The sequence below is a fragment of the Streptomyces sp. NPDC026522 genome, assembly GCF_055567555.1.
Genome location: NZ_JBVHQF010000005.1, coordinates 309212 through 364521, shown reverse-complemented (window position 1 = coordinate 364521; position 55310 = coordinate 309212). Strand labels below are relative to the sequence as shown.

Sequence of the window (55310 nt, the reverse complement as noted above, 5' to 3'; positions counted from 1 at the left end):
TCCGCCTGGTGGACCTGGTCGAACCCGAATGGCCCGCCTGGAACACCCAGGAGTGGGGCGGCTGGTCCCCGCTGCGCGGCAGCCTGATCCCCGGCACCGCGATCTTCGTCTGCGAGAGGGACTGAGCCCTTGATCCGCACCGCCGAGCTGGACGCCCTTCCCGTACGGGCGGCCGTGCCCGCCCTCGTCTCGGCACTGGACGCGCACGGCACGGCGGTGCTGTGCGCGCCGCCCGGGACCGGCAAGACCACGCTGGTGCCGCTGGTGCTGGCGGGGCTGGTGGGCGGCGGCGGGCGGCGCCGGGTCGTGGTGGCCGAGCCCCGGCGGATCGCCGCCCGGGCGGCGGCGCGGCGGATGGCGTGGCTGCTGGGCGAGGCCGTCGGCGGGTCGGTCGGCTTCACGGTGCGCGGGGAGCGGGTGGCCGGCCCGCGCACGGCGGTGGAAGTGGTGACCACCGGGGTGCTGCTCCAGCGGCTCCAGCGGGACCAGGAACTGGCCGGCGTGGACGTGGTGGTCCTGGACGAGTGCCACGAGCGGCACCTCGACGCGGACACGGCCGCCGCCTTCCTCCTGGACGTACGCGCGGCCCTGCGCCCGGAGCTGCGCCTGGTCGCGGCCTCCGCGACGACCGACGCGGCCGGCTGGGCCCGGCTGCTGGGGGACGCGCCGGTGGTGGCGGCCGAGGGGGTCTCGTACCCGGTGGAGGTGGTGTGGGCGCCGCCGGGCCGGCCGGTGCGGCCGCCGCAGGGGATGCGGGTGGATCCGGCGCAGCTCGCGCACGTGGCCTCGGTGGTGCGGCGGGCGCTGGCGGAACGTTCCGGCGACGTGCTGTGCTTCCTGCCCGGCGTCGGCGAGCTCGCCCGGGTCGCCGGGCAGCTGGACGGCGTGGCCGCGGAGGTGCTCCAGGTCCACGGCCGGGCCGCCGGCTCCGTGCAGGAGGCGGTGCTGACGCCGGCCGCGCACCGCCGGGTGATCCTGGCGACGGCGGTCGCGGAGTCGAGCCTGACCGTGCCGGGCGTACGGGTGGTGGTGGACTCGGGGCTGGCCCGCGAGCCGCGGGTGGACCACGCACGGGGGCTGGGCGCCCTGGCGACCGTACGGGCGTCCCGCGCGGCGGGCCGGCAGCGGGCCGGCCGGGCCGGGCGCGAGGCGCCGGGGACGGTGTACCGCTGCTGGTCCGAGGCGGAGGACGGGCGGCTGACCGCGTACCCGGCGCCGGAGATCCGGATGGCCGACCTGGCGGCGTTCGCGCTCCAGGCGGCCTGCTGGGGCGACCCCGACGCGTCGGGGCTGGCCCTGCTGGACGCCCCGCCCGCCGGGGCGATGGCCGCCGCGCGGGAGGTGCTGCGGGCGGTCGGCGCGGTGGACGGCGCCGGGCGGCCGACCCCGCGCGGGCTGCGGATGGCCCGGCTGGGGCTGCACCCGCGGCTGGCGCGGGCCCTGCTGGACGGCGCGGCGGCGCTGGGCGCGCGGCGGGCCGCGCAGCTGGTGGCGCTGCTGAGCGAGGAGCCGCCGCGGGAGTACGGGGACGACCTGGCGGCCGCCTGGCGCGCGGCCCGGCACGGCGGCGACGCCTACGCGGGGCGCTGGCGCGCGGAGACCCGCCGCCTGGAGCGGGCGGTCGGTGACCCTGCGGGACCCTCCTCCGAGGCGCGGAGCCCCGGCTCCCTCACCGACGACGCCGCCGCCGGGCTCGTCGCCGCGCTGGCGTTCCCCGAGCGGGTGGCGAAGGCCAAGGGCGGCGGCTCGTTCCTCATGGCCTCCGGGACGGCGGCCGAGCCCGGTGCCGGGTCGGGGCTGCGCAGCGCGCCCTGGCTGGCGGTGGCCGTCGCCGACCGGCCGGCGCACTCCGCGTCCGCCCGGGTCCGGACCGCGGCCGTCATCGACGAGGACACCGCCCGGGCCGCGGCCGGGCACCTGCTGGCTTCCGGTGAGGAGGTGCGCTGGGAGAACGGGGACGTGGTGGCCCGGGCGGTGGAGCGGCTCGGCGCGGTCGAGCTGGTCGCGCGGCCGCTGCGCGACCCCGACCCCGGGCTGGTCCGGGCCGCCCTCCTCGACGGGCTGCGCACCGAGGGGCTCGGCCTGCTGCGCTGGTCCCCGGACGCGCGGACGCTACGGGCCCGGCTGGGCTTCCTGCACCGCACGCTGGGCGGCGCGTGGCCCGACGTGACGGACGACCCGGCGCTGCTGGAGCGGGCCGACGACTGGCTGGAGCCGGAGCTGTCGCGGGCCCGGCGCCGCGCCGACCTCGCGCGGCTCGACGCCGGCCAGGCCCTGAACCGGCTGCTGCCCTGGGCCACCGGCGAGGCGGCCCGGCTCGACGAGCTGGCGCCGGAGCGCCTGGAAGTGCCCAGCGGATCGCGGATCCGCGTCGACTACGGCGCGGAGCACGGGCAGCCCGTACTCGCCGTGAAGCTCCAGGAGCTGTTCGGGATGGCCGAGACCCCTCGGGTGGCGGGGGTGCCCGTCCTCGTCCACCTGCTGTCGCCCGCCGGGCGGCCCGCCGCCGTCACGGCCGACCTCGCCTCCTTCTGGCAGGGCGGCTACCGCGCCGTGCGCGCCGAGCTGCGCGGCCGCTACCCCAAGCACCCCTGGCCGGAGGACCCCGCGACCGCCGAGCCGACCCGGCACACCAACGCCCGGCTCAGGGGGTGAGTTCCACGGCCCGGCGGCGGCTGCGGGCCTCCAGCCACAGCGAGAGCGCGAGGAGCACGAGCGCACCGGCCGTCAGGCCGAGGGGCGCGTACGTGTGCAGGGCGAGGACCTTCGTACGGTTCGACCGCACCAGGTCCACGGTGTACGCGGAGTAGTCCGGCCGGATCTTCACGTCACCGGCGAAGACGGTCAGACTGCCGTCGGGCGCGCCCGCCGCGATGCCGCCCCGCATCTCCTGCTGGATCTGCTGCTCGGCGTTGACGGGCGCGCCGGTCACCGGGTCGACCCAGAACATCGCCTTGACCGTGTACCAGAGGCTGGTTCCGGTGCTCTCCTCGAACGTCTTGGGGTCGATGCCCTCGATCGGCATCTTCTTGGGCAGGGGCACCTTGGTCCAGGGGACGGTCTGCTCGAAGTAGTAGACGTCCATGCCCTTGAACGTGCGGGGGCCGACGTAGTGGACGGGGGACGAACTGCGCGTCTGGGCGTCGAAGTAGAGGTAGTCGCGCGGCTCGGTGAAGAACGGCCACTTGAACTCGATGCCCTCGCGCTTGACCGGGTCCCCGTCGACCATCTCGCCGGTGGCGTGGACCGGCTCCTGGGTGTGGGCGTCGAAGACGTACCGCTCGGGGATCTGGGAGACCATCTTGCCGTCCGGGCCCATGATGTAGGACAGGGTGTCCCAGACGACGACGTCCTTTCCGGCGCTCGCCTCGATCTCCTTCGACGCTTCGACGTTGCCCTTGAGCGTCTGGACGATCGTGACCTTGTCGACCTTCTTCGGCTGCATGCCGGCGGTGTAGTCGAGGAGGGTGGCGTCCTTCGCCTCCAGGACCATCTCCTGGTACTGGTCCGGCGGGATCTTGGCGAGGCGGGGGTACGCGTACCAGCGCAGCAGCGGTGCGAGCGCTGCACAGAACACGGCTGCGGCAAGCAGGACGAGACTGGCTCTGCGTCGCACGGCCGGGCCCTCCTCTACTTTCCGGGCGCGGGGGGCGCGGTGGTGAGCAGGGGCTTGGGCGAGGTCGTGCCTTCGGGCACCCCGAGCGCCGTGACGGCGAAGACGAGGGCCAGCGCGGCGGTCAGCCCGACGGCGGCGGCGGCGAGTGCGCGCATGCGGGGCCTCCGGATCTGATGGGGTGTCAGGGAGGGGGCACCGTAGCAACGCGGGGCGGAGATGAGAACCGTTCGACTACGGGGTTTCGGAGCGGCTCGCGGTGGGGGTGGGGCTGGACTTCGGGGCGGGGGTGGCGGACGGCTTCGGGGTCGGGGTGGAGGTGGGGCTGGGGCTGGGCTTCGGCGTGGGCGTCGGGGTCGGCTTCGGAGTCGGCGTGGGGGACGGCTTCGGGGCGGGCGTGGGCGTGGGTTTCGGAGTCGGCGCGGGCGTGGGGGTCGGTGTCGACGTCGGAGTCGGCGTCGGCGTCGGCGTCGGCGTCGGAACGGGGGACGGCGTGGGCGTCGGCGTGGGGGTGGGCTTCGGCGCCGGTTCGGGACCCGGCTTCGCGGGGGTCGCGGTGCCCGTGCCGCCCTCGTCCGCGACTTCCTGCGCCCCGCCCAGGTAGTACGCGTACCAGGACCGCACGGTCCTCAGGTACTCCCCGGACCGGTTGTACGACAGCACGGCCCGGTCCAGGTCGGCGCCCGCCCGCAGGTCCCGGCCCCCCGCGCACAGGTAACGCCCGGCGGCCAGCGCCGCGTCGTACACGTTGTTCGGGTCCCGCCGGCCGTCGCCGTTGCCGTCCTGGCCCCAGAGCGCCCAGGTGGACGGGATGAACTGCATCGGCCCTACGGCCCGGTCGTAGCGGGCGTCGCCGTCGTACGCGCCCGCGTCGGTGTCCGCGATGTCCGCGAAGCCGTTGCCGTCGAGGACGGGCCCGAGGATCGGGCTCAAGGTGGTGCCCGCGGCGTCCACCCGGCCGCCCCGCGCCTGCCCCGACTCCACCTTGCCGATCGCCGCGAGCAGTTGCCAGGGCAGCCCGCATCCGGGGTCGGTGTCCGCGACCTTCCGCTCGGCGCTCCGGTACGCCGCGAGCACGCTCGCGGGTATCCCCCGCGCGCCCACCGCCCCGCCCTGGGCCACCGGCTCGGTGTGCGGCGCGGCTGCCTGCGTGGGCGCGGGCGATGCGGACCCCTCGGCCGGCGGGCCCTCGGGCGGCTGCGGCCCGGCGGGCGGCGGGAGTTCGGTGGAGTAGGCGGTGTCCCCGCCCTGCCCGGCGGCCGCGGCGGGGCCGTTCCCGGCGGCCACGGGCGGCCGGTCCTCGCTGCCCGAGGCGGGCCCCTGGGATGCGGTCACCGCGGCCACCACCAGCGCGGAGAGCAGGGCGGCGGCGCCGCTCCTGCGCAGCCACCCGAACCGGGCCGGTATTCGTCCCCGCATGAGCCGGACTCCTCCCCGTCGACGTCCGCGTGACCCTACGTCAACTGCCTGCACAAGGCACGTACAACAGCCGGGACTTCACCATTTCCGCACGTCCTGCGCGGGTCGCGCATACTGTCCGGACCGATCGGAGACCGGAAGGGGCCACCCGTGCCGTTCACTCTCAGCCATGCGGCGGCCGTACTGCCGGCCGTGCGGCGGACCGGGCGGGCCCGCGGGCCGCTGGTCGCCTCCGCGCTGGTCCTGGGCTCGTTCGCACCGGACACGTTCTACTTCCTGGACGCGGTCGTGGAAGGCGTGATGGGGTACGGCGACTTCACCCACTCCCTGCTCGGCGTGGTGACGGCCGACGCCGCGCTGACCGCCGCCCTGGCCGCCTGCTGGCTGCTCCTGCGCGAGCCCCTGGTCGCGCTGCTGCCGCGCGCCTGGCAGGGCAGGGTGCACGCCTTCGTGCGCGGCGAGGACTGGCGGGCCCGCCGCCGGCTGCCCGCGCTCGCGCTGTGGTTCTACTTCTCGGCGGTGCTCGGCTCCCTGACGCACGTGGTGTGGGACAGCTTCACCCATCTCGACCGGTGGGGGACCAACGCGCTGCCCGGGCTGGGACAGCCGCTCGCCTTCGGCCTGCCCCTCTACTCCTACCTGCAGTACGGCAGTTCGGCCCTGGCCGGCTGCGCCCTGCTGTGGTTCACGGTGACGGCCCTGCGCCGCCTGCCGGCCTCCCCCGTTCCGCCGTCCGTGCCGTCGCTGGGGCGGGCGGAGCTCTGCTGCGCGCTCGCGCTGCTGGTGGCGTGCGTGGGGGCGGGGGTGACGATGCGGGTGCTGCGCTTCTTCACGTTCTTCGACCGGATCCGTACGCCCCTGGACATCATCCCGACCGTCTGTTTCGGCGCGGGCGGCGGCCTGCTGGTGGCGCTGCTGCTGTACGGGGCCCTGGTGCGCCTGCGCCACCGCGGCGGCGACCGGCAGGACAGCGACGGAAAAAGGCGGACGCCCGTCCCCACCGCGTAGCGGGGACGGGCGCCGGGCCGGTGCCGGGCCGGGTCAGTGCGCGGCGGACTCCCAGTCCGGGCCGACGCCCACGGACACGTCCAGCGGGGCGCGCAGCTCGACGGCGGCCGCCATCTCGCGGCGCACCAGCTCCTCCACCTTCTTCCGCTCGCCGGGCGCGATCTCCAGCACGATTTCGTCGTGGACCTGGAGCAGCATGCGCGAGGTGAGCCCCGCCCCGGTGAGGGCCCGGTCGACGCGCAGCATCGCGACCTTGACGATGTCGGCGGCGGTGCCCTGGATGGGGGCGTTCAGCGCCATCCGCTCCGCGGCCTCACGGCGCAGCCGGTTGTCGCTGTTGAGGTCGGGCAGGTAGCGGCGGCGGCCCAGTACCGTCTCGGTGTACCCGGTGGCGCGGGCTTCCTCGACGACGCGCTGGAGGTAGTCGCGGACGCCGCCGAACCGCTCGAAGAACGTTTCCATCAGCCCGCGCGCCTCGGCGGGTTCGATGTTCAGCTGCTGCGAGAGACCGAAGGCGGACAGCCCGTAGGCGAGGCCGTACGACATGGCCTTGATCTTGCGGCGCATCTCGGCGTCGACCGCGGACCGCGCCACGCCGAACACCTGGGAGGCGACGGTGGTGTGCAGGTCCTCGCCCGACAGGAACGCCTCGATCAGGCCCGCGTCCTCGGAGAGGTGGGCCATGACGCGCAGCTCGATCTGGCTGTAGTCGGCGGTCATGAGGGACTCGTAGCCCTCGCCGACGACGAAGCCGCGGCGGATGGCGCGGCCCTCGTCGGTGCGCACCGGCACGTTCTGCAGGTTCGGGTCGGTGGAGGACAGGCGTCCGGTCGCGGCGACGGTCTGGCTGAAGCTGGTGTGCACACGGCCGTCGGCGGCGATCGACTTGACCAGGCCCTCGACGGTGACGCGCAGCTTGGCCTGCTCGCGGTGGCGCAGCATGATCACGGGCAGTTCGTGGTCGGTCTGCGTGGCCAGCCAGGCCAGCGCGTCCGCGTCCGTGGTGTAGCCGGTCTTGGTCTTCTTCGTCTTGGGCAGGTCCAGCTCGCCGAAGAACACTTCCTGGAGCTGCTTGGGCGAGCCCAGGTTGAACTCGTGGCCGACCGCCGCGTGCGCCTCCTTCACCGCCTGCTGCACGGCTCCCGCGAACTGCTGCTCCATGCCTTCGAGGTGGTCGCGGTCGGCGCCGATGCCGGCCCGCTCCATCCGGGCCAGCAGCTCGGAGGTGGGCAGTTCCATGTCGTGGAGCAGTTCGGCGGCGCCCACCTCGGCGAGCTTGCCGGTGAACGCCTCGCCCAGGTCCAGGACGGCGCGGGCCTGCGCCATCAGGGCCTCCGCCTCGGCGGTCTCGTCGGCGCCGAAGGCGAGCTGGCCGTCCGCGGCGGCCGGGGCGAGCTCCCGGTGCAGGTACTCGTTGGACAGCGCGTCCAGCGCGAAGGAGCGGCGGCCCGGCTTGACCAGGTACGCGGCGAGCGCGGTGTCCATGGTGACGCCCGCGAGGGTCCAGCCGTGCTCCGGGAAGACCCGCATCAAGCCCTTGGCGTTGTGCACCACCTTGGGCTTCGCCGGATCGGCCGCCCAGGCGGCGAAGGCCCGCTCGTCGGCCTCGTCCAGCTCGGCCGGCTCGAACCAGGCGGCGGGGCCGCCCGCCGACGCCAGCGCGATCTCGCTCACGTTGCCCTGGCCCAGGCCCCAGCTGTCGACGGTCGCGACACCGAGGGCCCCGCCCGCGTGGCTCTCCAGCCAGGGGGCGAGCTCGCCCGCGCCCAGCACGGACCCGTCCAGCTCCACCCCGGCCGCCGGGGCGGGGGCCGGCGCCTCGGCCGCGCCCGGGTCCATCGCCAGCAGCCGCTCGCGCAGCGAGGCGTTGCGGATCTCCAGCACGTCCAGCACGCCGGTGACGGCCTGCCGGTCGTAGGGCAGGCGGGCCAGGTCGGCGGGGACCTTGTCCAGCTCGACGTCCTTGACCATCTCCGTCAGGACGCGGTTGAGCTTCACCGACTCCAGGTGGTCGCGGAAGTTCTGCCCGGCCTTGCCCTTGACCTCCTCGGCGCGCTCCACCAGCTCCTGGAACGACCCGAACTGCGTGATCCACTTGGCCGCGGTCTTCTCGCCGACGCCCGGGATGCCCGGCAGGTTGTCGGACGGGTCACCGCGCAGCGCCGCGAAGTCCGGGTACTGCTGCGGGGTGAGGCCGTACTTCTCCACGACCTTCTCCGGCGTGAACCGGGTCAGCTCGGAGACGCCCTTCGTCGGGTAGAGCACGGTGGTGTGCTCGGAGACGAGCTGGAAGGAGTCCCGGTCGCCCGTGACGATCAGCACCTCGAAGCCCTCGGCCTCGGCCCGGGTGGCCAGCGTCGCGATGACGTCGTCCGCCTCGAAGCCGTCGATCGCGAACCGCGGCACCTTCATCGCGTCCAGGAGCTCGCCGATCAGCTCGACCTGCCCCTTGAACTCGTCGGGCGTCTTGGAGCGGTTCGCCTTGTACTCGGGGAACTCCGTCGCCCGCCACGTCTTGCGGGACACGTCGAACGCCACCGCGAAGTGCGTGGGCGCCTCGTCGCGCAGCGTGTTCGCCAGCATCGACGCGAAGCCGTAGATGGCGTTGGTCGGCTGGCCCGTAGCGGTCGTGAAGTTCTCCGCGGGCAGCGCGAAGAACGCCCGGTACGCCAGGGAGTGCCCGTCCATGAGCATCAGGCGGGGGCGGTCCGCTGCGGTCGGCTGGTCGGTCTTCTTCGATGCTGAATCTGCCACGCCTCCGATCCTAGGCGTCCGCTGTGACAATCCGGGACGGCCGCTCTCGGCGTCCGCGATGTCGGCGGGGCGTGACAGGATCGGCCCGATACGCCACCGCTCGGCCCGCCCGACGCGATGTCCGACTGCTCGAAGGGGAGCGACATGGCCACCAAGCCGCCCGCAGGTGATCCCGTACAGGACGCGCCGCAGGTCGCGCCCCCGCAGCACGCGGCGGCCGGCCTGCCCGCGATCGTGCACACCCTCAAGATCGCCGAGCGGCAGATGGGCCTGACCCGCACCGCCCGCACCCTCCTCAAGGTCAACCAGAAGGACGGCTTCGACTGCCCCGGCTGCGCCTGGCCCGAGGGCGACAAACGCCACACCGCCGAATTCTGCGAGAACGGCGCCAAGGCAGTCGCCGAAGAGGCGACGCTGCGCCGGGTGACCCCCGCGTTCTTCGCCGAGCACCCGGTGTCCGAGCTCGCCGCCCGCAGCGGCTACTGGCTCGGCCAGCAGGGCCGCATCACGCAGCCCGTGTACCTGGCGGACGGATCCGACCACTACGAGCCGGTGTCCTGGCAGCGGGCCTTCGAGATCATCGCGGAGGAGCTGCGCGCCCTCGGCTCCCCCGACGAGGCCCTCTTCTACACCTCGGGCCGCACCAGCAACGAGGCCGCCTTCCTCTTCCAGCTCTTCGCCCGCGAGTTCGGCACCAACAACCTCCCGGACTGCTCCAACATGTGCCACGAGTCCTCGGGCTCCGCACTGAACGAGACCATCGGCATCGGCAAGGGCAGCGTCTCCCTCGAAGACCTCCACCAGGCCGATCTGATCATCGTCGCGGGCCAGAACCCGGGTACCAACCACCCGCGCATGCTCTCCGCCCTGGAGCGGGCCAAGTCCGCCGGCGCGAAGATCATCTCGGTGAACCCGCTGCCCGAGGCCGGCACCGAGCGGTTCAAGAACCCGCAGAAACCGCTGGGCATGATCAAGGGAACGGCCCTGACCGATCTGTTCCTGCAGATCCGCATCGGTGGCGACCAGGCCCTCTTCCGCCTCCTCAACAGGCTCGTCATCGAATCCGACGCAGCCACCGACGAGGCGTTCATCCGCGAGCACACCCACGGCTACGAGGAGTTCGCGGCCACCGCGAAGAAGGCCGACTGGGACGAGACCCTCACCGCCACCGGCCTGACCCGCTCCGACATCGAACGCGCCCTGGCCATGATCCTGGCCTCCGAGCGCACCATCGTCTGCTGGGCCATGGGCCTCACCCAGCACAAGCACGCCGTCGCCACCATCCGCGAGGTCGTCAACCTGCTCCTGCTGCGCGGCAACATCGGCCGGCCCGGCGCCGGCGTCTGCCCCGTCCGCGGCCACTCCAACGTCCAGGGCGACCGCACCATGGGCATCTTCGAACGGCCCGCGCCCGCCTTCCTCGACGCCCTCGACCGGGAATTCGGCATCACCTCGCCCCGCCACCACGGCTACGACGTGGTCCGCTCCATCCAGGCCCTGCGCGACGGCCACGCCAAGGTGCTCTTCGCCATGGGCGGCAACTTCGTCGGCGCCACCCCCGACACCGAGGTCACCGAAGCCGCCATCCGCCGCGCCTCCCTCACCGTCCACGTCTCCACCAAACTGAACCGCTCCCACGCGGTCACCGGCAAGCGCGCCCTGATCCTGCCCACCCTCGGCCGCACCGACAAGGACGTGCAGGCCTCGGGCAAGCAGTTCGTCACCGTCGAGGACTCCATGGGCATGGTCCACGCCTCCCGCGGCAACCTGCCCCCCGCCTCCCCCCACCTGCTCTCCGAACCCGCCATCGTCGCCCGCCTCGCCCGCGCCGTGCTGGGCGACGCCTCGCGCACCCCGTGGGAGGAGTTCGAGAAGGACTACGCCGCCATCCGCGACCGGATCTCCCGCGTCGTCCCCGGCTTCGAGGACTTCAACGCCCGCGCCGCCCGCCCCGAGGGATTCCGCCTCCCCCACGCCCCGCGCGACGAACGCCGCTTCCCCACCAAGACCGGCAAGGCCAACTTCACCGCCGCGCCCGTCGAGTACCCGAAGCTCCCCGCGGGCCGGCTGCTGCTGCAGACCCTGCGCAGCCACGACCAGTACAACACCACCATCTACGGCCTCGACGACCGCTACCGCGGGATCACCGGCGGCCGCCGCGTCGTCATGGTCCACCCCGAGGACGCGGCCGAGCTCGGCCTCGCCGACGGCTCGTACACCGACCTCGTCGGCGAATGGTCGGACGGCGTGGAACGGCGCGCCCCCGGCTTCCGCGTCGTGCACTACCCGACGGCCCGCGGCTGCGCCGCCGCCTACTACCCCGAGACCAACGTGCTGGTCCCGCTGGACTCCACCGCCGACACCAGCAACACCCCCGCGAGCAAGTCCGTCGTCGTGCGCTTCGAACCGGCCTGATAGAACGACCCCAGGACAAGATGGTTAACGAACGTTGACACACGAACGGAGCCGGCCCATGGGCGAGCAGCACGCAGTGAAGTTCCCGCAGGAGGTCCTCGACGAGTACGCGGCCCTGGGCGTCGACCTGCCCGCCCTGTTCTCGGCGGGCGACCTCGGCGAGCGCATGGACATCCGCATCCTGGAGGCCTCGGCCGACCGCGTGGTGGGCACCATGCCCGTCAAGGGCAACACCCAGCCCTACGGACTCCTGCACGGCGGCGCCTCCGCCGTCCTCGCGGAGACCCTCGGCTCGGTCGGCGCGATGATGCACGGCGGCATCAACAAGATCGCCGTCGGCGTCGACCTGAACTGCACCCACCACCGCGGCATCCGCTCCGGCCTGGTCACCGGCGTCGCCACCCCCGTCCACAAGGGCCGCTCCACCACCACCTTCGAGATCGTCATCACCGACGACCAGGACAAGCGCGTCTGCACGGCCCGCCTCACCTGCCTCCTGCGCGACACGAACTCGTAACCCCCGTTCCGCCGACAGCAGTTGTGCTGCCACCGGCGCCGGTCTAGCGTTCCCGCCATGGGATCCGGACCGGCGCCGCGGCGCGCCACCGCCGCCTGCGCGGCGACCGCACTCCTGAGCACCGCACTCCTCGGCTGCGCCACCGCCACCCGCACGGGCCAGCCCTCCCCCAACGCCACCCCGCCCGCGCAACTGTGCGCCGCCCTCATCACCCGCTGGGCCGCGATCATCCTCGACGGCGGCGAAGGACGCGACCCCGTCAGCCTCGACTACCAGGCGATGGGCCTGTCCGGCGGGCAGAACGACATCCTGCGCGCCGTCGTCGAAGACGCCCGCGCCGAGCAACGCACCCACGGCCGGGAAGCCGCCCGGGAACTCACCGCCCGGGAGGCCGGGCGCCGTTGCGCCGAACGCTACCGCTCCGGCACTCCGACCGGCGGGCCCTGGCAGTGAGCGGCGGCATCGGCCCCGTCGAGCCCGGCGAGGGCACCTCGGGCGAGGAGCTCCCGCGTACGCGGCCCCGTGGACCGGCAGCTGCCCGGATCCACTCCCGTTACCGGGGCAGCCGCCGTACGGCCATCGCCCTCACGGCCCTGGCCTGCGCCGCCGCACTTGCGGTCGCGGGCGTCCACCAGTACGCCGGGCGCCCCCGGCCCGCGCCGCAGACACCGGCGGCGCCCTCCCAGAGCGTCTCCTTCAGCTACGGCGAACCCGTGGACACCCCCGCGCCGGACCTGGCGTTCACGTTCACTGTGCGTGTGCGCAGCGAGTCCGTCCGGCCCGTCTCGGTGGAACGGATCAGCCAGCCCTCGCAGGCACTGAGCGTAGTGATCCAGTCGGCGCTGCCCGTCGTCGTGGCCAGGGGGGAGCTCCGCGAGCTCGTGATCGGCATTCACGTCGAAGACTGCGTGCATGTGGCACGGAATTCGGGGCTACCTTTCCTCGACGTAACCCTCAGTAATGATTTCGGGAAAGAGGAGCACAGTTACATCCCGGGTGACCGTTATGCCAGGGATCTCTCCGCCGCTCTGACCAGGGCCTGTCCCGAAGATCGAGACAGCCGGACCCCCGCGCCGTCATGACCAAAACGCCCCAGAGGCCTGGAACGACAGGACTCAAACCGCCGGACAGTCCTGCACCATCTCACCATCCGGACGGCACGAACCGGCCGGAATTCCCCCCTTCCACCCTCAGGGGTCCGGTATGTATTACGCCGTGGCATAACAAGAGAGTCACATCATTGGCCTGAGCCCTCCATAACGTCCGAAGTCCCGCTTAGAGTCACCGCCAGTTACCGCGACCACCGGATTCCATTCAGTTCGGTTCCGCGCGTTCGACTCGACGCGTCCCAGGGGGGACGCGGCGCCAGGAAAGGACTGATCGTGCGTCATCGTCAGCTCATCGCCGTGACGGCCGCCCTCGCCGCAGGCGCTCTCACTCTCACCGCCTGTGGTTCGCGCAACGACAAGGCCGGCTCCACCGGTGACGGTGGCAACACCACGGTCGTCATAGGCGTCGACGCCCCGCTGACCGGCGACCTCTCCGCCCTCGGCCTCGGCATCAAGAACTCCGCCGACCTCGCCGCCAAGCAGGCCAACGAGAAGAAGTACGTCAAGGGCGTCACCTTCAAGATCCAGGCCCTCGACGACCAGGCCCAGGCCTCCTCCGGCCAGCAGAACGCCACCAAGCTCACCGCCGACAAGGACGTCCTCGGCGTCGTCGGCCCCCTGAACTCCTCGGTGTCCGAGTCGATGCAGAAGGTCTTCGACGACGCCAAACTGGCCCAGATCTCCCCGGCCAACACCAGCCCCTCCCTGACCCAGGGCCCCAAGTGGGCCGAAGGCCAGAAGGTCCGCACCTACAAGAGCTACTTCCGCACCGCGACCACGGACGCCATCCAGGGTCCGTTCGCCGCGCAGTACCTCTTCAACAAGGCGGGCAAGAAGAAGGTCTTCATCATCGATGACAAGAAGACCTACGGCGCCGGCCTCGCCGGAACCTTCAAGGGCGAGTTCACCAAGCTCGGCGGCCAGGTCGTCGGCGAAGGCCACATCGACCCGGACTCCAAGGACTTCTCCGCCATCGTGACCCAGGTCAAGAGCTCCGGCGCCGACGTCGTCTACTACGGCGGCGAGTACCCGGCGGCCGGCCCGCTCAGCAAGCAGATCAAGGCCTCCGGCACCAACATCCCGCTCGTCGGCGGCGACGGCATGAAGGACAAGAAGTACGTCGAACTCGCCGGAGCCGAAGCCCAGGGCGACCTGTGCACCTCCGTCGGCGCCCCCGTCGAGACGCTGCCCTCCGCCAAGGACTTCATCGACAACTACAAGAAGGCCGGCTACAAGGACGACTACTCCGCCTACGGCGGCTACTCGTACGACTCCGCCTGGGCCGTCATCGAAGCCGTCAAGAAGGTCGTCGACGACAACAACGGCAAGCTCCCCTCGGACGCCCGCGCCAAGGTCCTCGCAGCCGTCCAGGGCGTCAACTTCGACGGCGTGACCGGCAAGGTCTCCTTCGACGAATTCGGCGACGCCACCAACAAGCAGCTGACCGTCTACAAGGTCGACGGCGACGACTTCAAGACCGTCGAGTCCGGCACCCTCGGCAGCTGACCTCCCTCCGCTAGCTCGCTAGCAGCTCACCCCCTCACCAGCCGCGCGGGGCGCGCACACAGCGCCCCGCGCGGTGTCACATCCGTCGAAAGACTCGGAGGACCTGCGGTGCACGAACTGCCGCAACAGCTGGTCAACGGCCTGCTACTGGGATCCATGTACGGGCTCGTCGCCATCGGCTACACGATGGTCTATGGCATCGTCCAGCTCATCAACTTCGCGCATGGCGAGATCTTCATGACCGGAGGCTTCGGAGCCCTCACGGTCTGGCTGATGCTCCCCACCGGCACCACCATGTGGATCGCGCTGCCGCTCATGCTCATAGGCGCGGTCATCGTCGCCACCACCATCGCCGTCGGAGCCGAACGCTTCGCCTACCGGCCCCTGCGCAACGCGCCCCGGCTCGCCCCGCTCATCACCGCCATCGGCCTCTCCATCGTCCTCCAGCAGGCGGTATGGGCCTGGTACCCCGACGCGAAGTCCTCCGTAGTCTTCCCCCAGATCCCCGGCGGCGCCTTCCACCTCGGCAGCATCACCATCCAGACCGGTGACGTCTTCCTCCTCATCGCCGCCCCCATCTCCATGGCCTTCCTCGGGTTCTTCGTCAAGAAGACCCGCACCGGCCGCGGCATGCAGGCAACCGCCCAGGACCCCGACACCGCCAAGCTCATGGGCATCAACACCGACCGCATCATCACGGTCGCGTTCGCCCTCGGCGCCGCCTTCGCCGCCGTCGGCGCAGTCGCCTACGGCCTCAAGTACGGCGAAGTCAACTACCGCATGGGCTTCATCCTCGGCCTCAAGGCCTTCACCGCCGCCGTCCTCGGCGGCATCGGGAACATCTACGGCGCCATGATCGGCGGCCTGGTCCTCGGCCTCGCCGAGACCCTCACCACCGCCTACATCGCCGACGTCCCCGGCATGAGCCAGCTCGGCGGCCAGTCCTGGGGCAACACCTGGGCGTTCGTACTCCTCATCCTCGTGCTCCTCCTGCGGCCCCAGGGCCTGCTGGGCGAGCGCGTGGCGGACAGGGCGTGAGAACCATGACGACCATCACCGCGGACACCGCGAAGACCACCGCAGCCCACACCGGCTTCATCGCGATCCCCGAGAAGACGGCCCGCCTCCTCGCCACCGCCGGCGGCGTCCTCACCATCCTCTCCTGCTTCATGTCCTGGACCTGGACCGCAGCCTTCCCCGGAGACCTCACCGTCTACGGCTACCCCGGCGGCCTCCAGTGGCTCGTCCTCATCGGCGGCGCCCTCACCACCCTCTTCGGCCTCGCCTCCTACGGAGTCAAAGGCCTCGGCTGGCTCGCCCCCGCAGGCGCCGACGCGGCCCTCAAACTCGCCGCACTCGCCGCCTTCGCCACCGCCTGGTACACGGTCATCACCATCACCGTCACCCTCGGCGGCGTCGTCAACCTCGAACCCGGCGGCTACATCGTGGCCGTGGTCACCCTCCTCGCCCTGACCGGCGCACTCGCACTCCCCTTCGAGCGCCCCGTCCTGGACGCACCGGACCCCGACGACACCCCCTGGGAACAGCGCAAGCACCACCTCGGCAACACCTGGACGACCGTCAAGGCCGCCCTCGCCAACCACACCCCGCGCCCCGCGCGCGCCCTCCCGGCCTGGGCCGAGATCCTGCTGATCGCGGCCGTCCTCGCCATCACCCTCGGAGTCTTCACCTACGGCATCACCACGCCGTACCAGGAACTCTTCCTCGGCTTCCTCATCACCGCAGGCTTCGGCTTCGCCGCCCTCAACAAGGCCGGCCTCCTCGCCCGCTTCACCGCCCTCACCACCAAGCACCGCAACGTCGCCCTCGTCGGCGCCTTCGCCGCGGCCGCCGCCTTCCCCCTCACCCAGACCGACGACCAGTACGCGACCCTCGGCGTCAACATCCTCATCTTCGCCACCGTCGCCCTCGGCCTGAACATCGTCGTCGGCCTCACCGGCCTCCTCGACCTCGGCTACGTCGCCTTCCTCGGCGTCGGCGCCTACACCGCGGCCCTGGTCTCCGGCTCCCCCAACTCCCCCTTCGGAGTACACCTCCCCTTCTGGGCCGCCATCCTCCTCGGCGCCGCCGCCTCCATGGTCTTCGGCGTCCTCATCGGCGCCCCGACCCTGCGCCTGCGCGGCGACTACCTCGCCATCGTCACCCTGGGCTTCGGAGAGATCTTCCGGATCTCCATGAACAACCTCGACGGCGTCTCCGGCCCCGACCTCACCAACGGGCCCAACGGCATCGCCGGCGTACCCAACGTCGACCTCTTCGGCTTCGACTTCGGCGCCAACCACACCATCGCCGGATTCACCGTCGGCCGCTTCGCCAACTACTTCCTGCTGATGCTCCTGGTCACCCTCATCGTGATCATGGTCTTCCGGCGCAGCGCCGAATCCCGCATCGGCCGCGCCTGGGTCGCCATCCGCGAAGACGAAACCGCCGCCGAAGCCATGGGCATCAACGGCTTCCGCGTAAAGCTCGTCGCCTTCGCCCTCGGCGCCACCCTCGCCGGCCTCGCCGGAGCCGTACAGGCCCACGTGAACTACACCGTCACCCCGGACCAGTACGTCTTCGCCAACGCCGTCCCCCCGAACTCGGCATTCCTCCTCGCCGCGGTCGTCCTGGGCGGCATGGGCACCATCTCCGGCCCCCTCGTCGGCGGCGCCCTCCTCTTCATGATCCCCAACAAGCTCCAGTTCCTGGGCGAATACCAGCTCCTCGTCTTCGGCATCGCGCTCGTCATCCTCATGCGCCTGCGCCCCGAAGGCCTCATCCCCAACCGGCGCAACCAGCTCGAACTCCACGCGGACCTCGAAGCGCCCACAGTCCTCGGCAAGACAGGGGTCTGACCCATGACGACGACCACCACGGCAACCGCCGAGACCGTCCTCGACGCCCGCGGCGTCACCATGCGATTCGGCGGCCTCACCGCCGTCAAGAACGTCGACCTCACCGTCCGCAGCGGCGAGATCGTCGGCCTCATCGGCCCCAACGGCGCCGGCAAGACCACCTTCTTCAACTGCCTCACCGGCCTCTACATCCCCACCGAGGGCGAAGTCCGGTACAAGGGCACGGTCCTGCCCCCCAAGTCGTACAAGGTCACCGCCGCCGGCATCGCCCGCACCTTCCAGAACATCCGTCTCTTCAACAACATGACGGTCCTGGAAAACGTGCTCGTCGGCCGGCACACCCGCACCAAGGAAGGCCTCTGGGCGGCCCTCCTGCGCCTGCCCAGTTTCGGCCGCGCCGAAGAAGCCAGCCGCGAGAAGGCCATGGAACTCCTGGAGTTCATCGGCCTGGCCCACAAGGCCGAACACCTCGCCCGCAACCTCCCGTACGGCGAGCAGCGCAAGCTGGAGATCGCCCGCGCCCTCGCCAGCGACCCCGGCCTCATCCTCCTGGACGAGCCCACCGCCGGCATGAACCCGCAGGAGACCCGGACCACCGAAGAACTCATCTTCGCCATCCGGGACAAGGGCATCGCCGTTCTCGTCATCGAGCACGACATGCGCTTCATCTTCAACCTCTGCGACCGCGTCGCCTGCCTCGTCCAGGGCGAAAAGCTCATCGAAGGCACCGCTACCGAGGTCCAGAGCGACGAACGCGTCGTCGCCGCCTACCTCGGCGAACCCTTCGAAGGCGCCCCCGGCGCCGAGGAGCTCGCGGAGGTCGAAGCCGCCGAGGCCACCGAGGCTCCGGAAGCACCCGAGGCCACGGAGGCCACGGAAACTCCCGAGACCACGGAGGCTCCCGAGGCGGAGGCCGCCCAGGACGCCGAAGCCACGGAGGCGCACAGCACCACCAGCACGGACGGAGAAGCCAAGTGACCGCACTCCTCGAGGTCGAGGACCTCCGCGTCGCCTACGGCAAGATCGAAGCCGTCAAAGGCATCTCCTTCAGCGTCGACGAAGGCGAGATCGTCACCCTCATCGGCACCAACGGCGCCGGCAAGACCACGACCCTCCGCACCCTCTCCGGCCTGATCAAACCGCGCGGCGGCCAGATCAAGTTCCAGGGCAAGTCGCTCAAGAAGGTCGCCGCGCACGACATCGTCGCGCTCGGCCTCGCCCACTCCCCCGAGGGGCGGCACATCTTCCCGCGCATGACGATCGAGGACAACCTCCTCCTCGGCGCCTTCCTGCGCAGCGACAAAGACGGCATCCAGAAGGACGTCCAGCGCGCCTACGACCTCTTCCCCATCCTGGGAGAGCGCCGCAAGCAGGCCGCCGGCACCCTCTCGGGCGGCGAACAGCAGATGCTCGCCATGGGCCGCGCGCTCATGTCCCGGCCGAAGCTGCTCATGCTGGACGAGCCGTCGATGGGCCTCTCGCCGCTCATGATGCAGAAGATCATGGCGACGATCGCCGAACTCAAGTCCCAGGGCACGACCATCCTGCTGGTCGAGCAGAACGCCCAGGCGGCGCTCTCGCTCGCCGACCAGGGCCACGTCATGGAGATCGGCAAGGTCGTCCTGTCCGGCCCCGGCCGCGAACTCCTCGTCAACGAGGACGTCCGCAAGGCCTACCTCGGCGAGGACTGACCCGCCCGCTGTACACGCGTGAGGCCCGCCACCGGATTCCGGTGGCGGGCCTCACGCATGCTCCGCGCCCTACTTGGCGGCGTTCTTCTTCTCCTCGGCGTCCTCGATGACCGCCTCGGCGACCTGCTGCATGGACATGCGGCGGTCCATGGAGGTCTTCTGGATCCACCGGAACGCGGCCGGCTCGGTCAGCCCGTACTGGGTCTGCAGGATGCTCTTCGCCCGGTCCACCAGCTTGCGGGTCTCCAGCCGCAGCGAGAGGTCCGCGACCTCCTTCTCCAGCGCCCGCAACTCCGCGAAACGCGACACGGCCATCTCGATGGCCGGGACGACGTCGCTCTTGCTGAACGGCTTCACCAGGTACGCCATGGCCCCGGCGTCACGGGCCCGCTCCACGAGGTCGCGCTGCGAGAACGCGGTCAGCATCAGGACCGGGGCGATGGACTCCTCCGCGATCTTCTCGGCGGCGGAGATCCCGTCGAGGACCGGCATCTTCACGTCGAGGATCACCAGGTCGGGCCGGTGCTCGCGGGCCAGCTCGACGGCCGTCTGCCCGTCCCCGGCCTCGCCGACGACGGCGTAGCCCTCCTCTTCGAGCATCTCTTTGAGGTCGAGACGGATGAGCGCCTCGTCCTCGGCGATGACGACGCGGGTCGTCAGCGGCGGAACGTGCGACTGGTCGGCGTCGGGCGTGGGCGTCGACTCGTGCTCGGCGGTCACGGGGTGCTCCTCGTTGCGGGGCGATTCAGCTCCCATGAGCCTACCTAGCTCCTGTATGTTTGTGACACGGAGGGTCTTCGGTATCCTTCGTTTCGAAGGAGCCCCGGTAGCCCAGCGGTAGAGGCGATGGATTCAAAACCCATTCAGCGTCGGTTCGAATCCGACCCGGGGTACTTCTCCTTTAATTTGAAGGTCACCATCCCATTTGGGGATCTTCACTCGTCACGGTGAACGCGTCTTCGAATAGCGGGCCGCCGGACGAATAGCGACGAAGCTCCCGCGAGTGGAGCACAATCCTTCGATTCGCGAACAAGCGGTCCCACCTACTCCGCCGGGGCGAGACAAACCGGGCGGTGGCCGAACATTTCGGAATACCCCGCGGCACCATTGGCTGGTGGCGATACGAGGACCGGAGACGCCGGGGCGAGACCTACACCCAGCCGACCGACTGTCCCAAGTGCGCGGGCCGCCAAGTCGATCAGCGCGCGTACGCCTACCTCTTGGGCCTGTACCTCGGCGACGGCCACATCATCTCGAAGTACAAGCAGCACCACCTGTCCGTCTTCTGCGACGCCTCATGGACCGGGCTCATCGACGCAGCCGGGGAAGCCATGCACCTGGTCATGGCCATGCCCCGCACGAGCCGCCGCCACAAGAAGGGGTGCGTGGAGGTCAAGTCCTACACGCGCCACTGGCTGTGCCTGTTCCCGCAGCACGGCCCCGGCAAGAAGCACGACCGGCGGATCGTGCTCGAAGACTGGCAGCAGGAGATCGTCGACGCCCACCCCTGGGAGTTCCTGCGGGGGCTGATCCACTCCGACGGGTGCCGGGTCACCAACTGGACCGTTCGGAACGGGAAGCGGTACGAGTATCCGCGGTACTTCTTCACCAACAAGTCGGACGACATCCGCGGGCTCTGTACGGACACCCTGGCCAAGGTCGGGGTCCAGTGGACGGTCCTCGCGCGCGGCAGTGACCCCTTCAACGTCTCCATCGCCCGCAAGGCGTCGGTGGCCCTGATGGACGCGCACATCGGGCCCAAGCACTAGGACAGGTGGACCGCCACGCCGCAGAGGCCCAGGCCGGTTTCGGCGGCTGTGCGCCAGACGCGGAGGGGACCCTCGAGGACGGTCTCCTCGTCGTTCGCGTAGTCCAGCCAGTCCCGGCCCTCGGGCGGGGTGAAGGTCAGGGCCCGCTCCACCTGGGGGAGGTGTTGGCGGACCTGGGCGGAGGTGAGGAGGAAGTTGCCGCACCAGCCCGGGAGGAGGCTCGCCCGGGCCGGTCCGATGGTGTGGAAGAGGGATGCCACCGCGTACTGCTTGGAGTGGACGGAGATGAAGATGCCGTCCCGGTCCTGGCCTGCCCAGACGTCGTCGACGACGTAGAAGGCCGGGTCCGCGGTGCCGTCGCAGACGGCGTCGACGTGCTGGCCCGGGGCGGTGAGGTCGTGGACGGAGTCGGTCGCGGCGTTGTCCGCCTCGGACCAGGTTCGTTGCCATTGGCGCCAGCGGCGTCGGGCTTCGGGGTGGCTGCTGTCGGCGTGCATGGCGGGCAGCAGGCGGGGGGTGAGTGCGGCTATGGCGTCGTCGGTGTGGCTGCTGATGGCCCAAGCGCTGGTGAAGCCCATGGGTGGACGGTAGCGGCGGGGTCTGACAGCAGGAGGGTCAGGGGAGGTCGGCGTTGCCGCCGAGGTTGGCGACCATGCGGCGGAGGGTGTCGATGGTGGCGGCGTAGGTGGGGGTGTCGATGCCCTGGCGGATGCGGGTGTGGACGGCCGCGTTGCGGTCGTGGGCGCGCAGGCGGCCGGCTTCGCCTTCGACGGTGAGGGCGAGTGCGCCGTTGGCGGTGGTGAGCCAGCCTCGGGTGGTGAGGTCGTCGTAGACGGCTTCGAAGTCGGTGTTCTGGTCGTCGAAGCGGGTGAGTTTTCCGGTGAGGGCGGTTCTGGTCCAGGCGCCGGGGGCGCCGGCCACGTGGTTGAGGATCCACCAGTGGGGTTGGGTGAGGTCCTCTTCGGCGAGGGCGGTGCGCAGGCCGGAGATGACGAGGTTGGCGGTTTCGCGGCTCCAGTAGCCGATGGCTTGGGCGGCGAGTTGTTCTTGGGGGTAGGGCTTGAAGTCCATGCGGAGAAGGTAGGACCTCAAGTTAGCTTGAGGTCAAGTCTCCTGGCGTTCTCCGGGGGGCGGGGAGAATCGGTGCGGCCCGGCGAAGCGAGGGAGTGGGCAGTGCAGTTGCGGGACGTGGAACTCGGCGATGTCGGTGCTTACGTGAGGATGCGGTGCGATCCCGCGATGATGGCGGATCTGGGTGGGCCCTTGCCTCGTGCGGGCATGGAGGAGAAGGTCGAGCGGGATGTCCGTAGGGCGGCGGCGGATCTCGACTGGATCAAGATGATCGTTCCGGATCCGGCCGTGCCGGCGGTGGTGGCGGGCTCGGTGACCTTGTGGTCCCACGACTCGGAGGACGGTCCGGTGTCGGAGATCGGCTGGATGGTCCTGCCGGAGTTCCAGGGGCGGGGGCTGGGCAAGCGGGCCGTTCGCAGCGTGTTGGAGCGGGCGCGGGAGGAGGATCGCTGGGGGTTGGTGCACGCGTTTCCGGCGGTGGGCAACGGTGCTTCGAACGGTATCTGCCGGTCTCTTGGTTTCCGGCTCCTCGCCGCGCGTGAGGTGGTGTTCGCGGGGCGGGTGCTGGCGGCCAACCATTGGGCCGTCGATCCGCCTACCGATCTGGTGTGACGGTGTCCCGCCGGGAGCGGGTGCTCCCGGCGGGACGGCGTGCGCGGGCGGCCCCGGTCTCGTCAGCTGACGGCGTCGCCGATGTGGTGGACGCGGACCAGGTTGGTGGAGCCGGTGACGCCGGGGGGTGAGCCGGCGGTGATGACGACGATGTCGCCGGGTACGCAGCGGCCGATCCGCAGGAGTTCTTCTTCGACTTGGTCGACCATGGCGTCGGTGGAGTCGACGTGGGGGCCGAGGAAGGTTTCCACGCCCCAGGTGAGGTTGAGCTGGGAGCGGGTGGCGGGGTCGGGGGTGAAGGCGAGGAGGGGGATGGGTGAGCGGTAGCGGGAGAGCCGGCGGACGGTGTCTCCGCTCTGGGTGAAGGCGACGAGGAATTTGGCGCCGAGGAAGTCGCCCATTTCGGCTGCGGCGCGGGCGACGGCGCCGCCTTGGGTGCGGGGCTTGCTGTGTTCGGTGAGGGGCGGCAGGCCTTTGGCGAGGATGTCTTCTTCGGCGGCTTCGACGATGCGGGCCATGGTGCGTACGGTTTCGACGGGGTATTTGCCGACGCTGGTTTCGCCGGAGAGCATGACGGCGTCGGTTCCGTCGATGACGGCGTTGGCGACGTCGGAGGCTTCGGCGCGGGTGGGCCGGGAGTTCTCGATCATCGAGTCGAGCATTTGGGTGGCGACGATGACGGGTTTGGCGTTGCGCTTGGCGAGTTTGATGGCGCGCTTTTGCACGATGGGGACTTGTTCGAGGGGCATTTCGACGCCGAGGTCGCCGCGGGCGACCATGATGCCGTCGAAGGCGGCGACGATGTCGTCGATGCTGTCGACCGCCTGCGGCTTTTCGATCTTGGCGATGACGGGGAGGCGGCGGCCTTCTTCGTCCATGACGCGGTGGACGTCTTCGATGTCGCGGCCGCTGCGGACGAAGGAGAGGGCGATGATGTCGGCGCCAGCGCGCAGGGCCCAGCGGAGGTCGTCGATGTCTTTTTCGGAGAGGGCGGGTACGGAGACGGCGACGCCGGGGAGGTTGAGTCCCTTGTGGTCGGAGACCATGCCGCCTTCGATGACGAGGGTCTGGACGCGGGGGCCGTCGATGCCGGTGACCTGGAGGGTGACGCGGCCGTCGTCGACGAGGATGCGTTCGCCGGTGGCGACGTCTGCGGCGAGGCCTTTGTAGGTGGTGCCGCAGGTGTGGCGGTCGCCTTCGTGGTCTTCGACGGTGATGGTGAATTCGTCACCGCGTTCAAGGAGTACGGGTCCTTCGCGGAAGCGGCCGAGTCGGATCTTCGGGCCTTGAAGGTCGGCGAGGATGCCGACGCTGCGGCCGGTCTCGTCGGAGGCCTTGCGTACGCGCTGGTAGCGCTCCTCGTGTTCGGCGTAGGTGCCGTGGCTGAGGTTGAGGCGGGCGATGTCCATTCCGGCTTCGACCAGGGCTTTGATCTGGTCGTACGAGTCGGTGGCGGGTCCCAGGGTACAAACGATTTTCGCTCGGCGCATGGAGCGAGCGTATGCCCCTACCAGGGAGTAGGAAATTGGTTCCGGGTGTCCACTCAACAACCTTTGGGCAAAAGGTTGTTGACATTTGTTGAATGTGCGTGGGGGTGCTCCGATGAGCACCCCCGGGCGGCGTGCGGAGGGGCTTTTCAGAGCTGCGGCGGGGTCATGGTGAAGCGGGCGTTGACCTGGGCGTAGACGGTCTGGCGCTGGGGTTCGAGGTCGAGGGGCGGGGCGCCGGCGTCTTCGGCGGGGGCGCCGTAGGCCATGGTGCGCATGCCGGAGCCGGGGGCGGCGGGGAAGGGGGTGGCGTTCTCGGCGCCGAGGTCGGCGAGTTCGACGAGGGCGGCGAGGCGGGCACCGAGGGCTTCGGCGTATTCGCGGGCGCGCTGGACGGCTTCGAGTACGGCTTGGCGGCGGGCCTGGCCGTGGGCGGGTGAGGTGGGGCGCAGGGCCCACCAGGGGCCGTCGACGCGGGTGAGTTCGAGGTCGGCGAGGCGGGTGGTGAGTTCGCCGAGGGTGGTGAAGTCGTTGAGTTCGGCGGTGATGTGGACGCGGCCGTGGTAGGCGCGGACGCGTTCGGCGCGGCCGTGGCGGGTGAGTTCGGGGGTGATGGAGAAGGCGCCGGTTTCGAGTTTTTCGACGGGGTCGCCGTAGCTCTTGATGAGGTCGAGTACGGCGTTGTTGCGGCGGGTGAGGTCTTCGAGGGCGGTGCGCCGGTCGGTGCCGCGGGCGTTGACGGTGATTCCGATGCGGGCGATCTCGGGGTCGACTTCGATACGGGCTTCGCCACGGACGGCGACGCGCGGGACTTCGGGGGTTCCGTAGGGCTGGTGCGTGGGGTCCTGGGTCATGGCTTCACTCTCGCACTGCTGCTCGTACGAGTGTGGTCATCGGATCGAAACCTGTTGGGGGTGTTGTGCCTTGTTACCTGTGGGTCAGAATCTACGCGCGTTGCCTGTACTTCTGAACAGCGCCTCAAAAGGGGAGATGGCATGGCGTTCGACCGCAGGACATTTCTGGGTACTTCGGCTGCGACGGGTGCGGCCGTGGCGTTGGCGGGGGCCACGAGCACCCCGGCCGCGGCCGCGGTGAGCGGGCGGCCGGAGCAGGGGCCGGCGCCGCGGACGTACTCGTTCACGGTGATGGGGACGACCGACCTGCACGGGAACGTCTTCAACTGGGACTACTTCACGGACAAGGAGTTCGACGACAAGGCACACAACGACGTCGGTCTGGCGAAGATCTCCACGCTGGTGGAGCAGGTGCGGGCGGCGAAGGGGCGGTGCAACACGCTGCTGATCGATGCCGGTGACACGATCCAGGGCACGCAGCTGGCGTACTACTACGCGAAGGTGGATCCGATCACGGCGCGGCGCGGGCCGGTGCATCCGATGGCGCAGGCGATGAACGCGATCGGGTACGACGCGGCGGCGCTGGGCAACCACGAGTTCAACTACGGCATTCCGGTGCTGCGCAAGTTCCAGGAGCAGTGCCGTTTCCCGCTGCTGGGGGCGAACGCGCTGGACGCGAAGACGTTGCAGCCGGCGTTCCCGCCGTACAGCATCCACCGGCTGCGGACTCCACACGGGCGGGATGTGAAGGTGGCGGTGCTGGGGCTGACGAACCCGGGGATCGCGATCTGGGACAAGGCGAACGTGCAGGGGAAGATGACGTTCCCGGGGCTGGAGGAGCAGGCGGCGAAGTACGTGCCGCGGCTGCGTTCGATGGGTGCCGATGTGGTGATCGTGTCGGCGCATTCGGGGTCGAGCGGTACGTCGAGCTACGGGGACCAGCTGCCGTACGTGGAGAACGCGGCCGGGCTGGTGGCGGAGCAGGTGGCGGGGATCGACGCGGTCCTGGTGGGTCACGCGCACACGGAGATCCCCGAGTACCGGGTGCGGAACAAGGCGACGGGCAAGGACGTGGTGCTGTCGGAGCCGTTGAAGTGGGGGCAGCGGCTGACGCTGTTCGACTTCGAGCTGGTGTGGGAGCGGGGCCGGTGGTCGGTGGCGAAGGTCGCGGCGCAGGTGCTGAACTCGAACACGGCGGTGGAGGATCCGAAGATCACGCGGTTGTTGTCGGACGAGCACCGCAAGGTCGTCGCGTACGTCAACCAGGTGATCGGCACGTCGGTGCGGGCGATGGATTCGGCGGACGGGCCGGTGAAGGACGTCCCGATCATCGACTTGATCAACCATGTGCAGGCGGAGACGGTGAAGGCGGCGCTGGCGGGCACGCAGTGGGCGGCGCTGCCGGTGTTGTCCCAGGCTTCGTGTTTCTCGCGGACGGCGTCGATTCCGGCGGGCCAGGTGACGATCAAGGACGCGGCGGGGCTGTACCCGTTCGAGAACACCCTTGAGGCGCGGCTGCTGACCGGCGCGCAGTTGAAGGACTACCTGGAGTACTCGGCGAGGTACTACGTGCGTACCGCTCCGGGTGATGTGGTGGATCCGGCGAAGCTGACGAACTCCGAGGGTGTCCCGGACTACAACTACGACGCGGTGTACGGGCTGGCGTACGACATCGACATCGCGCAACCGGTGGGGTCCCGGATCACGGGGTTGTCCTTCCAGGGGAAGGCGGTGGATCCGGCGGCGCGGTTCGTGTTCGCGGTGAACAACTACCGGGCCTCGGGCGGGGGGAACTTCCCGCACGTCCCGCAGGCCGAGCAGTTGTGGTCGAACTCGGAGGAGATCCGCAACACGATCATCCAGTGGGTGAAGGCGAAGGGGACGGTCGATCCGGCGTCCTTCGCTTCGGTGGACTGGCGGCTGACGCGGGCCGGGGTGCCGGTCTTCGCGTAGTCGCCGCTCGTCCCGGTTGCCGTCAGGGGTGTTCGACCAGCGGGAGCAGTTCGCTCGTGGGGTGGGGGCGGGCGTGTTCCCGCTGGTCGAGGCCGAAGGTGGTGAAGGCGGTGCGGGTGGGCTGGGGGTAGGGCTCTTTGCCGGTGAGGGTGTTGAGGATGGCGGCACTGCGCCAGGCGGCGAGGCCGAGGTCGGGGGCTCCGACGCCGTGGGTGTGGCGTTCGCCGTTCTGGACGTAGATGCTGCCGGTGATGCTGGGGTCGAGGATCATCCGGTAGCGGTCGTCGATGCGGGGGCGGCCGGCGGAGTCCTTGCGGAGGTAGGGGTCGAGGCCGGCGAGGAGGCTGGTGAGGGGGCGTTCGCGGTAGCCGGTGGCGAGGACGACGGCGTCGGTGGTGAGGCGGGAGCGGGTGTTCTGCTGGGTGTGTTCGAGGTGGAGTTCGACCTTGGTGGTGGCGACGCGGCCTGCGGTGCGGACGCTGACGCCGGGGGTGAGGACGGCGTCGGGCCAGCCGCCGTGGAGGGTGCGGCGGTAGAGCTCTTGGTGGATGGCGGCGATGGTGTCGGTGTCGATGCCTTTGTGGAGTTGCCACTGGGCGGGGACGAGCTGGTCGCGGACGGGCTCGGGGAGGGAGTGGAAGTAGTGGGTGTAGTCGGGGGTGAAGTGTTCCAGGCCGAGCTTGGAGTACTCCATGGGGGCGAAGGCGGGGGTGCGGGCGAGCCAGGTGAGGCGTTCGCGGCCGGCGGGGCGGGCGCGGAGCAGGTCGAGGAAGACTTCGGCCCCGGACTGGCCTGAGCCGATGACGGTGACGTGTTCGGCGCCGAGGACGCGTTCGCGGTTGTCGAGGTAGTCGCAGGAGTGGATGACGGGGACGGTGGGGGCTTCGGCGAGGGGGCGCAGGGGTTCGGGGACGAAGGGGGCGGTGCCGATGCCGAGGACGAGGTTGCGGCTGTAGCTGCGGCCGAGGGCTTCGGCTTCGCCGTCGGTGTCGAGCTGGGTGAAGTCGACTTCGAAGAGGTCGCGTTCGGGGTTCCAGCGGACGGCGTCGACCTGGTGGCCGAAGTGGAGTCCGGGGAGGCGGTCGGCGACCCAGCGGCAGTAGGCGTCGTATTCGGTGCGCTGGATGTGGAACTGCTCGGCGAAGTAGAAGGGGAAGAGCCGTTCCTTGTGCCGGAGGTAGTTGAGGAAGCTCCAGGGGCTGGTGGGGTCGGCGAGGGTGACGAGGTCGGCGAGGAAGGGGACTTGGAGGGTGGCTCCGTCGATGAGGAGTCCGGGGTGCCAGCGGAAGTCCCGGCGCTGGTCGTAGAAGGCGGTGGCGAGTTCGCCGGTGCCCTGCCGGGGCAGGCCGTGGGCGAGGGCCGCGAGGGAGAGGTTGAAGGGGCCGATGCCGATTCCTACGAGGTCATGGGGTGCGTCGGGCTGCGCGGTCATCGGTGGGTGCTGCCTTCCGGGAGGGGGACGGGGGCGGGGACAGGAGGGTGAGGAGGTGGTGCAGGTCCTGCGCGGTGGTGTGGGGGTTGAGCAGGGTGGCTTTGAGCCAGAGCCGGCCGTCGGCGGTGGCGCGGCCGAGTACGGCGCTGCCGTCGAGGAGGTGGGTGCGGCGCAGGGCCGCGAGCTGGTCGTCGTCCGTGGGGGTGGGGCGGAAGAGGACCGTGCTGATGGTGGGGGGCGAGTGGAGCTCGAAGCGGGGGTGGGCATCGAGGAGTTCGGCGAGCCGGTGGGCCGCGGCGCAGGTGAGGTCGATGAGCTGGGCGAGTCCGTCGCGGCCGAGTGAGCGCAGGGTGGTGGCGATCTTGAGGGCGTCGGGGCGGCGGGTGGTGCGCAGGGAGCGGCCGAGGAGGTCGGGCAGCCCGGCTTCGGTGTCGTCGGTGGCGTTGAGGTAGTCGGCCTGGTGGGCGAGGGGGGCCAGCAGGGCGGTGTCGGGAACGGCGAGGAGTCCTGCGGCGACGGGTTGCCAGCCGAGTTTGTGCAGGTCGAGGGTGAGGGAGTGGGCGCGGGAGAGGCCGGCGACCTTGGCGCGGTGGCGGGGGCTGAGGGCGAGGAGGCCGCCGTAGGCGGCGTCGATGTGGAGGTCGGCGCCGTGCTGGTGGCAGAGGTCGGCGAGGGGGCCGAGGGGGTCGATGAGGCCGGCGTCGGTGGTGCCCGCGGTGGCGGCGACGAGTACGGGGCCGGTGGCGCGGGTGAGGGCTTCGGCGAGGCGGTCGGGGTCGAGTGTGCCGGTGGGGGTGGGCAGGGCGATGGCGGGGGGCAGTCCGAGGAGCCATGCGGAGCGGGGAATGGAGTGGTGGGCGTTGGCTCCGTGCAGGACGGTGAGGCGGGGGCCGTGGCGTTCGCGGGCCAGCAGCAGGGCGAGCTGGTTGGCTTCGGTGCCGCCGGTGGTGACGAGGGCGTCGGCGCGGGGGGTGCCGTAGAACTCGGCGGCGAGGGTGCGGGTGAGGAGCGCTTCGACGGCGGAGGCGGCGGGGGCCTGGTCCCAGGAGTCGAGGGAGGGGTTGAGGGCGCTGGCGGCGAGGTCCGCGGCGGCGGCGACGGCCAGCGGCGGGCAGTGCAGGTGTGCGGCGCACAGCGGGTCGGCGGGGTCGGCGGCGCCGGCGGCGAGGGTGTGGACGAGGGTGCGCAGGGCTTCGTGGTCGCCGGTGCCGTGGGCGGGGAGTACGTCGCCCAGGGCGGCCCGGACGCGGGCGGTGACGGTTGCGGGTCCGCCGGCGGGGAGGGGTCCGCCGCGCTCCCGGGATCCGGTGCGCAGCGCGTCGAGGACGGTGTCGAGGAGGGGCCGCAGTGCGTCGGCGCCGCCGGGACCGCCGGCGAGCGGGGGCGGCGGCGGCGGGGTGCCGGGCGGGCTGGTCATCCGGGGTGTCCTTAACGAAGGCTGGTCGGGGACAGCCTGGTCCCCGCCCAGCACAACGATCAGACCCGAATGGGGTAACCGCCGGGGTTTGTCTGATTGCCCCGTGGGGGTGGGGTGTACGTCCGCGCGTTCGACCGGGGCCCTGCGGGGCGGTGTCCCCCGGGCGGGGCTGGGGCGGCTCCTCGCATGCGCCGACGCCGGCCGGCCAGTGCCGGGGTCGGCCGCCCCTCGCGGACGGCGGCCCAGTGCGGTGCCACCGGCAAACGGCGTCGGCCGGCGGCACCGGGTTGGCAGCCCCGCGCCGGTCGTGCCAGCCGGGGGCGGCGGCCCGGAGCGTCGAGCGGCGCCAGCCGGCAGGCGCGGGCAGTCGTCCGGCACGGGTCGGCCGACTCCGGCGGCCGGCCAGTGCCGGACGTCCCGCGCCGGTCAGACCCCCGGGGGCGGGGCAGCGGTGCGGTACGTGCAGCGGCAGCGGAATCGGCGGTCAGCCGGGACCGGCGGCCGTCGACAGCCAGCCCCTCCCGGGCGGCCCAGAGCGTGCCGCAGCACTGGCCGGCCGACGCATGCGGCCGGCCAGTGCCGGACATCCCACGCCGGACAGACCCCCGGGGCGGGGCAGCGGCGCGGTACGTGCGGCGGCAGCGGAATCGGCGGTCAGCCGGGACCGGCGGCCGTCGACAGCCAGCCCCTCCCGGGCAGCCCAGAACGTGCCGCAGCACTGGCCGGCCGACGCATGCGGCCGGCCAGTGCCGGACGTCCCGCGCCGGTCAGACCCCCGGGGCGGGGCAGCGGCGCGGTACGTGCGACGGCAGCGGCGGCCCAGGGGCGGTGGCCCTGCGCGTGCAGCGGAGCCAGCCGGGGGCCCTGCGCCGGTCGGGCCGCCCGGGCAGGGGCGCCCGGGCGGGCGGGCCGGTCAGGCCGGGGGGCGGATGCGGAGGGCGCGGGCGAGGTCGTCGAGTTGGTCGATGAGCTTGCGGCGCAGCAGCGGGATCAGGTCGGGGTCTTCGAGGCAGGCCCGGCCGGCCCGGAGATTGGCCTCGTCCACGGCGTGGGCGGGGAAGGCCCAGCGGCCGGCGGCGTCGCCGATGGCGGGGCCGCGGCGGGCCGCGACGGCCACCGCCTCCGGGTAGTAGCGGGGGACGTAGTCCTGGACGAGGTCGGCCTGTTCGGGCTGCCAGAAACCCTGGGCGGTGGCGCTGAACAGGTAGTTGGACAGGGAGTCGTCGTGGAAGAGCCGGTTCCAGGCGGCTTCCTTGGCCTCGGCGGTCGGCAGCGCGGCGCGGCAGCGCGCGGCGCCTTCCTCGCCGGTGGCGGTGGGGTCGGCGGCGAGGGCGGCGGCGATCTCGTCCTCCCCGACGGCGCCGAGTACCGCGAGCCGGGCGAGGATGCGCCAGCGCAGCTCGGGGTCGAGTTCGGGGCCGCCGGGCACGGTGCCGTCGGCCAGCCAGGTGGCGAGGGTGTCGGGCTGGGTGGCGCTGTCGATGCGCACGCGTACGGCGGCCAGGCGCAGTCCGGGGTCGGAGCCGTCCTCGGTGCGGCGCAGCAGGGCGCGGGCGGTGTCGGTAATGGTGGCGAGGGCGGTGGTGCGCTGCCGGGGGGCGACGTAGCGGGCGGCGATGTGGGTCCGGGCGAAGGCGAGTACGCCTTGGACGACGGCCAGGTCCTGCTCGTCGGGGAGGTGGGCGCGGGCGGTGTCCAGGTAGGCCTGGGGCGCGAGTTCGCCGTCGCGGACCATGTCGCGCAGCGAGTTCCAGACGACGGCGCGGGTGAGCGGGTCGGGCAGGGCGGACAGGTCGCGCAGGGCGGTTTCGACGGAGGTGGCGTCGAGGCGGACCTTGGCGTAGCTGAGGTCGCCGTCGTTGAGGACGATCAGGGCGGGGCGCGGGCCGCTGACGGAGAGGACCTCGTCGGTGGGGACGTCGAGGCTGAGGCGTTCGCGCAGTTCGAGGCCGCCGCCGGCCGGGTCGCGGTCGTAGAGGCCGACGCCGATGTGGTGGGGGCGGCTGCCGTGGTGGTCGACGGTGAGGGTCCAGCCGGCGGTGTCCTCCTCGACGCGGGGGCTGAGGGTGTCGATGCCGGTGGTGCGCAGCCATACGTCGGCCCAGGCGTGGACGTCGCGTTCGGTGTGGGCGGCGAGGGAGTCGACGAAGTCGGCGAGGGAGGCGTTGGCGAACTTGTGGCGGGTGAAGTGGGTGTTGATGCCGGCGAGGAAGTCCTTCTCGCCGAGCCAGGCCACGAGCTGGCGCAGTGCGGAGGCGCCCTTGGCGTAGGAGATGCCGTCGAAGTTGAGGAGGGCGGAGGCGGTGTCGGGGACGGCGTCGGGGGCGACGGGGTGGGTGGAGGGCCGCTGGTCGGCGTCGTAGCCCCAGGGCTTGCGTTCCATGCCGAATTCGGTCCAGGTGCCGGTGAAGCGGGTGGCTTCGACGAGGGTCTGGTAGCCCATGTACTCGGCGAAGGACTCGTTCAGCCAGATGTCGTCCCACCAGCGCAGGGTGACGAGGTCGCCGAACCACATGTGGGCCATCTCGTGGGCGATGACCATGGCGCGGCGCTGGCGTTCGGTGTCGGTGACGGCGGAGCGGAAGATGAATTCGTCGCGGAAGGTGACGAGGCCGGGGTTCTCCATGGCGCCCGCGTTGAACTCGGGGACGAAGGCCTGGTCGTAGGAGTCGAAGGGGTACGGCTCGGCGAACTTCTCGTGGTAGCGGTCGAAGCAGTCCTTGGTGACGGACAGGATCTCCTCGGCGTCCGCGTCGAGGTAGGGGGCCAGGGAGCGCCGGCAGTGGATGGCGAAGGGCAGTCCGGCGTGGTCGGTGCGGACGCTGTGCCAGGGGCCGGCGGCGACGGCGGCGAGGTAGGTGGAGATGACGGGGGTGGGGGCGGAGGTCCAGATGCCGGCGCCGTCGGTGTCGCGGTCGCCGGTGCGGGTGGTGATGCCGTTGGCGAGGACGTACCAGTGGGAGGGGGCGGTGACGGTGAACTCGAAGACGGCCTTGAGGTCGGGCTGGTCGAAGGCGGGGAAGACGCGTTGGACGTCGTCCATGAACATCTGGGTGTAGACGTACGTCTCCCCGTCCTCGGGGTCGGTGAAGCGGTGCAGGCCCTCGCCGGTGCGGGAGTAGCGCATGCGGGTGGCGACGCGCAGTTCGTGGGGGCCTTCGGTGAGGCCGGTGAGCGGGAGGCGGCTGCCGGTGAGGGTGGCGGGGTCGAGGGGGCGGCCGTCGAGCTCGGCGGAGCGCAGTTCGTCGGGTTTCAGCTCCAGGAACGTGTCTCCGGCGGTACGGGCGCTGAACCGGATGACGGTCGCGGAGTCGAAGGTCTCGTCGCCGGTGGTGAGGTCGAGGGAGACGGCGTAGTGGTGGACGTCGAGGAGCTGGGCTCGGAGCTGCGCTTCGTCGCGCGTCAGTGCGGATGCCATGGGGCCCATGCTGCCGGATCCGGCGGCCGGGCCCCAGGGGTGCGGGGGGCCGGGGATCTCCGGCCCTGGTCCGCCGGGCGCCCGCTACTCTTCGCCCGCGGCGATCGTCTCGTGGTGGCGGATGACCTCGGCGATGATGAAGTTGAGGAGTTTCTCCGCGAAGGCCGGGTCGAGTTTGGCGTTCTCGGCGAGCTGGCGCAGGCGGGCGATCTGGCTGGCCTCGCGGCTCGGGTCCGCGGGGGGCAGCTGGTGGCGGGCCTTGAGGTGGCCGACCTGCTGGGTGCACTTGAAGCGCTCGGCGAGCATGTGGACCACGGCCGCGTCGATGTTGTCGATGCTGTCCCGCAGGCGGGCCAGTTCGGCGGTGACGTCCTCGCCGGTCGTCTCGCCGCTCTCGTCGATGTCGCTGGTGTTCATGGTTCCCGAGAATACGTGGCGCGGGCGGCTTCCCGGCTGGTCGGCCGGACAGTGAGACGGCCGGTCCGGGCGGGGTGGCGTGGGGACGGCCGGGCCCGGGCGGGCGTACGCGGACGGGCCCGGGCGGTGGCGGCCGGGATGCGGGCGGTGACGGCGGGGATGCGGGCGGTGACGGCGCGCGGTGACCGACGGCCCGGGCGGCGACCGACGGCCCGGCGTGGGCGGTGACTGACGGCCTGGCGCGGGCGGTGACCGGCCGGTGCCCCGGCCTTCCGGTGCGTGGCGGGCCGGAAGGCCGGGGGCGGCGTCAGAGGCCGGCGGCCGCCGCCCGGATGTCCGCGGCGAAGGTGGAGACCTCGGAGTAGACGCCGGGGTAGCCGGGCCGGGCGCAGCCCTGGCCCCAGCTGACGATGCCGACCTGGATCCAGGCGTTGGTGTCGTCGCGGCGGAACATCGGGCCGCCGGAGTCGCCCTGGCAGGTGTCGACGCCGCCCTGGTCGTAGCCGGCGCAGATCTCGTCACCGGGGACGAGGTCGCTGCCGTACGCGCTCTGGCAGGCGGCGTCGGAGACGAACGGGACGGTGGCCTTGAGCAGGTAGCGCTGCTGGCTGCCGCCTTCGCGGGCGGCGCCCCAGCCCGCGATGGTGAAGGTGCCGTTGTCGTAGGCCTTGGTGTCGGCGATCTTGAGGGTGGGCAGGTTGATGGGTTTGGCGAGCTTGATGAGTGCCCAGTCCTTGCCGGAGCCGTTGTAGCCCGGGGCCTGGAGCACCTTGGTGGACTTGACCTTGATGGCGCTGGTGCTGTTGAGGTCGACGACCCCGGCGGTGGCGGTGATGGAGGTGTTGTTGCCGGAGCCGTTCACGCAGTGGGCGGCGGTGAGGACGATCTGCTGGGTGTAGAGGGCGCCGCCGCAGCCCATGGAGAGGCGGACCATGAACGGGAACTCGCCCTGCGCGGCCCGCGTTCCACCGACGACGGGGGTCGGTGAGGCGGTGGCGGATCCGGGCTGGAGGCTGACGGCCGCGAGGGCGACCGCGCCGACGGCCAGGGTGCGCTTGAGGAGGGTGGCAAGGGTGGACACAGTCGACACGCTGCCTTTCGTGGGGGGTTGGGCCGTGCGCGTCACGGGGGATGACGCGTCCATGACACAACGCGCCTCGCGGGGCGACAAGAACGTGTTTTCGGACAACTTCCGCGAGTCGCTCCGGTGACTGCGGCGAGGAGGCCGGCATGACGGAGAACGGCAGGCACAGCAGCCCCGTCGCCCACGGATTTCCGCATCTGGAAACGGTGCGCAGGGCGATCACGGCGCTGTTCCGGCGGCTCTCGTACGAGGGGATCCTGGCCTACGGAGCGAGCCTCGCCCCCGCCGACGCGGCCTTCGGCGACGACGACGACCTCTACCTCGGCGCGCACCGGGTGGCTTCCGCGGTGGTGCGCGCGCTGCGGCTGCCCGACGCCCGGATGGTGGTCGCCTTCCGGGCGATGGCGGAGGCGGCCGCCGTGGAGCTGACGGCCGGACCCGAGTACTTCGTCGAGGTGAACGACCGCTTCCGCACCCATCGCCGCGACCTGGCGGCCGCCCTGGCCCACGAGGCGGCCCACGTACTGCTGCACCGGCTGGACCTGCGTTTCCCCACCACCGCCGAGAACGAGATCCTCACCGACACCGCGGCCGCCTACCTCGGGGCGGGCTGGCTGCTGCTCGACGCCTACCGCGAGGACGCCCTCACCCACCAGAAGCTCGGCTACCTCACCCCCGAGGAGTTCGGCTACGTCCTCGCCAAGCGCGGCCGGCTGCTCGGCGAGGACCCCTCCACCTGGTTCACCAGCCCCCAGGCCTACGAGGCGTACGTGCGCGGTCGCGCGCTCGCCGACCGGGACCACCGCCGGCCCCCGCTGGCGGCCGCGCCCTGGTCCGAACGCCGCCGCTACGCCCGCGACCGCCGGGCGGGCACGGCCGCGCCGCAGGCCCCGTACCGCTTCGAGGACCCGGGCGCGGGGCGGCGGGTGAGCTTCGCCTGCCCGGTCTGCGCCCAGTGGCTGCGGCTCCCGGCCGGCCGCGGCTCCTTCACCGCGCGGTGCGGCCTGTGCCGTACCGAGCTCGACGTGGACACCTGAGCGGCAGGGCCGCGGCCGGCCGGGAGCCGCGGGGCGTCAGTACCGGAAGAAGCCGGTGGCGAGGCGCTGGAACTCCTCGGCGGCCTCGCTGTGGACCAGGTGGCCGCAGCGGGGGAAGACGTGGAGCCGGGCATCGGGGATGGTCCCGAGCGCGACGAACGCCCCGTCGAGCGGGGCGACGCGGTCCTCGCGGCCCCAGGTCAGCAGCACCGGGCAGCTGATGCGGTGGGCCTCGCGCCACAGCTGCGCGCCCTCGGGCCACTTGGCGAACGAGGCGGCCATCCGGGCGCTGCCGAGCCTGGCGCGCTCCTCGGTGGCCCGGGCGAAGCGCTCCTCGACAAGTGCCTCGGTGACGCGCGAGGGGTCGTGCACGAGGGTGGTGAGGAGGGTCCGCAGCTGCTCGCGGGTCGGTTCCGGCGTCCGGCCGAACTCGATGAGCTCGCGCAGGCCCTCGCTGGGCGTCGGGGAGAGGAGGCTGAGGGAGATCCCCGCGGGGGCGCTGAGCAGCAGTTTGGCCGCGCGTTCGGGGTGGTCGACGGCGATCCGGACGGCGGCGCCGCCGCCGAGCGAGGTGCCGAGGAAGTGTGCCCGGGATATGGCCAGTTCGTCCATGAGGGCGATGACGGCGCGGGCGCTGTAGGAGAAGTAGTCCCGGTCGGGTTCGGGCAGGTCGGAGCGGCCGTAGCCGGGCTGGTCGATGACCAGGGTGCGGAAGTGCTCCGCGAAGTGGGGCAGGTTGGCGGCGAAGCTGCCCCAGCCGGAGGCGCCCGGGCCGCCGCCGTGCAGCAGGACGAGCGCCGGGCCGTCGGCGGGGCCGGCCTCGTGGTAGTGGAGGGTGAGCGGACCGGCCTTGGCGGTGCGGGAGGTGTTCTCGTACGAGTGAATCGGCATGACGACAGCATTGCCTATGGGATGTCGGGCCCAGGATGGTTCAGCGGGGATGCGTAGCGGGTAGTCATATCCCAACGCACGCACGAAGCTTCCGGACCCGACCCCTCGCCAGGGGGCCGGGCCCGGGGTGTTTCCGGACCTTTCCTCCTGCCCGGTTGCCCCGCCCGCTCGGCCCTATTCCCCGGTGCCGCGGACCGCTTCCTGCTCCGCTTCATTCCCCCGCGCCGCCCCATTCCCGCCCGCTCGGCCCTATTCAGCCGCGCCGTAGACCGCTCCCGGCGCCGTCGACCTCGCCAGCAGCTTCGCCGCGGCCTCGCCCGCCTCCGCCGGGGTCCAGCGTCCGCCGCGCTCGGCGGTCGGGCCGGGCCGCCAGCCCTCCATCACCGTGATCCGGCCCCCCTCTGCCTCGAAGACCCGCCCGGTCACCCCGGCCGAGGCCTGCGAGCCCAGCCACACCACCAGCGGCGACACGTTCTCCGGTGCCATCGCGTCGAAGCCGCCCGCGTCCGGCGCCGCCATCGCCTCCGCGAAGGTCCGTTCCGTCATCCGGGTCCGGGCGGCCGGTGCGACGGCGTTGACCTGGACCCCGTACCGGCCCATCTCGGCCGCCGCGACCAGCGTCAGCGCCAGGATCCCCGCCTTGGCGGCGCTGTAGTTGCCCTGCCCGACCGAGCCCAGCAGCCCCGCCCCGGAGGAGGTGTTGACCACCCGCGCCGCGACCGGGCGCCCCGCCTTCGCCTCGGCCCGCCAGTACGCCGCCGCGTGCTTGAGCGGCAGGAAGTGGCCCTTGAGGTGGACCCGGACCACCGCGTCCCAGTCGTCCTCGTCCAGGTTCACCAGCATCCGGTCCCGCAGGAACCCGGCGTTGTTGACCAGCGTGTCCAGCCGCCCGAACGCCGCGAGGGCGCACTCGACCAGGGAGGCCGCGCCCTCCCCCGTGGCGATGTCCCCGCCGTGGGCGACGGCCTCCCCTCCCCCGGCCTCGATCTCCGCCACGACGCGGGCGGCCGGGCTGTCGGGGCCGGGCAGCCCGTCCAGTCCCACGCCGAGGTCGTTGACCACGACCCGCGCCCCTTGCGCCGCGAAGGCCAGTGCGTGGGCCCGGCCCAGTCCCCGCCCGCTGCCCGTCACGATGACCACGCGTCCCTCGGCAAGTCCCATGTCAGCTCTCCTTGTTGGTGGTTGCCGCGTCCAGGAAGGCGGGCCGCTCCCCGCCGCCGTGCACCAGCAGGCTCGCCCCGCTCACGTACGCCGCCCGGTCGGAGGCCAGGAACACCGCCGCCGCACCGATGTCGGAGGGCTCCGCGAGCCGCCCCAGCGGGACGGTCGCGGCGACCGCCTCGACGCCCGCCGCGTCCCCGTAGTGCAGGTGCGCCAGTTCGGTCCGCACCATGCCCGGGACCAGTGAGTTCACCCGTACCTCGGGCGCCCACTCGACCGCCATGGAGCGGGCCAGGTGCTCCAGCCCCGCCTTCGCCGCCCCGTACGCGGCCGTGCCGGGCGAGGGGCGGGTGCCGCTCACGCTGCCGATCATCACGACCGAGCCGCGGGACGCCCGCAGCCACGGGTAGGCGGCGAGCGAAGCCGTCATCGGTGCCAGCAGGTTCAGCTCGACGACCCGGGCGTGCCGGGCCGCCCCGCCCTCCCCCAGCAGCCGGTACGGGGTGCCGCCCGCGTTGTTCACCAGGCAGTCCAGCCGCCCGTACTGCGCGGCGACCGTCTCGAACACCGCGTGTACGGCAGCGGCGTCGCGCAGGTCGACGGCGGTGAAGGCGGCCTGGCGGCCGCCTTCGGCAACCGGCCGCTCCGGTGGCCGGCGCGCGCAGACGACCACCCGCGCGCCGGCCGCGAGGAACGAGCGCGTGATGCCCGCGCCGACGCCCCGGGTTCCGCCGGTGACGACGACCACCCTCCCCTTGAGCTCCATCGGCTGCTACCTTCCTCACCTAACAAATGTTTGGTGGAAAGGTAGCTGATCCGCCCATGGGTGTCTCCACCACCGTCCCGGCCGAGGGCATCGCCCTGGTCATCGTCGACTTCCCGCCCGTCAACGCCCTCCCGGTGAGCGGCTGGTACGAACTCGCCGACGCGCTGCGCGCGGCGGGCCGCGACCCCGCCGTCCGCTGCGTCGTGCTGGCCGCCGAAGGCCGTGGCTTCAACGCCGGGGTCGACATCAAGGAGATGCAGCGCGACAGCGGCCACGGCTCCCTCATCGGCGCGAACCGCGGCTGCTACGAGGCCTTCGCCGCGGTGTACGAGTGCGAGGTGCCGGTGGTGGCCGCCGTCCACGGCTTCTGTCTCGGCGGCGGGATCGGGCTGGTGGGGAACGCCGACGCGATCGTGGCCTCCGACGACGCCGCCTTCGGCCTGCCCGAGCTGGACCGGGGCGCGCTCGGCGCCGCCACTCATCTGGCCCGCCTGGTCCCGCAGCACCTGGTGCGGGTCCTGTACTACACCTCCCGGACCGCGACGGCGGCCGAGCTGCACGCGCACGGCTCGGTGTGGAAGGTGGTCCCGCGCGCGGAGGTGCGCGGCGCCGCCCTGGAGCTGGCGGCGGAGATCGCCCGCAAGGACGGCTACCTGATCCGGCTGGCCAAGGCGGCCATCAACGGCATCGACCCCGTCGACGTGCGGCGCAGCTACCGCTTCGAGCAGGGGTTCACCTTCGAGGCCAATCTCAGCGGGGTCGCCGACCGGGTCCGCGACTCCTTCGGGAAGGAGCGGGACGCATGACCGACAAGTCCATGACCCCGGAGGAGGTGGTGGGGCGGCTGCGCAGCGGGATGACGCTCGGCATCGGCGGCTGGGGGTCGCGGCGCAAGCCCATGGCGCTGGTGCGGGCACTGCTCCGCTCCGAGATCACCGATCTCACCGTCGTCTCGTACGGCGGCCCGGACGTCGGGCTGCTGGCCGCCGCCGGGCGGATCCGCCGGCTCGTCGCCCCCTTCGCCACCCTCGACTCGATCCCGCTGGAGCCGCATTTCCGGGCCGCCCGCGAGCGGGGGGCGTTCGCCCTGACCGAGCTGGACGAGGCCATGTTCATGTGGGGCCTGCACGCCGCCGCGAACCGGCTTCCGTTCCTGCCCGTGCGCGCCGGTCTGGGCTCCGACGTGATGCGGGTCAATCCCGAGCTGCGGACCGTCACCTCCCCGTACCCCGACGGCGAGGAGTTCGTCGCCGTCCCGGCCCTGCGCATGGACGCGGCCCTGGTCCACCTGAGCCGCGCCGACCGCCTCGGCAACGCCCAGTACCTGGGCCCCGATCCCTACTTCGACGACCTGTTCTGCGAGGCCGCCGACGCCGCCTACGTCTCCTGCGAGCAGCTCGTGGAGAGCGCGGACCTCGCCAAGTCCGGGCCGCCGCAGTCGCTGCTGGTCAGCCGGCACAGCGTCACCGGCGTCGTCGAGACCCCGCACGGGGCGCACTTCACCTCCTGCGTCCCCGACTACGGCCGTGACGAGCCCTTCCAGAAGCTGTACGCGACCACCCCCTGGCCCGAGTTCGCCGCCCGCTTCCTGTCCGGGCCGGACGAGCACGCCTACCAGTCGGCCGTCCAGGCCTGGCACGAGGAGCAGCAGCGGTGAGCAGTGAGCCGACCCGCGCCGAATACTGTGTGATCGCCTGCGCCGAGGCCTGGCGCGGCGACGGGGAGGTCCTGGCCAGCCCCATGGGCCTGGTGCCGTCCGTCGGCGCGCGGCTCGCGAAGCGGACCTTCAGCCCCGACCTGCTCCTGACCGACGGCGAAGCGATGCTCGTCGGTCTCGACGGCACGGTGGAGGGCTGGCTCCCGTACCGCCGTCACCTGGCCATGGTCACCGGCGGCCGGCGGCACGTGATGATGGGCGCCAGTCAGATCGACCGGTACGGCAACCAGAACATCTCCTGCATCGGGGACTGGGAGCGGCCCGCCCGGCAGCTCCTGGGGGTGCGCGGCGCGCCGGTCAACACCCTCAACAACCCGGTGAGTTACTGGATCCCCCGGCATTCGCCCCGGGTCTTCGTGGAACGCGTCGACATGGTCAGCGGCGTCGGTCACGACCGGGCAGCGGCCGCCGGGGTGACCCGCTTCCACCGCCTGCCCCGGGTGGTCAGCGATCTCGGCGTCTTCGACTTCGAGACCCCCGACCGCTCGATGCGGCTGGCCTCGCTGCACCCCGGGGTCAGCGTCGAACAGGTGCGGGCCGCCACCGGTTTCGCGCTCGCGGTGGCCGATGACGTCCCGTACACGCGGGAGCCGAGCGCCGCGGAGCTGCGCCTGATCCGCGAGGTGATCGACCCCGAGGGCCTGCGCGAGCGGGAAGTGCGGGGCTGACCCGGTGGAAACGGCATTGACCAGGCTGGTGGGGGTCCGGTACCCGATCGTGCAGACGGGCATGGGCTGGGTGGCCGGCCCGCGGCTGGTGTCGGCGGCGGCGAACGCCGGCGCCCTGGGGATCCTGGCTTCGGCGACGATGACGCCGGACCGGCTGCGGGCGGCGGTGCACGAGGTGAAGTCCCGTACGGACGCGCCGTTCGGGGTCAATCTGCGCGCCGACGCCGGTGACGCCGCCGAACGGGTCCGGCTGATCATCGACGAGGGGGTGCGGGTCGCGTCCTTCGCCCTCGCGCCGTCCCGGGAGCTGATCGCCCGGCTCAAGGACGCGGGGGTGGTGGTCATCCCGTCGGTCGGGGCCCGCAGGCACGCGGAGAAGGTCGCGGCGTGGGGCGCGGACGCGGTGATCGTGCAGGGCGGGGAGGGCGGCGGGCACACGGGCGAGGTGGCCACGACCGTGCTGCTGCCGCAGGTGGTCGACGCCGTGGACATCCCCGTCATCGCGGCGGGCGGCTTCCACGACGGGCGGGGACTGGTCGCGGCCCTCGCCTACGGGGCGGCGGGCATCGCGATGGGCACCCGCTTCCTGCTGACCTCCGATTCCACCGTCCCGGACGCGGTCAAGGCCGAGTACCTCAAGGCCGGCGTCAAGGACGTCACCGTCACCACGGCCGTGGACGGGCTGCCGCACCGGATGCTGCGCAGTGATCTGGTCGCCTCGCTGGAACGGGCGGGCCGGGCCCGGGCGCTGGCGCGGGCGGTGCGGCACGCGGCCGGTTTCCGGAAGCTGTCCGGTCTGTCCTGGCCGCGGATGGTGCGGGACGGGCTGGCGATGAAACACGGCAAGGACCTGTCCTGGAGCCAGGTGCTGCTCGCCGCCAACACCCCGATGCTCCTCAAGGCGTCCATGGTCGAGGGCCGTACGGACCTCGGCGTCATGGCGTCCGGGCAGGTCGCGGGGGTGATCGAGGACCTCCCGTCCTGTGCGGAGCTCGTCGGCCGGGTGATGGCCGAGGCGCAGAGCGCGCTCGTACGACTGCATGCGCACGACACCCCGCCCCCACCGGGGTGAGCCCCCCTTCCCCTCCTCCCAGGAGCCGCCCAGATGAGCCGTGCCCGTATCCGCCTGGCGACGGCGGTCCTCGCTTCCGCCCTCGCCGTCACCACCGCCACTGCCTCCGCCTCAGCGCAGCCGCCCGTCGACGCCACGCGCCGACCGGCCTCCGCCGCAACCGCAGAAACGATCCGTCAGATCCCGCTCCAGGGCGCGGTCAACCTCCGCGACCTGGGCGGCTACCGCACCTACACCGGCGGCCAGGTCCGCCAGGGGCTGGTCTACCGCTCCGACGCGCTGGGCAAGCTGACCGCCGCCGACCTCACCACGGTCGCCGGTCTCGGCCTCACGAAGGCCGTCGACTTCCGCATCCCGATGGAGGTCCAGTACGACGGCGCCGACCGGCTGCCCGCGGGGCTCACCCCCACCCCGCGCCCGGTCAGCGACCTCGGCCTGTACGCGATGCTGCTCACCGCCGTCTCCAGCGGCGACCCCGCCACGCAGGAGCAGATGCTCGGCGGCGGCCGCGCCGAGGCCTACATGCGCGACATCTACCGCACCTTCGTGACGAGCCCGGAGAACCGGGCGCAGTTCGCGGCGACGCTGCGGGAGATCGCGGACGGCGACGGACCGCTGCTGTACCACTGCACGTCGGGCAAGGACCGGACGGGCTGGCTGAGTTACGTGCTGCTGCGCGCGCTCGCAGTCCCCGGGTCCACGGCCGGGCAGGACTACCTGGCCTCGAACACCTTCCGGGCGGCCTACGACGCCCAGGTCCGGGCGGCCCTCAAGCAGTCGGGCCGGATGCAGGACCCGGACCTGCTGATCCCGCTCCAGGAGGTCCGCCAGGACTACCTGGACGCCGCGACCGCCCGGATGGACGCGGACTACGGCGGCTTCTACGGCTACCTGACGACCGGCCTCGGCCTGGACCTGCGCACCCTGTCGAGGCTCCAGACCAGGCTGGTCCGGCCGTAGGCCCTGCCGTCAAAGTCCCGGCCGCGCCGGGCTCCGCGCGCTGTGCGCGGGGCCCGGCGGGGTGGGGTACGGCTGCGGGGGTCAGGCCGAGCGGCGGCGGGACTGGCCCGGGGCGCCGACGCGGCTGCGGGACGAAGCCGCCGCCGCGCCGCCGGAGGTGGCGCCGCCGCCGGTACGCCGGCCGCGCTCGCCCTGGCCGGCCTGCTGGCCGCGGCGGGCCTGGCCCGACCCGGCCGCGGGGGCCTGCCCGCCGCCACCACCGGAGCGGCGCCCGCGGCCACCGCCGGCGGCCGGGGCCGCGCCCGCGGCGGAGCCAGAGCGGCGGCCCGAGCCGGACCGCGCCTTGGGCTGCGCGGGCTGCGGCACCTCCAGCACCACCGGGATGCCGGACGGGGTCTTGGCGCCGGTCAGGCGGGACAGTTCCTCGTCGGAGGACTTGATCTGCGCGGTGCGCGGGGAGATCCCGGCGTCCGACATCAGCCGGGTCATGTCGCGCTTCTGGTCGGGCAGGACCAGCGTGACCACGCTGCCGGACTCGCCGGCGCGGGCGGTACGGCCGCCGCGGTGCAGGTAGTCCTTGTGGTCGGTGGGCGGGTCCACGTTGACGACGAGGTCCAGGTCGTCGATGTGGATGCCGCGCGCCGCCACGTTGGTGGCGACGAGCGCGGTGACCTCGCCCGTCTTGAACCAGTCCAGGGTGCGGTTGCGCTGCGGCTGCGAACGGCCGCCGTGCAGGCCGGAGGCGCGGACGCCGTCGGCCAGGAGCTTCTTGACCATGCGGTCGACGCCCCGCTTGGTGTCGACGAACATGATCACCCGGCCGTCGCGGGCGGCTATGCGCGTGGCCACGGCCTTCTTGTCGGTCTCGTCCATGACGTACAGGACGTGGTGTTCCATCGTGGTGACGGCGCCGGCCGACGGGTCGACGGAGTGGCCGACCGGGTCGCTCAGGAACATCTTGACGAGTTTGTCGATGTTCTTGTCCAGCGTCGCGGAGAACAGCATGGTCTGGCCGTCGGGCCGGACCTGCTTGAGCAGCGCGGTGACCTGCGGCATGAAGCCCATGTCGGTCATCTGGTCGGCCTCGTCGAGGACCGTGATCGCGACGTCGTCGAGGATCGCGTCGCCGCGGTCGATCAGGTCCTTGAGCCGGCCGGGGGTGGCGACGAGCACCTCGGCGCCGCGCCGCAGGGCACCGGACTGCCGGTTGATCGACATGCCGCCGACGACGGTGGCGATGCGCAGGTTGACGGAGGTGGCGTACGGCGCCAGCGCGTCGGTGACCTGCTGCGCCAGTTCCCGGGTCGGTACGAGGACCAGCGCGAGCGGCGACTTCGGCTGCGCGCGGCGGCCGGCGGTGCGGGCGAGCAGCGCCAGGCCGAAGGCCAGCGTCTTGCCGGAGCCGGTGCGGCCGCGGCCGAGCAGGTCACGCCCGGCGAGGGAGTTCGGCAGGGTCGCGGCCTGGATCGGGAAGGGTTCGGTGACGCCCTGGGCGGCGAGGGTCTTCAGCAGCGCCTCGGGCATGTCCATGTCCTCGAACGCGGCGACCGGCGGCAGCGCCGGGGTCAGCGGTTCGGGCATGGTGAATTCCTGGGGCCTGGCGGCGGGAGCGGATTTCTGCCGTCCCGCGCCAGCCTTCGGACGTCCCTGGGCCGCTCCTCGGCCCCGGGCGGGACGGCGGCTGGGTCGTGCGGAGCTGGAGCTGGTCATGCGAGAAAGCCCTCCTGAAACCGGCAGGTAAAACAAAGGTCGAAACAGCAGACAAGCCGGGGCCCGCACCTCGCGGTGCGGACCCCGGCATGCTGAATGCGTCAGGCAGGCAGGATGTTCTCGGCCTGCGGGCCCTTCTGGCCCTGGGTGACGTCGAAGGACACGCGCTGGCCCTCGGTGAGCTCACGGAAGCCCTGGGTGGCGATGTTCGAGTAGTGGGCGAAGACGTCCGGGCCGCCACCGTCCTGCTCGATGAAGCCGAAGCCCTTTTCCGAGTTGAACCACTTCACGGTGCCAAGTGCCATTTTAAATCTCCTGAATAGGCGGCAAGGGCCCCATCCGGAGATCCCGGTAAAAAACAAAAGCGCCTGTCGGAGCATTCCCGTCAGGCGCACATAAGTTTCATGGGTACCACAACTGCAACGCCTCCAAAGCTAGCACATGGCGGCTGGGGTGGGTCAATAGCATCGTGTGATGTGCGTCCCCGGCCGCCGACCTGCAGCGTTACAGGCGCTCGATGATCGTCACGTTGGCCTGGCCGCCGCCCTCGCACATCGTCTGGAGGCCGTAGCGGCCGCCCGTGCGCTCCAGCTCGTGCAGGAGGGTGGTCATGAGCTTGACGCCCGTCGCGCCCAGGGGGTGGCCCAGCGCGATGGCGCCGCCGTTGACGTTGACCCGGTCGGGGTCGGCGCCCGTCTCCTTGAGCCAGGCGAGCACGACGGGCGCGAACGCCTCGTTGATCTCCACCAGGTCGATGCCGTCCAGGGACAGCCCGCTCTTCTTGAGCGCGTACGCCGTCGCGGGGATGGGCGCCGACAGCATCCGGATGGGGTCCTCGCCCCGTACCGACAGGTGGTGGATACGGGCCCGGGGGCGCAGGCCGTGTTCGGAGACCGCCCGTTCGGAGGCGAGCAGCATCGCGGCGGCTCCGTCGGAGACCTGGGAGGAGACGGCCGCGGTGATGGTGCCGCCGTCCACTACGGGCTTGAGGGCCGCCATCTTCTCCAGGGTGGTGTCCCGGCGCGGGCCCTCGTCGGCGCGCACGTCCCCGTACGCGACGGTCTCGCGGTCGAAGCGGCCCTCGTCGGCGGCCCGTACGGCCCGCTGGTGGGAGCGCAGGGCGAACTCCTCCATGTGCCGGCGCGAGATGCCCCACTTGGCGGCGATGAGCTCGGCGCCGTGGAACTGGTTGACCGGCGCGTCCCCGTACCGGGCCCGCCAGCCCGTCGATCCGGCGAAGGGGCCCTCGGTGAGGCCGAGCGGTTCCGCCGCCTGCCGGGAGGCGAAGGCGATGGGGATCATCGACATGTTCTGCGTGCCGCCCGCGACGACCAGGTCCTGGGTGCCGGAGAGCACGGCCTGCGCCGCGAAGTGCACTGCCTGCTGCGAGGAGCCGCACTGCCGGTCGACGGTCACGCCGGGCACCTCCTCGGGCAGGCCGGCCGCGAGCCACGCCGTCCGGGCGATGTCGCCGGCCTGCGGGCCGACGGTGTCCAGGCAGCCGAAGACCACGTCCTCCACCGCCGCCGGGTCCACGCCGGACCGTTCCATCAGGGCCCGCAGGACGTGCGCGCCGAGGTCGGCGGGGTGGACGGCCGACAGGCCTCCTCCGCGCCGCCCCACGGGGGTGCGTACCGCGTCGACTATGTAGGCCTCGGGCATCGGGACTCCTCCGGATCGGGTCAGGTTCGCAGGGCGATCCCGTCCAGCACCATCGACAGGTACTGGCGGGCGATCTCCTCGGGGCTGTGCTGTCCGCCGGGCCGGTACCAGGAGGCCGCGACCCACACCGTGTCGCGGACGAAGCGGTAGGTGAGGCGGATGTCCAGGTCGGCCCGGAAGACCCCGTCGGCCACCCCGCGCTCCAGCGTCCCGAGCCAGGCCTCCTCGAACTTGCGCTGGGAGTCCGACAGGTAGTGGAAGCGGGGCTGCGCGGAGAGGTGACGGGACTCCTTCTGGTAGATGGCGACGGCGGCGCGGTGCCGGTCGATCTCGCGGAAGGACTCGGTGACGAGGGCCTCGATGGTCTCGCGGGGGCCGAGACCGGCCGCGAGGACGGTGTCGTACCCCTCCCACAGCTCGTTCAGGAAGGCCGAGAGGATCTCGTCGAGCATCGATTCCTTGGAATCGAAGTGGTAGTAGAGGCTGCCGGCGAGCATGCCCGCGGCGTCGGCGATCTTGCGGACGGTGGTGGCGTTGTAGCCCTGTGCGGCGAAGACCTCCGCGGCGGTGTCGAGGAGTTCACGGCGCCGCTCGGGGGATGCGGTCACCTGGGTTTTCTTCTTGTTCGTTGGCACGCGCCCATTGTCGGTCGTCGGCCGGGCTAGGCGTGCTGGCTGCTGACCGAGACGGTTTCGCCGGTCATGTACGAGGAGTAGCCGCTGGCCAGGAACACGATGACGTTGGCGACCTCCCACGGCTCGGCATGGCGGCCGAACGCCTCGCGGGCGGTGAGTTCGGCGAGCAGTTCCTCGCTGGTGACCTTCGCCAGGTGCGGGTGCATGGCCAGGCTCGGCGCGACCGCGTTGACCCGTACGCCGAACTCCGCGGCCTCCAGCGCCGCGCAGCGGGTCAGGGCCATCACCCCGGCCTTGGCGGCGGCGTAGTGGGCCTGCCCGCGCTGGGCGCGCCAGCCGATGACGGAGGCGTTGTTGACGATCACGCCGCCGGTGCCGGCCGCCTTGAGGGAGCGCAGGGCGGCGCGGGTGCAGCGGAAGGTGCCGCCCAAGGTGACGTCCAGGACGCGGTTCCACTGTTCATCGGTCATGTCGGCGAGGTCGGCGGTGCCGCCGAGGCCGGCGTTGTTGACGACGATGTCGAGCCGGCCGTGGGTCTGCTCGGCGTGCGTGAACAGGGCGCGTACCTGGTCCTCGTCGGTGACGTCGCAGGGCAGGGAGGTCACCCGGTCCGCCCCGAACTCGGCGGCGAGTGCGGTCTCGGCCTCCTCCAGCCGGCGGGCGTGCGCGTCGCCGATCACGATGCGGGCGCCTTCCTCCAGGAAGCGGCGCGCGGTGGCCCCGCCGATGCCGGCGCCGGCGGCGGCGGTGATGACGGCGGTGCGGTCCGCCAGCAGCCCGTGCCCGGCGGTGTACCGGGGTGTGCGGTCGAACTCCTCGACGCTGCTCATGCGCGTACGGTAACCTACCTAACACTTGTTAGGGAAGCGAGGAGGCGGACCCCCGATGGAGCTGACGCACACGGCCGGGGTACGGGACTTCCGCGCCGAGGCCCGGGACTGGCTCGCCGCCCATGTGCCCGCCTCGCCGCTGCCGTCCCTGGAGACGCAGGAGGGGTTCGCCGCGCACCGGGCGTGGGAGGCGCGGCTGCACGCCGGCCGGTGGGCGGTGGTGTCCTGGCCCGAGGAGTACGGCGGCCGGGGGGTGGACCTGGAGCGCTGGCTGGTGTTCGAGGAGGAGTACTGGGCCGCCGGCGCCCCGGGCCGCGTCTCGCAGAACGGCATCAGCCTGCTCGCCCCGACCCTCTTCGCCCACGGGACGGCGCGGCAGCGGGCCCGGGTGCTGCCGTCGATGGCGAGCGGGGAGGTGATCTGGGCACAGGCCTGGTCGGAGCCCGGCGCGGGCTCGGACCTGGCCGCGCTGACCTCGCGGGCGCAGCGCACCGAGGGCGGCTGGCTGCTGTCGGGGCAGAAGACGTGGTCCTCGCGGGCGGCGTTCGCGGACCGGGCGTTCGGGATCTTCCGCTCGGACCCGCAGGCCGCGAAACCGCACCAGGGCCTGACCTATCTGATGTTCGACCTACGGGCACCCGGGGTGACGGTGCGGCCCATCGGCCGGCTCGACGGCAAGCCGGCCTTCGCGGAGCTCTTCCTGGACCGGGTCTTCGTCCCGGACGAGGACGTGATCGGCGAACCGGGGCAGGGCTGGCGGATCGCGATGTCCACGACCGGCAACGAACGCGGGCTCACCCTGCGCTCCCCCGGCCGCTTCCTGGCGGCGGCCGACCGGCTGGTGGCGCTGTGGGAGGCGGCCGGGGACCCCGGGGACACGGCGCTGCGGGACCGGGTGGCGGACGCGGTGGTCGGGGCGCGCGCGTACGAGTTGTTCACCTGGGCGGGCGTCGCCCGGCTCGCGGCGGGCGGCACGATCGGCGCCGAGTCCAGCCTGAACAAGGTGTTCTGGTCCCAGTACGACATCGCCTTGCACGAGACGGCACTGGACCTGCTGGGCGCGGACGCGGAACTGGCGGACGGCGCGTGGGCCGAGCCGTGGGTGTTCTCCCTGGCCGGCCCGATCTACGCGGGCACCAACGAGATCCAGCGCGACATCATCGCCGAGCGGCTGCTCGGCCTCCCGAAGGGCCGCCGCTGATGCGTTTCCTGCCGACCGACGAGCAACGCGACTTCGCCGGTTCGCTGCGCGGCCTGCTCGGCGCGGCGGACGTCCCGGCCGCCGCCCGGGCCTGGGGCGCGGGCGAACACGGTCCGGGCCGGGCTCTGTGGGCCCGGGCCGCCGGGACGGGGCTGTTCGCGCTCGCCGCCGACGAGACGCTCGACGGGCTCGGACCGCTGCCGGTGGAGACGGCGTTCGGCTTCGTGGAGTGGGGCCGCTCGGGCATGCCGGGCCCGGCGGTGGAGACGGCGGCGGTGGCGGTGCTGCTGTCCCGGCTGGGTGACGGGGCGCTGGCGAAGCGGTTCCTGCCGGGCCTGCTGGCGGGTGAGGTGCTCGCCACGCTGACCCTGCCGGGCGGGGCTCCGTACGCCGTGGACGCGGACGCGGCGGCGTACCGGTTCCACGTGTCGCAGGCGGCCGAACTGTCATTGGCGCCGGCGCCGGGGGAACCGCTGCGGTCCACGGATCCGGCCCGGCGGCTGTTCCCGGCCGCCCCCGCGGGAGGCGAACCGCTGGCAGCGGGGCCCCGGGTGGCGCAGGCGGCGCGGCTCGCGCTGGACTGGGCGCGGCTGCTGACCGCGGCGCAGTGCCTGGGCGTGGGCGAGGCCCTGCTGGCGCGGACGGTGGAGTACGTGAAGCAGCGCACGCAGTTCGGGACGCCGATCGGCGGCTTCCAGGCGGTGAAGCACCGGCTGGCCGACACGCTGCTGGCCCTGGAGTTCGCCCGGCCGCTGCTCTGGGCGGGGGCGCTGTCGCTGGACCGGGGCGAGGTCGCGGCGGCGAAGCTCAAGACTGGCGAGGCCGCGTACGCGGCGGCGATGACCGCGCTCCAGCTGCACGGCGCGATCGGCTACACGGAGGAGCTGGACCTCTCGCTGTGGCTGCGCAAGGCGCGCCCGCTGCGGGACGCGTGGGGCACGCCGTCGCAGTGCCGGGCGGTGGTGCTGGAGGCGCGGACCCCGCTCAGAGGACGGCCACGCTGAGGCCGACGACGTACCGTTCCTCGACGACGCCGTCGGGGAACAAGGCCGCCAGCCGGGCCCGTTCGGCGTCCATGAACGCCCGGGTGCCGGCCTCGCCGAGCATCAGGAACGCGGAGTGGCTGGCGTGGTTGGCCAGGTGGGCGGCCAGCGGGACGCGGCGCGACCAGCGGATCCGACGGGTGGTGAAGGTCAGCCCGGGCGGCAGCCGGCGGAAGGTGGTGGAGGCGTCGGCGCCGAACAGGGCGGCGATCCGGGCGTCCTGCTCGGCGACCCAGGGGACGGTGGAGTCCATGTCGTTCCACCACAGCGCGAGCGCGCCGCCGGGACGCAGCACCCGCCGGGCCTCGGGGACGGAGCGCGCTGGGTCGGTCCAGTGCCAGGCCTGGGCGTACGTGACGAGGTCGAACCCGGCGGTGGCCAGGGGCAGCCGGTCGCCGTCGCCGCGGACGAGCGGGATCCGGGGGTGCGCGCGGCGGAACTCGGCGGCCATCCCGTCGCCGGGCTCGACGGCGACGACGTCGGCGCCGCGTGCGCTCAGCGGGCCGGAGGCGATCCCGGTCCCGGCCCCGACGTCGGCGACCCGCGCCCCGGCCAGGGGGCGCCCCGCCGCCTCCTCGACGGCGTCGAAGAGGGCGTCGGGATAGCCGGGCCGGTTGGCGGCGTACAGGGAGGCGGCGGCGTCGAAGGACCGCGCCCGGGTCCGGGGTGTCGTCATCGCTCCATTGTCCCGCGGAACTCCCGCACCACCTCGATGCGTCCGACGATGTGCCGGTTGAACTCGTCCAGTTCCGCCGCCGGGACCCACAGCTCCAGGATCGTCTCCCCACCCGCCCGCCGGACCGGATAGCGCTCCAGGAACGCCGAGTCCACCTCGAAGCGCGTCACGAAGCCCGCCCCGTCGTGCCGGACGTTCCAGTCGCGGGCGATGCGGACCGCGTAGTCCTCGTTCAGGACCGGGTAGAAGATCGGCTGCTCGGGCAGGCGCGGCGGCCAGGCCCGCCAGTCGGCGGCGCGGACCAGGTCCAGCTCGGCCGGACCGGTGGGGCGCCACAGGGTCGTCGTCAGGGACATGCGGCCCGACCCTAGACAGCCGGCCGCGCACCCGCCACCGGGTTCCCGGGGAGGGGGGAAATCCGGGTGCGCGGGGCCGGGGTCGTCGCTTAGCCTCCGTGTCAAGGGCGGGGTCGTAGCACAGAGGTAGTGCGCCTACACAGCATGGAGGAGGACGCCGGTTCGAATCCGGCCGCCCCGCCCCCCTACTGCGCGAGCCACGCCGCGGCCGCCGCCAGGGCCGCGGCGCCCGCCGGCAGCGGCAGGCCCAGGAAGCCGTGGAAGACGCCCGGATACAACTGCACCGCGCAGTCGACCCCCGCCGCCGCCAGCCGGCGCGCGTAGGCCAGGCCCTCGTCCCGCAGGACGTCGCAGTCGGCGAGGATCATCAGGGTGCGCGGCAGCCGCGACACGTCGGCGGCCGCCGCCGGCGAGACGTGCGGGTGCTGCGGGTCGCCCCCGTACTGCTCCCAGTACCAGGCCATGTGCGCGGCGGTGTGGAAGTAGCCCGCCGCGAAGCGGTGGGCGGACCGGGACCGCATCGAGGCGTCCAGCGGCGGGTAGACCAGCAGTTGCCCCGCGGCGAGTCCGGGCGCCCGCAGCGCGGTCACCGCCGCCAGGTTTCCGCCGCTGGAGTCCCCCGCCACCGTGACCCGGCCCGGATCGCAGCCCAGCCGGGCCGCCTGCGCGCGGGCCCACAGCAGCACCGTCAGGGCGTCGTCGGCCGCCGCCGGCCAGGGGTGTTCCGGGGCCAGCCGGTAGTCGGCGGAGACCACCACCGCGCCGGAGCCCGCCGCCAGCGCCCGGCACACCGGGTCGTGGCTGTCCAGGCCGCACATCACCCAGCCGCCCCCGTGGAAGTAGGCGACCAGCGGCCGCCCCGCCGCGCCCGGGGCGGGGTCGTAGACCCGTACGGGAACGCCCGCGGCGTCCGTGTCGTAGACGGCGGCCACCGCCGGGCCCCCGGCGCGGCCCCCACCGGCCGCCGCCCGCAGCGCCGCCGCGTCGCCCGGGCCGGGGAAGCCCGCCGTCAGCGCGTCGCACAGCGCCCGTGCGGCCGGGGACAGCGGATCGCTCCCCGGACCGCCGTCCGGACCGTCCTCCGGGCCGTCGTCCCGGCTCATCGGGCCGTCATCCCGCCGTCCACCGGGAACTCGGCGCCCGTCACGTACGACGAGGCGTCCGAGCAGAGGAACCGCACGAGTTCGCCGACCTCCTCCGCCCGCCCCATCCGCCCCAGCGGCACGTGCGACCAGTCCCGCCCCGCGACCGCCCCGGCGACCATCGGCGTGTCGACGGCCCCCGGGTGCACCGAGTTGACCCGGATCCCGTCACCGGCCAGGTCCAGCGCCGCCGACCGGGTCAGCCCGCGCAGGGCGAACTTGGTCGAGCCGTACGCCGCGTGGCCGGGTATCCCGACCAGCCCCGCCGCCGAGGACACGTTGACGATCGAGCCGCCGCCCGCGGCGCGCAGCAGCGGGGCCACCGCCTGGATCCCCAGGAACGGGCCGAGCAGGTTGACCCGGAGCAGTTCCTCGAACTCGGCGAGGCGCTGCCGCTCGACGTGCGCGGTGCGCCACAGCGCCGCGTTGTTGACCAGTGCCGAGACCGTGCCGAAGGCCTCGACCGCCGCGCGCACGACCGCCGCCCAGCCGGCGGGGTCGCTCACGTCGTGCCGTACGTACAGCCCTTGGCCGCCGAGCGCCGCCGCGACCGCCCGGCCCTCGTCCTCCCGTACGTCGGTGACGACGACCCGCGCGCCCGCCTCGGCGCACATCCGGGCCTCCGCGGCTCCTTGGCCGCGGGCGGCGCCGGTGATGACGACGACCTTCCCGTCCAGCGTGATCACGAGGCCTCCTGTCGAACGCGTGGCGTTCATCTGACGGGTGCGCACACTCCTGATTGCATACTGCTCATCGGCATATTTCTAACAGTCATATACCGTCGGGCGGAAGGGCCGTGGCGCGTACCGGCCATAGACTGCGCTGCGTGCCAGACGAGACGAACAAGCGCGCGCTGCCCGCCACCGGCTGGGCGGTGCTCGGCCTGCTCTCCTTCGGCAAGGAGCTTTCCGGTTACGACGTGAAGAAGTGGTCCGACCGCTCGTTGCGCTTCTTCTACTGGAGCCCTTCCTTCAGCCAGGTCTACAGCGAGCTGCGGCGCCTGGAGGAGGCCGGCTACGCCTCCTCGCGCCGGGTCGGCGCGCAGGACGGCGCCCGCGACAAGCGGGTGTACCGGATCACCGAAGCCGGTACGGAGGCCGTACGGGCGTGGGCGCGCGAGGCGCCCGTCGATCCGCCGGTCCTCAAGCACGGGCCGATGCTGCGCATGTGGCTGGGCCATCTGCTGGAGCCGCAGCAGATGCGCGAAGTGCTGGGCCGGCACCGGGAGTTCGCCGAGGAGATGCGCCGCCGGGCGGAGGCGGACGCGGCCGCCGCGGCGGGCGAGGAGGCCTGGGCGTACCCCACGCTCACCCTGAAGTGGGCCGAGCGGTACTACGCCTGCGAGCGCGACCTCGCGGCGGCGATGCTGGACGACATCGAGGCGCTCACCGCCGAACGCGGCCCCGGGGGCGATGCCTGACGCACGGCGGTGCGCCTGAGCGGCGCTCGCCGGGGCTGCGCGCTTTGATGGACGCATGACGACGAACAACTGGGCAGCGTTCGAGAAGGCGGAACCGGACTTCGCGCAGGCCGTCCGGGCCCGCTTCGCTCAGCGGCCCCACCACGTCCTGGCCACCCTGCGCCGGGACGGCTCCCCGCGCCTGAGCGGGCTCAATGTCGACGTCCGCGGCGGAGAGCTGTGGCTCGGCATGATGGCCGGCTCGATGAAGGCCAAGGACCTGCGGCGCGACCCGCGGTTCGCCCTGCACTCCAACCCGGGCGAGGACGAGGCGATGCCCGGCGGGGACGTACGGGTCTCGGGGCGCGCGCTGGAGCTGGTGGACCCGCCGGAGCTGCACCGGTACGCGGAGGAGACCGAGACCCCGCACCCCTTCGACCTCTTCCACGCCGATCTGACGGAGGTCGTCCACGTCACGGTCGAGGGCGCGGACCTGGTGATCCGCACCTGGACGCCGGGCCACCCCGTGCGCACGCTGCGCCGGGGCAACGACGACGAGCCGCCGCGCGAGGGGTGACGCCCCTCAGGTGAACGGGATCAGGTCCCGGCCGCGGCGCAGCGGGGGGAGGGCGGCCGGGTCCACGTCGAGCCGGCTGCGGTCGATGTTGATGGTGACGTCTCCGTACGTGGCGTCGTGGCCGCCGCGGAACTGGTGGGCGCGGCGGTGCCCGGGCCATTGGGCGCCGCCGGCGGGCAGGCCCATGTCGGCGTCCGAGACGGTGGCGGAGAGGTTCCAGCGGGCCACCCACAGCACGTCCGGCATGTCCTGCGGGGCCTGGTGGTAGTGGGCGCTGAGCGCCGGCGCGCCGGACGCGGCGTGTACGTAGGCCGCCGCGCGGTAGCCCAGTTCGTGCAGCCGCCTCGTCCAGGCCGTCAGGTAGGCGACGACCGGGGCGTCCCAGGTGTCGCGGTCCGTGTAGTGCTCCAGGTCGTTGTAGAGCACCGTGCCCGCGCCCAGGCCCAGCGAGCGGGCCGCCTCGACCGCACCCTCGGCGGCTTCGACGCCCTCTCCGTCGGCTTCGGAGGGGTCGGTGGACAGGCCGGTGCTGGCGCTGTCCCAGGGCTGCGGGCCGACCCAGATCGGCATCAGGTGCCAGCCCGCGTCGGTCTGCCGGCGGATCCAGGTGGCGGTCAGGCGCGGCTGGGCGCAGGCGCGGGCGCGGCCGCCGATGTAGATGCCGACCGCGCCGAAGGGGGAGTCGGCCCGCCAGGTGTCCATCGCGCTCTGGGTGGGGGCGGTGCAGGCGTCGAAGCCGGTGCCGTTGAAGGCGGGTTGGCCGGTGCGGGGGCGGCCGGCGAGGGCGGGGGTCAGCGGGCTGCCGGCGGCTGCCGGGGTGCCCGCGGTGGCGGGGGTGGTCGTACGCGCGCGGGCCAGGAGTTCCCGTACGGCGTCGGAGCTGTTCCCGTACGACAGGGTGGCCATCACCCCGGAGCCGCTCAGCGCGTAGCGGACTTCGCGGCTGTCGCCGGACGGCGCGGGCGGCAGGCCGCTCCCGTCGGCGCGGACGGTCGGGACGTCGGCGCGCTCAGGGGTGTCGGCGAGGGGTTCCAGGTGCAGGGTGTCGGCGCGGCTGCGTACGGCGCGGCCGCTGCACTCGCCCTGGCCGCCGGCGTGCCCGAGGTAGAGGGTGGGCAGGTCGAGACGCACACAGGCGTCGGGGTGGCGGTCGAGGTCCACGACGCGCCAGTGCGCGGGGACGGTGAGGCGCAGCCCGTGGTACTCGACGGTCCGCCCGTCTGCGACGGCGGGCGGGGCGGGCGCGAGCAGGGCGGCACCCAGCAGCGAGGCCAACATCATTCGGGACGGCATGGACCCCACAGTTACCAGACACGGCCGCCCGAACTGCTGTTCTGCGCCCGCCAGTTGGGCCATCCGGCCTACAGGCCGCCGGCCGCGCCGCGGCCGGCCCGCGCCGGGCG

The 55310-nt window shown here is 72.4% G+C and carries 52 protein-coding genes and 2 tRNA genes (1 of these 54 cut by a window edge); 27 read left to right on the top strand and 27 right to left on the bottom strand.

Features of this window, described 5'->3' with window-relative positions; all coding sequences use genetic code 11:
- Together ACZ4M3_RS15715 and hrpB are read left to right on the top strand one after the other, a co-directional pair.
- Window positions 1–125 carry the 3' portion of a class I SAM-dependent methyltransferase gene (locus tag ACZ4M3_RS15715; protein ID WP_467732822.1) on the top strand. It extends 730 nt beyond the left edge of the window, so 125 of the gene's 855 nt are visible here — the last part of the coding sequence; its start codon lies off the left edge, out of view; its stop codon occupies window positions 123–125.
- 4 nt (window positions 126–129) lie between these two features.
- Window positions 130–2655 carry an ATP-dependent helicase HrpB gene (hrpB, locus tag ACZ4M3_RS15710; protein ID WP_467732821.1) on the top strand — a complete coding sequence of 842 codons (2526 nt, stop codon included), beginning with the start codon at window positions 130–132 and terminating at the stop codon, window positions 2653–2655.
- On the opposite strand, the gene pgfA is transcribed toward hrpB, so the two are convergent.
- From pgfA to ACZ4M3_RS15695, 3 genes are all read right to left on the bottom strand, one after another.
- A complete protein-coding gene (gene pgfA / locus ACZ4M3_RS15705) occupies window positions 2645–3616 on the bottom strand; it encodes a cell envelope lipid trafficking protein PgfA (protein WP_467732819.1) in 972 nt (323 codons plus the stop codon). The two genes, hrpB and pgfA, sit on opposite strands and share 11 nt — an antisense overlap.
- A 14-nt stretch (window positions 3617–3630) precedes the next feature.
- Entirely contained in the window at window positions 3631–3771 is a 141-nt protein-coding gene (locus ACZ4M3_RS15700; RefSeq protein WP_467732817.1) for an SPW_0924 family protein, read from the bottom strand.
- Window positions 3772–3847: 76 nt separating this feature from the next.
- Window positions 3848–5032, bottom strand: a complete 1185-nt coding sequence (locus ACZ4M3_RS15695) for a lytic transglycosylase domain-containing protein (protein ID WP_467732815.1) — start codon at window positions 5030–5032, stop codon at window positions 3848–3850.
- A 150-nt stretch (window positions 5033–5182) separates the two neighbouring features.
- Here ACZ4M3_RS15695 and ACZ4M3_RS15690 point away from each other — a divergent pair, with 150 nt between their 5' ends.
- The gene (locus ACZ4M3_RS15690; protein WP_467732813.1) at window positions 5183–6040 is read left to right on the top strand and encodes a DUF4184 family protein; all 858 of its coding nucleotides are present in this window, start codon (window positions 5183–5185) and stop codon (window positions 6038–6040) included.
- A gap of 33 nt (window positions 6041–6073) precedes the next feature.
- Here ACZ4M3_RS15690 and polA read toward each other — a convergent pair whose 3' ends face one another.
- Window positions 6074–8794: a DNA polymerase I gene (gene polA, locus ACZ4M3_RS15685; protein ID WP_467732811.1), complete on the bottom strand. Its 2721-nt coding sequence runs from the start codon at window positions 8792–8794 to the stop codon at window positions 6074–6076.
- A 144-nt stretch (window positions 8795–8938) separates the two neighbouring features.
- On the opposite strand from polA, the gene ACZ4M3_RS15680 reads away from it, so the two are divergent.
- From ACZ4M3_RS15680 to ACZ4M3_RS15640, 9 genes are all read left to right on the top strand, one after another.
- Window positions 8939–11209, top strand: coding sequence for an FdhF/YdeP family oxidoreductase (locus tag ACZ4M3_RS15680; RefSeq protein WP_467732809.1), 2271 nt, complete (start codon window positions 8939–8941; stop codon window positions 11207–11209).
- A 58-nt stretch (window positions 11210–11267) separates the two neighbouring features.
- On the top strand, window positions 11268–11726 hold the full coding sequence (locus ACZ4M3_RS15675; RefSeq protein ID WP_467732807.1) for a PaaI family thioesterase: 459 nt from the start codon (window positions 11268–11270) through the stop codon (window positions 11724–11726).
- 57 nt (window positions 11727–11783) lie between these two features.
- On the top strand, window positions 11784–12179 hold the full coding sequence (locus tag ACZ4M3_RS15670) for a hypothetical protein (RefSeq protein WP_467732805.1): 396 nt from the start codon (window positions 11784–11786) through the stop codon (window positions 12177–12179).
- A 260-nt stretch (window positions 12180–12439) separates the two neighbouring features.
- Window positions 12440–12808, top strand: coding sequence for a hypothetical protein (locus tag ACZ4M3_RS15665; protein WP_467732803.1), 369 nt, complete (start codon window positions 12440–12442; stop codon window positions 12806–12808).
- Window positions 12809–13108: 300 nt separating this feature from the next.
- Entirely contained in the window at window positions 13109–14341 is a 1233-nt protein-coding gene (locus tag ACZ4M3_RS15660; RefSeq protein WP_467732801.1) for a branched-chain amino acid ABC transporter substrate-binding protein, read from the top strand.
- 108 nt (window positions 14342–14449) lie between these two features.
- Window positions 14450–15379: a branched-chain amino acid ABC transporter permease gene (locus ACZ4M3_RS15655; RefSeq protein ID WP_467732799.1), complete on the top strand. Its 930-nt coding sequence runs from the start codon at window positions 14450–14452 to the stop codon at window positions 15377–15379.
- Window positions 15376–17199, top strand: coding sequence for a branched-chain amino acid ABC transporter permease (locus tag ACZ4M3_RS15650; RefSeq protein ID WP_467732797.1), 1824 nt, complete (start codon window positions 15376–15378; stop codon window positions 17197–17199). The genes ACZ4M3_RS15655 and ACZ4M3_RS15650 overlap by 4 nt, the downstream gene beginning before the upstream one ends.
- Before the next feature lie 3 nt (window positions 17200–17202).
- Window positions 17203–18177, top strand: coding sequence for an ABC transporter ATP-binding protein (locus tag ACZ4M3_RS15645; protein WP_467732795.1), 975 nt, complete (start codon window positions 17203–17205; stop codon window positions 18175–18177).
- A complete protein-coding gene (locus ACZ4M3_RS15640; protein WP_467732793.1) occupies window positions 18174–18890 on the top strand; it encodes an ABC transporter ATP-binding protein in 717 nt (238 codons plus the stop codon). Before ACZ4M3_RS15645 ends, ACZ4M3_RS15640 begins: the two co-directional genes overlap by 4 nt.
- 69 nt (window positions 18891–18959) lie before the next feature.
- On the opposite strand, the gene ACZ4M3_RS15635 is transcribed toward ACZ4M3_RS15640, so the two are convergent.
- The gene (locus tag ACZ4M3_RS15635; RefSeq protein WP_467732791.1) at window positions 18960–19646 is read right to left on the bottom strand and encodes an ANTAR domain-containing response regulator; all 687 of its coding nucleotides are present in this window, start codon (window positions 19644–19646) and stop codon (window positions 18960–18962) included.
- A gap of 64 nt (window positions 19647–19710) precedes the next feature.
- Between ACZ4M3_RS15635 and ACZ4M3_RS15630 the strand changes: the two genes are divergently transcribed.
- Window positions 19711–19783, top strand: a tRNA-Leu gene (locus tag ACZ4M3_RS15630).
- A gap of 180 nt (window positions 19784–19963) precedes the next feature.
- A complete protein-coding gene (locus ACZ4M3_RS15625) occupies window positions 19964–20659 on the top strand; it encodes a helix-turn-helix domain-containing protein (RefSeq protein ID WP_467732789.1) in 696 nt (231 codons plus the stop codon).
- On the opposite strand, the gene ACZ4M3_RS15620 is transcribed toward ACZ4M3_RS15625, so the two are convergent.
- Complete coding sequence (locus ACZ4M3_RS15620; RefSeq protein WP_467732787.1) at window positions 20656–21237, bottom strand: hypothetical protein; 582 nt, start codon at window positions 21235–21237, stop codon at window positions 20656–20658. The genes ACZ4M3_RS15625 and ACZ4M3_RS15620 overlap by 4 nt on opposite strands.
- A 37-nt stretch (window positions 21238–21274) precedes the next feature.
- Window positions 21275–21730: a MarR family transcriptional regulator gene (locus ACZ4M3_RS15615; RefSeq protein WP_467732785.1), complete on the bottom strand. Its 456-nt coding sequence runs from the start codon at window positions 21728–21730 to the stop codon at window positions 21275–21277.
- A gap of 102 nt (window positions 21731–21832) precedes the next feature.
- Between ACZ4M3_RS15615 and ACZ4M3_RS15610 the strand changes: the two genes are divergently transcribed.
- The gene (locus ACZ4M3_RS15610; RefSeq protein ID WP_467732783.1) at window positions 21833–22342 is read left to right on the top strand and encodes a GNAT family N-acetyltransferase; all 510 of its coding nucleotides are present in this window, start codon (window positions 21833–21835) and stop codon (window positions 22340–22342) included.
- Window positions 22343–22404: 62 nt separating this feature from the next.
- On the opposite strand, the gene pyk is transcribed toward ACZ4M3_RS15610, so the two are convergent.
- Window positions 22405–23832: a pyruvate kinase gene (gene pyk / locus ACZ4M3_RS15605; RefSeq protein WP_467732781.1), complete on the bottom strand. Its 1428-nt coding sequence runs from the start codon at window positions 23830–23832 to the stop codon at window positions 22405–22407.
- Between the two features lie 146 nt (window positions 23833–23978).
- On the bottom strand, window positions 23979–24683 hold the full coding sequence (locus ACZ4M3_RS15600) for an SIMPL domain-containing protein (RefSeq protein WP_467732779.1): 705 nt from the start codon (window positions 24681–24683) through the stop codon (window positions 23979–23981).
- A 141-nt stretch (window positions 24684–24824) separates the two neighbouring features.
- On the opposite strand from ACZ4M3_RS15600, the gene ACZ4M3_RS15595 reads away from it, so the two are divergent.
- Window positions 24825–26636 carry a bifunctional metallophosphatase/5'-nucleotidase gene (locus ACZ4M3_RS15595; protein WP_467732777.1) on the top strand — a complete coding sequence of 604 codons (1812 nt, stop codon included), beginning with the start codon at window positions 24825–24827 and terminating at the stop codon, window positions 26634–26636.
- Window positions 26637–26658: 22 nt separating this feature from the next.
- Here ACZ4M3_RS15595 and ACZ4M3_RS15590 read toward each other — a convergent pair whose 3' ends face one another.
- From ACZ4M3_RS15590 to ACZ4M3_RS15570, 5 genes are all read right to left on the bottom strand, one after another.
- Window positions 26659–28068, bottom strand: coding sequence for a lysine N(6)-hydroxylase/L-ornithine N(5)-oxygenase family protein (locus tag ACZ4M3_RS15590; RefSeq protein WP_467732775.1), 1410 nt, complete (start codon window positions 28066–28068; stop codon window positions 26659–26661).
- The gene (locus ACZ4M3_RS15585; protein ID WP_467732773.1) at window positions 28040–29485 is read right to left on the bottom strand and encodes a pyridoxal phosphate-dependent decarboxylase family protein; all 1446 of its coding nucleotides are present in this window, start codon (window positions 29483–29485) and stop codon (window positions 28040–28042) included. Before ACZ4M3_RS15585 ends, ACZ4M3_RS15590 begins: the two co-directional genes overlap by 29 nt.
- Before the next feature lie 913 nt (window positions 29486–30398).
- Entirely contained in the window at window positions 30399–32912 is a 2514-nt protein-coding gene (gene pepN / locus ACZ4M3_RS15580) for an aminopeptidase N (RefSeq protein ID WP_467732771.1), read from the bottom strand.
- 75 nt (window positions 32913–32987) lie between these two features.
- Complete coding sequence (locus ACZ4M3_RS15575) at window positions 32988–33320, bottom strand: chorismate mutase (protein WP_467732769.1); 333 nt, start codon at window positions 33318–33320, stop codon at window positions 32988–32990.
- 307 nt (window positions 33321–33627) lie between these two features.
- Window positions 33628–34410, bottom strand: coding sequence for a serine protease (locus tag ACZ4M3_RS15570; RefSeq protein ID WP_467732767.1), 783 nt, complete (start codon window positions 34408–34410; stop codon window positions 33628–33630).
- A gap of 140 nt (window positions 34411–34550) precedes the next feature.
- Between ACZ4M3_RS15570 and ACZ4M3_RS15565 the strand changes: the two genes are divergently transcribed.
- The gene (locus ACZ4M3_RS15565) at window positions 34551–35441 is read left to right on the top strand and encodes a hypothetical protein (protein WP_467732765.1); all 891 of its coding nucleotides are present in this window, start codon (window positions 34551–34553) and stop codon (window positions 35439–35441) included.
- 36 nt (window positions 35442–35477) lie between these two features.
- Here ACZ4M3_RS15565 and ACZ4M3_RS15560 read toward each other — a convergent pair whose 3' ends face one another.
- The 3 genes from ACZ4M3_RS15560 to ACZ4M3_RS15550 all read right to left on the bottom strand — a co-directional run bounded on the left by ACZ4M3_RS15560 (window position 35478) and on the right by ACZ4M3_RS15550 (window position 38259).
- Window positions 35478–36332 (bottom strand): alpha/beta fold hydrolase, encoded by an 855-nt coding sequence (locus ACZ4M3_RS15560; protein WP_467732763.1) that lies wholly within the window; start codon window positions 36330–36332, stop codon window positions 35478–35480.
- A 249-nt stretch (window positions 36333–36581) separates the two neighbouring features.
- Complete coding sequence (locus ACZ4M3_RS15555; RefSeq protein WP_467732761.1) at window positions 36582–37493, bottom strand: SDR family oxidoreductase; 912 nt, start codon at window positions 37491–37493, stop codon at window positions 36582–36584.
- 1 nt (window position 37494) lies between these two features.
- A complete protein-coding gene (locus ACZ4M3_RS15550; RefSeq protein ID WP_467732759.1) occupies window positions 37495–38259 on the bottom strand; it encodes an SDR family oxidoreductase in 765 nt (254 codons plus the stop codon).
- A gap of 56 nt (window positions 38260–38315) precedes the next feature.
- On the opposite strand from ACZ4M3_RS15550, the gene ACZ4M3_RS15545 reads away from it, so the two are divergent.
- Genes ACZ4M3_RS15545 through ACZ4M3_RS15525 form a run of 5 tightly spaced genes read left to right on the top strand, consistent with a single transcriptional unit; the run spans window position 38316 to window position 42676 of the window.
- The gene (locus tag ACZ4M3_RS15545) at window positions 38316–39065 is read left to right on the top strand and encodes an enoyl-CoA hydratase family protein (RefSeq protein WP_467732757.1); all 750 of its coding nucleotides are present in this window, start codon (window positions 38316–38318) and stop codon (window positions 39063–39065) included.
- Window positions 39062–39916, top strand: coding sequence for a CoA transferase subunit A (locus ACZ4M3_RS15540; protein WP_467732755.1), 855 nt, complete (start codon window positions 39062–39064; stop codon window positions 39914–39916). Before ACZ4M3_RS15545 ends, ACZ4M3_RS15540 begins: the two co-directional genes overlap by 4 nt.
- Complete coding sequence (locus ACZ4M3_RS15535) at window positions 39913–40644, top strand: CoA-transferase subunit beta (protein WP_467732753.1); 732 nt, start codon at window positions 39913–39915, stop codon at window positions 40642–40644. Before ACZ4M3_RS15540 ends, ACZ4M3_RS15535 begins: the two co-directional genes overlap by 4 nt.
- A 4-nt stretch (window positions 40645–40648) precedes the next feature.
- Entirely contained in the window at window positions 40649–41716 is a 1068-nt protein-coding gene (locus ACZ4M3_RS15530) for an NAD(P)H-dependent flavin oxidoreductase (RefSeq protein ID WP_467732751.1), read from the top strand.
- A gap of 33 nt (window positions 41717–41749) precedes the next feature.
- The gene (locus ACZ4M3_RS15525) at window positions 41750–42676 is read left to right on the top strand and encodes a tyrosine-protein phosphatase (protein ID WP_467732749.1); all 927 of its coding nucleotides are present in this window, start codon (window positions 41750–41752) and stop codon (window positions 42674–42676) included.
- 81 nt (window positions 42677–42757) lie between these two features.
- Here the strand turns inward: ACZ4M3_RS15525 and ACZ4M3_RS15520 are convergent, their stop codons facing one another.
- The 5 genes from ACZ4M3_RS15520 to ACZ4M3_RS15500 form a co-directional block, all read right to left on the bottom strand.
- The gene (locus ACZ4M3_RS15520) at window positions 42758–44386 is read right to left on the bottom strand and encodes a DEAD/DEAH box helicase (RefSeq protein WP_467732747.1); all 1629 of its coding nucleotides are present in this window, start codon (window positions 44384–44386) and stop codon (window positions 42758–42760) included.
- Between the two features lie 101 nt (window positions 44387–44487).
- A complete protein-coding gene (locus ACZ4M3_RS15515) occupies window positions 44488–44691 on the bottom strand; it encodes a cold-shock protein (RefSeq protein ID WP_008743912.1) in 204 nt (67 codons plus the stop codon).
- Between the two features lie 199 nt (window positions 44692–44890).
- Entirely contained in the window at window positions 44891–46048 is a 1158-nt protein-coding gene (locus tag ACZ4M3_RS15510) for an acetyl-CoA C-acetyltransferase (protein ID WP_467732745.1), read from the bottom strand.
- A gap of 20 nt (window positions 46049–46068) precedes the next feature.
- A complete protein-coding gene (locus ACZ4M3_RS15505) occupies window positions 46069–46683 on the bottom strand; it encodes a TetR/AcrR family transcriptional regulator (protein ID WP_453354952.1) in 615 nt (204 codons plus the stop codon).
- Between the two features lie 26 nt (window positions 46684–46709).
- Entirely contained in the window at window positions 46710–47513 is an 804-nt protein-coding gene (locus tag ACZ4M3_RS15500) for an SDR family oxidoreductase (RefSeq protein WP_467732743.1), read from the bottom strand.
- Between the two features lie 55 nt (window positions 47514–47568).
- Here ACZ4M3_RS15500 and ACZ4M3_RS15495 point away from each other — a divergent pair, with 55 nt between their 5' ends.
- Both ACZ4M3_RS15495 and ACZ4M3_RS15490 read left to right on the top strand, forming a co-directional pair.
- On the top strand, window positions 47569–48714 hold the full coding sequence (locus tag ACZ4M3_RS15495; RefSeq protein ID WP_467732741.1) for an acyl-CoA dehydrogenase family protein: 1146 nt from the start codon (window positions 47569–47571) through the stop codon (window positions 48712–48714).
- On the top strand, window positions 48714–49718 hold the full coding sequence (locus ACZ4M3_RS15490) for an acyl-CoA dehydrogenase family protein (protein ID WP_467732739.1): 1005 nt from the start codon (window positions 48714–48716) through the stop codon (window positions 49716–49718). The genes ACZ4M3_RS15495 and ACZ4M3_RS15490 overlap by 1 nt, the downstream gene beginning before the upstream one ends.
- Here the strand turns inward: ACZ4M3_RS15490 and ACZ4M3_RS15485 are convergent.
- Window positions 49699–50433 (bottom strand): class I SAM-dependent methyltransferase, encoded by a 735-nt coding sequence (locus ACZ4M3_RS15485; RefSeq protein ID WP_467732737.1) that lies wholly within the window; start codon window positions 50431–50433, stop codon window positions 49699–49701. The genes ACZ4M3_RS15490 and ACZ4M3_RS15485 overlap by 20 nt on opposite strands.
- Window positions 50430–50789 (bottom strand): hypothetical protein, encoded by a 360-nt coding sequence (locus ACZ4M3_RS15480; protein WP_467732735.1) that lies wholly within the window; start codon window positions 50787–50789, stop codon window positions 50430–50432. The genes ACZ4M3_RS15485 and ACZ4M3_RS15480 overlap by 4 nt, the downstream gene beginning before the upstream one ends.
- Before the next feature lie 107 nt (window positions 50790–50896).
- Between ACZ4M3_RS15480 and ACZ4M3_RS15475 the strand changes: the two genes are divergently transcribed.
- Window positions 50897–50971: transfer RNA gene (locus ACZ4M3_RS15475), tRNA-Ala, on the top strand.
- A gap of 3 nt (window positions 50972–50974) precedes the next feature.
- Here the strand turns inward: ACZ4M3_RS15475 and ACZ4M3_RS15470 are convergent.
- Window positions 50975–51892 carry an alpha/beta hydrolase gene (locus ACZ4M3_RS15470; RefSeq protein ID WP_467732733.1) on the bottom strand — a complete coding sequence of 306 codons (918 nt, stop codon included), beginning with the start codon at window positions 51890–51892 and terminating at the stop codon, window positions 50975–50977.
- On the bottom strand, window positions 51889–52617 hold the full coding sequence (locus ACZ4M3_RS15465; RefSeq protein ID WP_467732731.1) for an SDR family NAD(P)-dependent oxidoreductase: 729 nt from the start codon (window positions 52615–52617) through the stop codon (window positions 51889–51891). The genes ACZ4M3_RS15470 and ACZ4M3_RS15465 overlap by 4 nt, the downstream gene beginning before the upstream one ends.
- A gap of 140 nt (window positions 52618–52757) precedes the next feature.
- Here ACZ4M3_RS15465 and ACZ4M3_RS15460 point away from each other — a divergent pair, with 140 nt between their 5' ends.
- Entirely contained in the window at window positions 52758–53351 is a 594-nt protein-coding gene (locus tag ACZ4M3_RS15460) for a PadR family transcriptional regulator (RefSeq protein WP_467732729.1), read from the top strand.
- Window positions 53352–53406: 55 nt separating this feature from the next.
- The gene (locus ACZ4M3_RS15455; RefSeq protein ID WP_467732727.1) at window positions 53407–53907 is read left to right on the top strand and encodes a pyridoxamine 5'-phosphate oxidase family protein; all 501 of its coding nucleotides are present in this window, start codon (window positions 53407–53409) and stop codon (window positions 53905–53907) included.
- A gap of 6 nt (window positions 53908–53913) precedes the next feature.
- On the opposite strand, the gene ACZ4M3_RS15450 is transcribed toward ACZ4M3_RS15455, so the two are convergent.
- Window positions 53914–55200: a glycoside hydrolase domain-containing protein gene (locus ACZ4M3_RS15450; RefSeq protein WP_467732725.1), complete on the bottom strand. Its 1287-nt coding sequence runs from the start codon at window positions 55198–55200 to the stop codon at window positions 53914–53916.
- Between the last annotated feature and the right edge of the window lie 110 nt (window positions 55201–55310).

Bases quoted from the DNA above. Each gene is read 5' to 3' on its own strand.
- ACZ4M3_RS15600 (WP_467732779.1), bottom strand. From the start codon at position 24,683: ATGACCCAGGACCCCACGCACCAGCCCTACGGAACCCCCGAAGTCCCG.
- ACZ4M3_RS15560 (WP_467732763.1), bottom strand. From the start codon at position 36,332: ATGCCGATTCACTCGTACGAGAACACCTCCCGCACCGCCAAGGCCGGT.
- ACZ4M3_RS15510 (WP_467732745.1), bottom strand. From the start codon at position 46,048: ATGCCCGAGGCCTACATAGTCGACGCGGTACGCACCCCCGTGGGGCGG.
- ACZ4M3_RS15635 (WP_467732791.1), bottom strand. From the start codon at position 19,646: ATGGGAGCTGAATCGCCCCGCAACGAGGAGCACCCCGTGACCGCCGAG.
- ACZ4M3_RS15675 (WP_467732807.1), top strand. From the start codon at position 11,268: ATGGGCGAGCAGCACGCAGTGAAGTTCCCGCAGGAGGTCCTCGACGAG.
- ACZ4M3_RS15450 (WP_467732725.1), bottom strand. From the start codon at position 55,200: ATGCCGTCCCGAATGATGTTGGCCTCGCTGCTGGGTGCCGCCCTGCTC.
- ACZ4M3_RS15670 (WP_467732805.1), top strand. From the start codon at position 11,784: ATGGGATCCGGACCGGCGCCGCGGCGCGCCACCGCCGCCTGCGCGGCG.
- ACZ4M3_RS15550 (WP_467732759.1), bottom strand. From the start codon at position 38,259: ATGGAGCTCAAGGGGAGGGTGGTCGTCGTCACCGGCGGAACCCGGGGC.
- ACZ4M3_RS15545 (WP_467732757.1), top strand. From the start codon at position 38,316: ATGGGTGTCTCCACCACCGTCCCGGCCGAGGGCATCGCCCTGGTCATC.
- ACZ4M3_RS15700 (WP_467732817.1), bottom strand. From the start codon at position 3,771: ATGCGCGCACTCGCCGCCGCCGCCGTCGGGCTGACCGCCGCGCTGGCC.
- ACZ4M3_RS15515 (WP_008743912.1), bottom strand. From the start codon at position 44,691: ATGGCACTTGGCACCGTGAAGTGGTTCAACTCGGAAAAGGGCTTCGGC.
- pepN (WP_467732771.1), bottom strand. From the start codon at position 32,912: ATGGGCCCCATGGCATCCGCACTGACGCGCGACGAAGCGCAGCTCCGA.
- ACZ4M3_RS15490 (WP_467732739.1), top strand. From the start codon at position 48,714: ATGCGTTTCCTGCCGACCGACGAGCAACGCGACTTCGCCGGTTCGCTG.
- ACZ4M3_RS15520 (WP_467732747.1), bottom strand. From the start codon at position 44,386: ATGACCAGCTCCAGCTCCGCACGACCCAGCCGCCGTCCCGCCCGGGGC.
- ACZ4M3_RS15575 (WP_467732769.1), bottom strand. From the start codon at position 33,320: ATGAACACCAGCGACATCGACGAGAGCGGCGAGACGACCGGCGAGGAC.
- ACZ4M3_RS15480 (WP_467732735.1), bottom strand. From the start codon at position 50,789: ATGTCCCTGACGACGACCCTGTGGCGCCCCACCGGTCCGGCCGAGCTG.
- ACZ4M3_RS15620 (WP_467732787.1), bottom strand. From the start codon at position 21,237: ATGGGCTTCACCAGCGCTTGGGCCATCAGCAGCCACACCGACGACGCC.
- ACZ4M3_RS15695 (WP_467732815.1), bottom strand. From the start codon at position 5,032: ATGCGGGGACGAATACCGGCCCGGTTCGGGTGGCTGCGCAGGAGCGGC.
- ACZ4M3_RS15565 (WP_467732765.1), top strand. From the start codon at position 34,551: ATGACGGAGAACGGCAGGCACAGCAGCCCCGTCGCCCACGGATTTCCG.
- ACZ4M3_RS15455 (WP_467732727.1), top strand. From the start codon at position 53,407: ATGACGACGAACAACTGGGCAGCGTTCGAGAAGGCGGAACCGGACTTC.
- ACZ4M3_RS15595 (WP_467732777.1), top strand. From the start codon at position 24,825: ATGGCGTTCGACCGCAGGACATTTCTGGGTACTTCGGCTGCGACGGGT.
- ACZ4M3_RS15470 (WP_467732733.1), bottom strand. From the start codon at position 51,892: ATGAGCCGGGACGACGGCCCGGAGGACGGTCCGGACGGCGGTCCGGGG.
- ACZ4M3_RS15585 (WP_467732773.1), bottom strand. From the start codon at position 29,485: ATGACCAGCCCGCCCGGCACCCCGCCGCCGCCGCCCCCGCTCGCCGGC.
- ACZ4M3_RS15500 (WP_467732743.1), bottom strand. From the start codon at position 47,513: ATGAGCAGCGTCGAGGAGTTCGACCGCACACCCCGGTACACCGCCGGG.
- ACZ4M3_RS15590 (WP_467732775.1), bottom strand. From the start codon at position 28,068: ATGACCGCGCAGCCCGACGCACCCCATGACCTCGTAGGAATCGGCATC.
- ACZ4M3_RS15645 (WP_467732795.1), top strand. From the start codon at position 17,203: ATGACGACGACCACCACGGCAACCGCCGAGACCGTCCTCGACGCCCGC.
- ACZ4M3_RS15485 (WP_467732737.1), bottom strand. From the start codon at position 50,433: ATGACGACACCCCGGACCCGGGCGCGGTCCTTCGACGCCGCCGCCTCC.
- ACZ4M3_RS15525 (WP_467732749.1), top strand. From the start codon at position 41,750: ATGAGCCGTGCCCGTATCCGCCTGGCGACGGCGGTCCTCGCTTCCGCC.
- ACZ4M3_RS15495 (WP_467732741.1), top strand. From the start codon at position 47,569: ATGGAGCTGACGCACACGGCCGGGGTACGGGACTTCCGCGCCGAGGCC.
- ACZ4M3_RS15680 (WP_467732809.1), top strand. From the start codon at position 8,939: ATGGCCACCAAGCCGCCCGCAGGTGATCCCGTACAGGACGCGCCGCAG.
- ACZ4M3_RS15555 (WP_467732761.1), bottom strand. From the start codon at position 37,493: ATGGGACTTGCCGAGGGACGCGTGGTCATCGTGACGGGCAGCGGGCGG.
- ACZ4M3_RS15540 (WP_467732755.1), top strand. From the start codon at position 39,062: ATGACCGACAAGTCCATGACCCCGGAGGAGGTGGTGGGGCGGCTGCGC.
- pyk (WP_467732781.1), bottom strand. From the start codon at position 23,832: ATGCGCCGAGCGAAAATCGTTTGTACCCTGGGACCCGCCACCGACTCG.
- ACZ4M3_RS15615 (WP_467732785.1), bottom strand. From the start codon at position 21,730: ATGGACTTCAAGCCCTACCCCCAAGAACAACTCGCCGCCCAAGCCATC.